The organism is Sphaerisporangium sp. B11E5 (assembly GCF_039871875.1).
Classification (GTDB): domain Bacteria; phylum Actinomycetota; class Actinomycetes; order Streptosporangiales; family Streptosporangiaceae; genus Sphaerisporangium.
This window is the reverse complement of the sequence record NZ_JBDPMD010000010.1, coordinates 1-57,671: the sequence shown is the minus strand read 5'-3', so window position 1 is coordinate 57,671 and position 57,671 is coordinate 1. Positions and strand designations below refer to the sequence as shown.

Here is a 57,671-nt window from a genome sequence, read left to right as displayed (position 1 = left end):
CCGTCTACGCCGCGGCCCTGGAGGACGACGCCTGTCCCACCGCCACCCGCCTCACCAAGGCCGTACGCCCCCCGGCGCCCCCCGCCCCGCCGGCCCCGCCCGGCCCCGTTCCCGCCCCTCCGGGTGGCGTCTGGGACGCCGCGCCCGCCGCACCGGCGGCACCGGCGGCACCGGCGGCCCATCTCGACGCCGCCGGGGACGGCACGGATACCCCGCTGTGCACCGTCCCCGAGCCTCCGCTCCCGCCGGGCGACTGACCTCATGGCCGTACGGCGTGCGCCTCCCGCCGTACGGCCACCCGGTTGCTCACCCCTGGGCCGCCGGCCGGTACCGGGACACCACGGTCGTGCCGTCGCACACGACCGTCTCCATGAGCTCCAGCCCGACCCGGTCCTCCGGCCGCGCGAAGAGCGGCTTGCCGCCGCCGAGCAGCAGCGGATGCACCCCGATGTGGTACTCGTCGATCAGCCCGAGCGCCGTGAGGGCCGTCGCGAGGCCGGCGCCGCCCGTCAGCAGCAGGTCCGCGCCGTCCTGTGCCTTCAGCTCCGCGACCTCCCGGGCGAGGTCCTTCCCGATCACGGTGGCCCCCCACTCGGCGCTCTCGAGCGTCCGCGAGGCCACGACCTTGGGCGTCTTCCGCCAGATCGGGGCGAACCGCAAGTCGTGCTCGTGGTCCGAGATCGACTCGGCCTTCGGCCAGTAGAACGACATCATCTCCCACACCACCCGCCCGTACAGGAAGGTGTCGGCCCGCTCGACCAGCCCGAACGAGTACTCCGACAGCTCCGGCCCCATCCGCGGCCAGTCGAACTCCCCGGCCGGTCCCTCGATGAACCCGTCGACCGACGTGTGCACCCAGTAAACGATCTTCCGCATCGCCAAGCTCCTTCCGCCCCCGGTGGAGGCTCCCGGAGGTGCCCCATCGGGCACCCTCACCCGGCAGTCGGAGCCACACGCGCCTCCTCGACATCACGCGCGGAACTTTTTCCGAAGAAATCCACGCGGCCCGCTCAGCCGCGCCGCGCCCTGGCCCGCCGTTTGCCCTCGTGCATCGCCTGCACCCGGGCCACCGGGATCGTGTGCCCCTCCGCCACCAGGTCCTGTGGCAGCTCCTGCGCCTCGGGCATGTGCTCGGCCCAGGGGTCGCCGTCCCCGAGGGCCCGCACGGCGGTGTGGATGGTGAAGTCCCCCGGTGTGACCGACTCCAGCTCGTCCCAGCCCACCGGGAACGACACCGGCACGCCGGGCCGGATGCGCGGGCTGTAGGCCGCCACCACGGTCGCCCCGCCCGCCCGTGTCGAGTCCAGGAACACCTTGCCCTCGCGGTCCTCCCTGATGAACGCCGTGGTGGCGAGCGCCGGGTCGATCCGCTCGGCCCGCGCCGCGAGCGCCCGGGTGGCCGCGGCGACGTCCTCGATGGCCGCCCGCGCCGTCACCGGGACGAACACGTGCACGCCTTTGGCGCCCGACGTCTTGACCGCCCCGGCGAGACCGCAGTCCTGGAGCGCCTGCCGGACCAGCCCGGCGGCCCGGACCACGACGCCGAACGCCTCACCCTCCGGCGGGTCCAGATCGAGGATCATGTGGGTGACGTGGTCGAGCCGGTCCGCGGTCGCCAGCGCCGGGTGGTACTCGACGGCCCGCTGGTTCGCGAACCACAACAACGACCGCCGGTCGTCGCACAACGCGTACGAGATCTCCCGCCGCGACGACTCCGCCCACACCGTCACCGTGCGCAACCACTCGGGCGCGTACTTCGGCACGTTCTTCTGCATGAAGGGCTCCTGACCCTCCCGCACCCGCATGACGGACAGCGGCCGGCCACGCAACACCGGCAGGAGGCGGTCCCGCACCGCGTCCACGTACTCGACCAGATCTCTCTTGGTGGCCCCCGCCCCGTCGAACACCGGCTTGTCCAGATTGGTCAGCGAGACCCCGTCCCGCACCTCGTCACTGCCCATACCTCACCATCCCACGCACCCCGTCCCCGGCGCAGCGGCCCGAGGGGGCCCCGGCGTGACGCCGGGGCCCCGGAGATCAGGCTCCGGCCGGCACGGGCAGCCGCCACTGTTCCGAGCCGAACACCTCGTAGCGGATGCGGTCGTCGGGCAGGCCGCGGCGGCGCAGGCCCGAGCGGACCTCACGCATGAACGGGAGGGGGCCGCAGAGGTAGACGTCCGCGTCCGGGTGCAGCGGGATCACGTCGGTGTCGACGCGGCCGGTGAGGGCGTCGGGGACGCCGGCGGGCCGTTCGTACCAGACGAGGCTGCGGAAGGACCGCAGGCGGGAGCCGCTGGCCCTCATGTCCGCGCGCAGCGGGTGGCGCTCGGGGCCGCGGTCGGCGTGCACCGCCGTGACGTCGCGGGCCGGCTGGGAACGCGCGACGTGGTCGAGGATCGCGGCCATCGGCGTGATGCCGACACCCGCGCTGACCAGCACGAGCGGCGTGTCGCCGTCCTTCAGGGTGAGCGCGCCGTAGGGACGGCTCAGCCGCAGCCGGTCCCCGGTGCCCACGTGGTCGTGCAGGTAGCCGGAGACCACGCCGTCCGGGGTGCCCCCGGCGCCGCGCACCCGGCGCACGGTGATCCGCAGGGTGCCGCCGGTGGCGGCCTGCGAGATCGTGTACTGCCGCGACTGGCGTGTGCCGTCGGGCAGCGCGGCGGCGACGGTGACGTACTGGCCGGGCCGGAAGGCCGGGGCGGGCCCGCCGTCGGCCGGGGTGAGGATGAACGACACCGTGTCGTGCGCCTCCTCCACCCGGCTCGCCACGACGTGCTCGCGCCACGGGTCGGCGCCGTCCACCCCGGCTTCGGCGTACAGGCGGGCCTCCCTGCCGATGAGCCGGGCCGCGAACAGCCAGTACACCTCGTCCCAGGCGGCCGCGACCGCCGGGGTGACCGCGTCGCCGAGCACCGCGCGGACCGCCCCCAGCAGGTACCTGCCGACCACCGTGTACTGCTCGGGGCGTATCCCGAGCGCGCAGTGCCGCTGCGCGACGCGCTCGGCGATCTGGTCGATGACCGAGGCGTCCGGCCCCGCGCCGGCCAGGTGCGCGGCGAACGCGGCGACCGCCCCGGCGAGGGCGTGCCGCTGCTCGCCCGTCGCCTGCGCGCTGCGGCTGAACAGGTCGAGCAGCTCGGGGTTCTCCCCGAGCATGGTGTCGTAGAAGACGCCGGAGATGGTGTCGAGATGTTCTGCCACGACGGGCAGGGTCGCCCCGACGACCGGGACGCTGGTAGCGGACAACATTGTTTTTCCCCCGAAAGAGCGGACGAGATCAGCCGCCGAGGCTCAGCAGCACCTGCCGGGCCGGTGGCGCGGTGAGGTCCTCGACCGTGATCGGGTCGAGGCTGACGTAGAACGCCTCCTGGGCCCGCCGCAGGGCTCCCCGCAGGCGGCATCCCTGGTTGAGCGGGCAGACCGGGTCGCCGTCGCAGTCGACGACCTCGGCCGCGCCCTCCAGCTCACGGACCAGCTTCCCGATCGAGGCGGTACGCCCCGCCGCCGACAGCCGCACGCCGCCGCCGCGCCCGCGCACGGTCTCCAGCACCCCGAGGTGCTGCAGCCGCTGCACGACCTTGGCCAGATGGTGACGCGGCACGGCGAGACGCCCGGCCAGCTCGTCGATGGTGAACAGATCGTCACGGGCCGCGCCGAGCATGAGGACGCGGAGCCCGATGTCCGTTGAGCGATTCAGGCGCACACGGCGACCGTAACACAAAGAGGACTCTGAGAGTCCTGTTTGTGGGGCATGTCACCCCGGGCCCTGGATCGGCGATCGCGCAGGTCGGCCATTTACTACTAAATTCCGATGGGTTGTGAAGGTAAATTGGGTGGGCGGCGTGGTCCGTGCGCGATCCCACCGCGGTGTGGCCAGGGGAGGCACTTGCGAAGATGACCGTCACCACTTCTCACAGCGGGCCCGGGGGTACCGCCGTCGTCCGGCGCTCCGACTACGACCGCCTGTCCCGTCTCGTCCACGCCGCCCGCGACCGGTGCGGCGCCGTCGCCGAGCTGGCCGGCGACCCGGGGACCGGCAAGACGTGGCTGCTCACCGCCCTGGCGGGACAGGTGCGCCGCGACGGCGGCACCGTGTTGCGGGGACGCTGCACCGAGGCCGAGACCGAGGTGCCGTTCCACCCCTTCGTCCACGCCTTCGGAGCCTGGCGCGGCGAGGGCGGCAGGATCATGCCGGAGGCCGCGGCCCTCCTCGACACGCTCGGCGCGACCGCCGGCACCGACACGATGCCGTCCACCGGGCGCCGCCGGCTCCACGCCGCCGCGCGCGCCGCCCTCGGGGACTGTCTCGCCGCCGCGCCCGGCCAGATCGTGCTGCTGCTCGACGACTTCCACTGGGCCGACCCGTCCTCGGTGCAGCTCGTGGAGTCGCTGGTGCGCCGCCCCATGGAGGGGCCGCTCGCCCTGGTGGTCGCGCACCGGCCCCGGCAGGTGCCCGTCCGGCTGCGGTCGGTGCTCGAACACGGCGCCGAGCTCGGCACCGTCGGGCCGGTGCGGCTCGGGCCGCTCACGCCCGCCCAGTCCGCGGCCCTGCTCGGCGACTCGGGTGCCGAGCCGGGTGCCGTGCGGCGGCTGCACGAACGGGGAGCGGGCAACCCGCTCTACATCGCCGCCCTCGCCGCCCCCGGCGCCGGCCCGGACGACACCGGGCCGTGGGCACACGGCAGCCTCTCCGCCCGCCTGCTCGTGGAGACCGAGTCACTTCCCGCCGACGCCCGCACCGTGCTGCACGCGGCGGCCGTCCTCGGCGAGGTGTTCGACGTGGAATCGGCCGCGGAGGTCGCCCAGGTGGACCGCGACGTGACGTGCCGGCTGCTCACCGGCCTGCGGGGGAGGGACCTCGTCCGGTACGCCGGGAGCGACCCCGGCGCCCTCGCGTTCCGGCATCCGCTGGTGTGGCGCGCCGTGTACGACGCCATCGACACCTGCTGGCGGGCCTCGGCGCACCGCCGCGCCATGGCCCGCCTGGCGCGGACCGGCGCCGCCCCCACGCGCCTCGCCTGGCACGTCGAGCGGTCCGGCGTGGAGACACAGCCGTCCGACGCCGCGGTGCTCGCCGCGGCGGCGCACGACGCGCTGCACGCCGGCCGTCCGGCAGAGGCGGCGCACTGGGCCGGCGCGGCCCTGCGGCTGCGCCGCGCGACCGGCGACGCCGTGCCGGAGCCCGGGTTGTGGCAGCCGGTGGTGCGGGCGCTGGCGGCCACCGGGGACGCCGGGGGCATCCGGGGGCTGGGCCGTGACGTCCTCGGCGGGTGGGGGGCGCGGGGCGGGGTGGCCCGCGCCGAGGCCGTGGCGTTCCTGGCCACCGTCATGGCGGCGGTGGGGCACGGCGAGGAGGCCCTCGGCGTCATCGCGGCCGAGCTGGGTGGCGCGCACGGCGCCGATCCCGTCACCCGGGCGTCGCTGCTCGGGCAGGCCCAGCTCGTCAAGGTGATCGCCGGGGCGGTGCCGGCCCGCAGCGACGTCGAGGCGCTGGCGCGGCACGCGGAGCACGAGGACCCGGTGACCCGCGGCGGCAGGCTCGCCCTGGCCGGCATGTGCGCCGCGATCACCGGGGACACCTGCGGCGCCGAGGCCCCGCTCCGGCAGGCCGCCCGCGTGCTCGCCCCCGGCGGCGCCGCCCGCCCCGCCACGCCCCGGGAGACCGGTCACCTGCTGGTGCTGAGCTGGGCCGAGGTCATGATGGGCTGGTACGAGGACGGCCGCGCCCACGCCGAGCGCGCCCTGACGGCCGCGCGCGAACGCGGGGACGTCCACGTGCTGCCCATGCTGCTCAACACGCTCGGCTACCTGCACCACCAGCGCGGGCGCACGGCCGACGCCCTCGATCTCACCCTGGAGGCCAGGGCCACCGCCCACAAGATCGGCCGGTCCGACCATGTGGGTCTCGCCGACGCGGTGACCGCCGCCGCGTGGGCCGGCCAGGGCCGTCCCACCATGGCGCGGCACGCGGCGCCGCATCCGCTGCCGCCGTCCATCACCACGCCGCTCAGCGCGCTGCTGTTCGCCGAGGCCGCGCTCGCCGGGGGCGATCCGCACCAGGCCATGGCGCTGCTGCCGCCCGGCGGCGACGTCAAGGTGCCCGTGCTCGCGGCCCGGTGCCACGAGCTGCTCGCCGCCGCGTGCCTGCGGGCCGGCGCCGACACCGGCGACCGCGTCGAGGAGTGGGCGGAACGGGCCGTGACGGCGGCCGCCGCCGTCGGCCTGCCCGAGGCGGGCGGCCACGCGCTGCTGGCCCGCGGCCACGCCCTCAGCCGCGCGCAGCGGTGGGACGAGGCCGCTCGAAGCTACGAACAGGCCCTCGGCCTGCTCGGCGACGCCGGCCCCGCCGCGACGCGGGCCCGCGGCCACCTGCGCGCCGCCACCCGCGGCGGCGTCCAGGGCGCCCCCAACGGCCTCGGCGGCCTCACCGTGCGCGAACGCCAGGTCGCCGACCTCGCCGGCGAGGGCCTGAAGACCAAGGACATCGCCGAACGCCTCCGCATCAGCCCCCGCACGGTGGACGTCCACCTCACCCGCGTCTACACCAAACTGGGCGTCACCTCCCGCGCCGCCCTGGCCCGCCTCCTGGCGGGCGCCACCACAGGCTGATCGCGCGCCGGACGGCGGGTGGCACGCGCGGGCGGCCGGAGACAGCGGAGGAGTCGTCCCGTGGACACCCCGGTGCCGCCGTCCCGGGTGCGGTCAGCTCGCGGCCGGGAGGTCGAGGAGCTGGTCGGAGGTCAGGATCGCGTGGTGCAGGCGCCGCAGCGACGGGCACGGCTGCACCCCGAGCTCCGCATTGAGCACCCGGTGCGCCGACCGGTACACCTCCAGCGCGTCCGCCTGCCGCTCCGACCGGTACAGCGCCAGCATCAGGTGCCGGTAGAGGGACTCGCGCAACGGATACTGCGCGATCAGCGTGTTGAGCGGCCCGATCACCTCCCGGTGCCGGCCGAGGGCGTTGCGCGCCTCGATCGAGAACTCCAGGCAGTCCAGCCGTTCCGCCTCGGCCCACGCCGCGAAGGCGCTCAGCACCGGCCCCTCCGCGCGGTCCTCCAGCACCGGCCCCCGCATCAGCGCCAGCCCCTTGTCGAACTCCGCCAGCGCCTCCGCGTACCGCCCCGCCGGCAGCAGGGCCCGCCCATGCTCGACGGCCCGCTGGAACTCGGCCACGTCGTACCCGGCCCCCTTCAACCGCAGCACGTACCCGTGGGCCTTGGTGACGATCGCCGACCGGTCCCCGGCCGCCGCAAGGAACTTCCGCAACTGGGAGATGTACACATGCATCGCCGCCGAAGCGCAGCGGGGCGGATGATCCCCCCACAACTCGGTGACGATCTGTTCCTTGGTCGTGACCCGCTCCGCCCTGACGAGCAGCGTGGCCAGCGTCATCTCCATCTTGGGAGCGCTCAGCGTATGAGACTCCCGGCCGTCGAGAACACGAATCGGCCCAAGCAGTTCGTAGCGCATCGGCACCTCATGCGACTGGGGTGGACAGGAGCTCCGCTCACGCGGAGGCCGTACCGTCCACCCTGTTCGCCGGATGGGGCCCGCACATCAGAGAAATTACCTACATGAAGGTAATCAACATGTTTCGCGGATCCATCGCTCAGACGCGGCGCGGCACCAACGACGCCCCCGTGCGTCGCTCACGCCGCCGGACGAGTCCCTTTCCCGCTATCTCGTCGCACTCTCCGAGAATTCGTTTCCGAACGTGGCGGGCCCGAACCGGGCGTGGGGCGCTCCCACGACGAAGGCCCAGTAGCGGTCGCCGTAGGACCAGTGCCACCACTCCGTGGGGTAGTTCACGAAACCGGTGGCGGTCAGGGCGTCGATCAGGATTCGCCGGTTGGCCCTCGCCTCGTCGGGGATCAACGGCGACCTCGTGAAGCACTCCTCGCCGTACTCGGGGGGTGTGGCGTTGACCTCCGTGCCCATGGGCAGTTCCGTGCCGTCCGCGGTGCACAGCGTGACGTCGACCGCCCCGCCTGCCACGTGCGGCGCCACGTCGGGCGGTGAGACGTACTTGCCCGCCTCGGTGCGCAGCCGCTTCTCCGTCCAGCCGGGGTGGGCGCGCCGCATCCGGGCCATGCAGTTGACGAAGTAGCTCTCCTGCAGGGTGTAGGGGCGGAAGCCCTCCACCAGGAGCAGCCGCAGGCCGCGGGGGAGCTGGGTCTGCGCGGCGGTCAGCCGGTCGGCGACGCTGAGCCGGACGTGTGCGTAGGCGCCCGCCAGGTCGGCCAGCCGCGTGTCGACCCGGATGATCTTCTCCTCCCGCAGGTCGACGAGGGGCTCACCGCATTCCTTCAGGGGCATCGCGGCGATTCGCGGGTCGGACAGAAGTACGTGCTGCGCCATATGGGCCCTCCGTGGGGCGTTATAGGAGGCAGAGGGGTCGTCGCAGCATGGACCCGGGTCCTGCAATTCCGCTGTAACCCCCGCTACAGCGCCATCTCCTCGAACTCGCGGGAGCCGTGCAGCCGGAAGGTCTCCACGGCTTCGGCCCTGGCCCGGCCGGCGGCGGCCACGTCGCCGAGCGCTTCGTGCACCTCGGCCAGGTCGCGCAAAGTACGGGCGTGGAACAGAGCGGCGCGCAGGCTCTCCCAGATGCGCAGCGACTCCTCCAGACGGTCCTTGGCCTGCAGGAACCGGCCCTCGGCCAGGTGCAGCTCACCGAGGGTGCGCAGCGTGCAGGCCTCACCGAAGGAGTCGTGCAACGTGCGCAGCACCGTCAGGGACTCGCGCAGCGGCGGCCCGGCCTCGTCGAACCTGCCCTGACGCAGCAGCGCCTTGGCCAGCGCGCGCACGCAGTACGCCTCCATCATCCGGTCGTCGGCCGCCTGGAAGATGGCGAGCGCCCGCCGCGCCAGCTCCTCGGCCTCGGCGAACTCGCCCCTGGCGCGGTGGTACAGCGACATGCTGCGCAGCGTCAGGCCCCGGCCGCGGCGGGAACCCGCGGCGGTGAACAGCGCGAGCGCCTCCTCGAGATCGGCCCAGGCGGCGGGATAGTCCCCGGTCTCCAGCCGCACCGTGCCGGCTAATCGACGGACGTGGCCGAGCGCCGAGGCGTCGTCCAGGCCGGTCAGCAGCTCCCGCGCCCGGTCGAGGAAATGCAGCGCCTCGGGCAGGTACCCCTGCTCGCGGCACGCGGCGCCGAGCGACGCCAGGGTCGCGCCCTCGCCGCGGGTGTCCTTGGCCGCGCGGAACATCGACAGCGCCTGGCTGAGGTAGGCCCGCGACTCGGCGAACAGGTCACGCTCGTAGTGAAGCTGCCCGAGGCCCGCGAGCAGCGTCGCCTCCCCGAGCGCGTTGTCCATGCGGCGCGCGGCGGACAGGGCCGCCTCGTGCGTCCGGTGCCAGCTCGCGAACGGGTCGTCGAAGACGTACTGGTGCCCGCCGAACGCCGTGCACGACAACGCGGCGGTCAGCTCGACGGCGAGCTCGTCCAGGTTCGCCGCGGCCGCCAGCTCGACCCCGGCGATCAGCGCCTCCTGCTCGGCGCGGAACCACGCGCGCGGGCCGGCCACCACCTGCCTGGCCACCCGCTCGTCCACCGGGCGGGCCAGCCGGTAGGACGCGGGCACCGAGATCAGGTACGGCGGCGCCGCCTCGTTGACGCGCTCGACCAGCCAGATCCACCCGCCGAGCACCCGGGCCACGACGGCGTTGCGGGCGGCGGCGTCGTCCTCGGCCAGGGCGCGCTCCTTGGCGAACAGGCGGATGAGGTCGTGCAGCCGGTAGCGGAGCTGCCCGACCAGGTCCACCCCCTCGACGTCGGCCAGCGAGACGTCCACGAGGTGCTCCAGGACGCGTTCCGCCTCGTCGAGGTCGGTCTCCAGCGCGGACGCGGCCACCCAGGCGGGGAAGGACGGCAGGCCCATGAGGCCGAGGCGGCGCAGCGCCGTCCGGGCCTCGGGCGGCAGCAGCGCGTAGCTCAGGCTGATGCCGGCCCGCACCTGCTGGTCCCCGACGGTCAGCTCGTCCAGCCTGCGCTTCTCGTCGTCCAGCCGGTCGAGCAGCCGCGAGAGCGGCCACTGGCGCCGCGAGGCCAGCCGGGCCCCCGCGATGCGGATGGCCAGCGGCAGCCGCCCGCACAGCGCGACGATGGCGTCCGCGGCCTGCTGCTCGGCCGCCACCCTGTCGTGGCCCGCGATCCGCGCGAACAGGTCGATCGCCGTGCCGGACGGCAACACGCCGAGCTCGGAGAACGTCGCGCCCGCGAGGCCCACGAGCCGGTTGCGCGAGGTCACGAGCACCGCGCAGCCGGAGTCACCGGGCAGCAGCGGCCGCACCTGCGCCTCGGTGGCGGCGTCCTCCAGCACCACCAGCTTGCGGCGGCCCGCCATCAGCGTGCGGTAGCGGCCGGTCCGTTCCTCCAGCGTGACGGGCAGCCGTGTCGTGGCGGGGTCCAGCTCCCGCAGCACCCGGCCGAGGAGTTCCTCCGGGCCCGCCGGGGCGTCGCTCGTGCCGCGCAGGTCCAGGTAGAGCTGGCCGTCGGGGAAGTGCGCCGCGACCTCGTGCGCCACCCGCAGGGCGAGGGCCGACTTGCCCATGCCGCCCGCGCCGGAGACCACGCAGATCGGCATCGCTTCCGGCCTGGTCAGTGCCGCGCGCAGCGCCGCGATCTCCTCCTGTCTGCCGACGAAGTCGGACGGTGGCGGGGGGAGCTGCCGGGGCCGCCTCCCGCGGGCGGGGGCCAGCAGGGCGGGGTCCGACCGCAGGATCGCCTCGTGCGCCTGCCGCAGCTCGGGCCCCGGCTCGATGCCGAGCTCCTCGATCAGCACCTCCCGGCCCTCGCGGTACACGGCCAGCGCGTCCGCCTGCCGGTCGGCCCGGTAGAGCGCCACCATGAGGTCGCGGCGCAGCCGTTCACGGGCGGGGTGCAGCGCCACCAGCCCGGCCAGCTCGTCGAGCAACTGTTCCCCCTGGCCGAGCGCCAGGTCGGCGGCGACCCGCTCCTCGACGACGGTGAGCCTGAGCTCGTCCAGCCGCGCGGCCTCGGCCCGCAGGAAGCTGTCCCCGATGCCGCCGAGTGCCGGGCCGTGCCACAGCGCGAGGGCGGCGCGGAAGTCGTCGCGCGCCTCCGCGTGCCGCGACTCCAGCACGGCCTGCCGTCCCTCGGCCACGAGCCGTTCGAAGACCCGCAGGTCGAGGGTGCCCGGCGGCACCTCGGCCAGGTAGCCGACGCGGTGCGACACGATGACGCCGGTCACGCCCGCGCTCTCCAGCGACCGGCGCAGCGACGCGACGTACGTCTGCAGCACGGCCCGCGCGGTGGGGGGCGAGTGCTCGCCCCAGACCGCCTCGATGAGCCGCTCGATCGGCACGATCCGGCCGGCGTCGAGCAGCAGCGCGGTGAGCAGCGCCCGCGGCTTGGCTCCGCCGAGATGCGCCTGCCGTCCCCCGTTCCATGCCTCGACCGGGCCGAGGAGCCGGAACTCCATGTGTCCTCCCCAAGGACCAGGGCTTCGCTGGCACTGAGACTAGAGCCGGTTTATGGGGCGCACCAGGCTTAACCAGCCTTTACCAGCCTCAATTGCCGCCTACAGCGAAGTTGCAGCGGGCCCGCTCACTCTCTCGGTGTCCGATCAGGGACGACCTAGAGATCAGGAGTCACTATGAGTGAGATTCGTGGCGCGAGCAGGCGCCTCGCCGCAGGAGTGGCGGCGACGGTGGTGGTGGCGACCGGCCTCACGGCCGTCATGGCCTCCCCGGCCGCCGCGGTGAGCAGGTCCGCGATCGTCTCCACCGCACAGTCCGAGCTGGGCAACGGCACCCGCAACCACGAGAGCCCGATGGGCAGCGGGTGCAACTACTACACCGGTTTCTTCCGCCCGTGGAAGCCTTCGGCGGGGTGCCCGAGCTCCGGTGGTGTGCAGTGGCGTGACAGCGACTGGTGTGCGGACTTCGCCAAGTACGTGTGGCGCAAGGCCGGCGTGAAGTACGCCGACATCCCTGAGGGCAGCGGGGGCGTCCTCACCGGGTGGGCCGCCTCGTTCAAGAACTACGGCACCAAGTACGGCACCTGGCACACCCGGGGGAGCGGCTACACCCCGCAGCCCGGTGACGCGGTCGTCTTCGACTGGGACCAGAGCGGCGACATCGACCACGTCGGCATCGTGAAGAGCGCGAACGGCACCACGGTCTACACGATCGAGGGCAACAGCGGCGACCGGGTGCAGGACAACTCCTACTCCCGCTCCAACGTCGACATCGTGGGCTACAGCGCCCCGGTCAACGGCTCGTCCGACCCCGAGCCGCCGCAGGAGGGCCGGGACTCGCCGGGGTACTACAACCCCGCCGACGGCACCTTCCACCTGCGCAACACGCTGGACGACGGCGCCTCCAACAGCGCGTGGGACACCGGCCTCGAGACCATCCCCAACGCCGTGATCCTCACCGGCGACTGGAACGGCGACGGCAGCGACTCCACCGGGTACTACAACCCCACCGACGGCACCTTCCACCTGCGCAACCCCCTGGGTGAAGGAAGCTCCAGCTACGGCTGGGACACCGGCTTGGAGACCATCCCGAACGCCGTCGTCCTCACCGGTGACTGGAACGGCGACGGCAAGGACTCCACCGGGTACTACAACCCGGCCGACGGCACCTTCCACCTGCGCAACACGCTGGACGAGGGCGGCTCCAACCACGCCTGGGACACCGCTCTGGAGACCATCCCCGGCGTGGTCATCCTCACCGGTGACTGGAACGGCGACGGCAAGGACTCCGTCGGCTACTTCAACCCCGCCGACGGCACGTACCACCTGCGCGACACCTTGGACGACGGGGGCTCCAACTACGCGTGGGACACCGAACTGGAGACCGACGTCCCCGGCGCCGTGATCGTCACCGGTGACTGGAACGGCGACGGCAAGGACTCCGTCGGCTACTACGACCGCCGCGACGGCACCTACCACCTGCGCAACGCCCTCAGCGACGGCGGCTCCGACTACGCCTGGGGCACCGCGCTGGAGAGCGTGCCGGGCGCCGTGATCCTCACCGGCGACTGGAACGGGGCCTGAGCGTCATGACACAGCGAATCCTCCTCCGCGCCGCCCTCGCCACCCTGGCGCTCACCGCGGCGGCCGGGTTGTCCGCCGCCCCCGCCCACGCCGAGCCCTCACCCTCGGCCGGCAACGTGGCCGCCGCCTACGCCACGGTCGCCTGCGACTCCCGGGGCGTCACCGCCTCGGACAACACCCTGGCCACCACGCTGAACGGCAAGCTCACCAAGACCATGCGCGGGCACATGACCGGCTACCGCGTCTCCTGCGCCCGCATGGTCGTCAAGACCGTCCGCGACCTCGGCCTGCACTCGCGGGCCGCCGTCATCGCCATCACCACGGTCATCGTGGAGTCCACCCTCCAGAACATCAGCGAGGAGGTCGACCACGACAGCCTGGGCCTGTTCCAGCAGCGCGCCTCCTGGGGCACCCGGGACCAGCGCCTCAACCCCGACTGGGCCACCCGGGCGTTCATCAGCAAGATGAAGCGCGAGTATCCCGGCGACTCGTGGATGACCGCCCCCATCGGCCAGGTCTGCCAGGCCGTCCAGGTCTCCGCCTACCCCGACCGCTACCAGACCCAGGCGAGCGACGCCCAGATCATCGTCGACCACCTGTGGCAGCCCTCCACCCCCGCCCACGACCGCGACTCGACGGGCTACTACAACCCGGCCGACGGCACCTTCCACCTGCGCGACACCCTGGACGAGGGCCCGTCCGACCACGCCTGGGACACGGGCCTGGAGACCATCCCCGGCGCGGTCGTCCTGACCGGCGACTGGAACGGCGACGGCAACGACTCACCCGGCTACTACGACCCCCGCGACGGCACCTTCCACCTGCGCAACCCGCTGGACGAGGGCCCCTCCAGCTACGGCTGGGACACCGGCCTGGAAAGCATTCCGAACGCCGTCATCCTCGCGGGGGACTGGAACGGCGACGGCAAGGACTCCACCGGCTACTACAACCCCGCCGACGGCACCTTCCACCTGCGCAACACGCTGGACGAGGGCGGTTCCAACCACGCGTGGGACACCGCTCTGGAGACCATCCCCGGCGCCGTCATCCTGATCGGTGACTGGAACGGCGACGGCAAGGACTCCACCGGCTACTACAACCCCGCCGACGGCACCTACCACCTGCGCGACACGCTGGACGACGGCGGTTCCCACCACGCGTGGGGCACGGGCCTGGAGACCATCCCCGGCGCGGTCGTCCTGACCGGTGACTGGAACGGCGACGGCAAGGACTCCGTGGGCTACTACAACCGCGCCGACGGCACCTTCCACCTCCGCAACGCGCTGAGCGACGGGTCGTCCGACTACGCCTGGGACACCGGCCTGGAAACCGTCCCCGGCGCGAAGGTCCTCTCCGGCGACTGGAACAGCTCCTGACCGGCCACCTGTGACAAGGCGTGGCGCCCGGCCCCCCAGCCGGGCGCCACGCCTTTCACCGACGCTGACTCTCCGGCTCCGCCACCCGCCCTGTGACCTCGCTCCCCGCCAGCCGGTCGTGCAGCGCCCTGCCCGCCGGATCGACGAGCAGCGCCCACAGCCCGTCCACGACGAGAACCAGCGGCCCGGCCTCCGGCACGAACACCAGAAGCGGGAAGAGCAGCGCCCGGAGCGCCGTCCTCCCCGCCGGCACCCGCCCTCCCGCTCCGGGGAAGACGACACGAACCCCCAGCAGCCGCTTCCCCAGTGTCCGCCCCCACCGGAGGTGCTGACCCCAGACGTACAGGAACACCGCCGCCAGGGCGATCCAGCCTCCCGGATCCGGTTCGTACAACGAGGTGTGCACCACGCTCAGCAACCCGAGGCCGAAGTAGCCGTTGCCGGCTCCGGTGAGGACCAGCAAGGGGCCGACGACGAGGGAAAGCCCCACGACGATGACCACGTAGTCCACCAGCGAGGCGGCCGCCCGCCGCCACACGACTCCACCGCCCGGAGCGGCCGTCCCCTCGCTCCTCATCGCCCGGCTGCCGGCGAGCACCAGCACCGCCGCCCCCAGCAGGCACACCTGTGTCCAGCCCCACGCGCCCGCCACCGTGGCGAACCACTCGCCACTGAGCACCGGTACGGCGCCACACGAATCCTCCGTGGCGTAAGCCGGCGTGACCGGCAGCACGACCGCCACCAGCCCGAGACACCCCGCCGTCCGCCGCCCCACCACCCGCGCGTCCCCCCGCCCGAGACACCCGAGAAAGCCGGCCAGCACCACCAGGGCCGGCACGGCGAACGCCGTCGCGTTCCCGATCACGAGGTCGAGCTCCCTGCGCAGGGGCTCGAACAGCAGGTCCGGCAGGCTGCTCTCCCGCCACCCCCCGAGGCAGGAGTGCAGGTCATACGTCCCCGGCTGGAGCCGGTACCGCCACTCTTCCCACGTCGGAACGGCGGCGAGCCCCAGAGCGGCCGTCCACGCCACTGACGCGGGCCTGGGTAACACGGCAGAGTTCGGCAAAAGGGGCCCCTTCTCGCGATTCGGAGCACACACCTTAGCGATCGGACCCCGCAGGTGATCGCCGCCGCTGTTCCCCGCGACCGGCCACAGCAGCACGGCCAGAGATGCGAGCGAGGGAACCGTTCCCCAGGTTTTCACCTCCACGGGACTTGATGAAGAGAACTTTCACATTTATCAAGGAACCGGTACCCCTGTTCAGAGAGGTGAGCATGCCCACACCTGGCAGACCGACCCGGCCGACGACCCTCAGATCCGTGATCCTAGGTCTCTCACTCACTCTCACGGCGGCGCTCCTACCCCAGGCGGCCTCAGCGCAGGGCGCCGGCGCGCTGCTCGCCTCCCACAAGAGCCCGTTCAACTGCGGCAAGACCTTCAACGCCAACAACTGGTCCCCCGGCCACAGCCCCTCCGGCTCCATCGACTGGCAGGACTACGGGGCAGACGACATCAACGGTGAGACCGTCCGCGCCACCGCGGCGGGCACCGCGTACTTCAACGACGCGGGAAGCACCAGCTACGGCAAATGGGTGGAGGTCCGCCACGGCGACGGCACCCGCACCCGCTACGCCCACCTCGCGACCATGGTGCGGGCCGCCGGCGCGTCGCTGGCCGTCGGCCAGGGCACCGCGATCGGCACGGTCGGCTCGACCGGCGGCTCCAGCGCCCCGCACCTGCACTACGAACAGCGCACCTCCTCAGGCACGGTGGACACCAGCCCGACCGTGGAGGGCGTGACCGTGTCCCTGGGCCAGAAGAAGGCCGTGACCAGCACGAACTCCTGCGGCGGCACCAATCCGTACACGCCTCAGGAGATCTGCGGCAGCGGGTACACGGTCATCGACTCGGCGGCCCTCACCGGCGGGCGCACCTACCTGCTGTACAACTCGGGCAACGGCAACAACTGCGTCACGACACTGAAGACCACCAGCCCCGGCACGGCGGCGTCCATGTCGGCCTTCCTCGAGCCCGAGGGCGCGAGCAGGACGACCGACTCGGGCAGCTACGGCTACTACGCGGGACCTGTCCGGCGCGCCGCGGCCGGCCAGTGCGTCAAGTGGGGCGGCTCCATCGGCGCCAGCTCGTACACCAGCCCGTTCGAGCACTGCGGCTAGAACGTCGAAGGCCACTTCCGGCCACGGGAGTGGCCTTCGACCGGCCGCTCAGGCGACCTCGACCGCGGGAGCCTCCGGCGGGAACAGGTCGTCGAACACGGCCGCCCGGTCGAAACGCATGGCGCGGGTGCGGGCCCGCAGCTCCAGGTCCTGCCGTTCGCCAGGGGACATGTCCAGGACCACCCTGTCCACGGTCGCGGCCAGGGCGGCGATGTCGCCGGGCTCGACCAGCACGGCCGTGTCGCCCACCGCTTCCAGGGTGCCGCCGGTCGTGGTGGTGATGATCGGCCCGCCGCCGGTCAGCATCTTCTCGGCCAGCGCGATGCCGAACGTCTCCACGAAGTCGGGCTCGGGCTTGGTGGGCAGCGTGTACGCCGCGCAGCCCCGCATGAGCAGCGCCTTCTCGTGGTCGTCCACATCGGTCAGGAAGATCACCCGGTCGTCCTCCTTGGCCATCGCCCGCACGTGGTCGAGCGCGGGCCCGGTGCCGGCGACGACCAGCTTCATCCGCGACCGGCAGCGCATCTGGCCGAAGGCGATCAGCAGGTCGTAGATGCCCTTGGCCCGCGCCACCCGCGACAGGAACAGGATGTACCCGTCCCGCTCCAGGCCGCGCCGCGCGAGCGCGGCGTCCACCTCCGCCGGGTCCGGGTCGAGGAACGCCGAGGAGTCGATCGGCGGGTAGCTGACGGTCACCCGGCGCCGGCACTGTTCGGCGAAGCCGGTGCCGCAGTGCGCGTCCACCTGCTCGGCCGAGGCGATGATCTCCTCACGGGTGTAGTCGGAGACCGCGACGACCTCGTCGTTGGCCAGGAACGTGGTGAACAGCACGGTCGCCGCGCCGAACCGCCCGTCCCGGAGGCACGACTTGATCACGTTGGTCACGTCCGAGCCGACCGCCTTCGCCACGGTGTGGACGTCCGGCGCGAACCCGGCCGCGCGGGCCGCGTTGACCGCGTCCACGACCACGTTGGTGTGCGGGGCGAGGTACATGGACAGGCAGACCGTGGGCACCGGCTCGGAGAGCAGCTCCACCAGACGGCCGGTGAGACCGGCCTGGTGGCGCCCGTCCGGCACCCGGTAGTCCCCGACCGGCTCGGGCCGTTCCACGGTGATCCCTGGGCTGTACGGCAGCAGCCGGTCCAGCGGCTTGAGCGGCAGCCCGGCCGCCTGCAGCGCCGGGATCGGCCAGGTCAGCAGCCGTACGTCGTCGAACCCGCGGGTCAGCGCCACCTCGGCGAGGTTGCGTGCCTCGCCGGAATGACCGCAGATGACCGGGTCGGCCCTGACCGCGATGACGAGACGGCGACGGGGGTGGTTCATCATGCTTCCTCTGGTGTCGCGAGTGGATCAGACAGGGACGGCGGGCGGATGCCCCGCCCCCAGGCCGACGGCTCCGGGCCGAGCCGCAGGTGCAGCACGCCACCGCGGTGCACGGCGGCGGCGCTCAGATGCGTCGTGTGCAGGGGTTCACCGTTGAGGGTCGCCGACTGGACGTACTGCGCCGGCGGGTCACGGTCGAGGCCGTCGACACTGATCGGCGTCTCGCGGTGCCCGCTGGTCTCGATGACGAACTCGTTGCCGCCGGCCTTCAGCACGGCACGCCCGAACGCCGGCGCGTTCACCAGGAACATGCTCTGACCGGCGATAGGGAACAGCCCGAGCGACGCCCAGACGTACCACGAGCTCAGCCCGCCGGAGTCGTCGTTCCCGGGCAACCCGCCGGGTCCCGTGCCGAACTGCCAGGTCAGCGCCGAATGCACCACCTGCGCCGTACGGTCGGGCCGACCCGCGTAGTGGTACGCCCACGGCGCCTCCATGTCGGGCTCGTTGTTCAACCCCTCGAACCGGTTGAGCGCGTACCCGGCCGCCATCTCCGCCAGCCGCGGCCGCCGGCCCGGCTGCTTCACCGGCTCCGCGTCGTAGCCGAAGAACCGGTCCAGCTTGTCGATGAACGCCTCGTCGCCCCCCGCCAGGGCGATACGCGCGGCCATGTCGTGCAGCAGCCGGAACGAGTAGTTCCACTTGCCGCCCTCGTAGAACTCCGAGTCGCGCAGCAGCCCGGTCGTCAGGTCGAACGCGTTGGGCCACAGAAGGCTGCGGTTCTCCAGGTCGTCCGCCAGCCGCCGGTCGTTCAGCGCCCGCGCCACCTGCGCCGTGCAGTGGTGGGCGTAAGCGAGGTCGAGGGTGTGGCTGATCGGGTGCACCACCCCGTGCTCGAAGAAGTCCTCCCCGTACATGCGGCGCAGATCGTCCACCATGTGCACCAGCGCCCAGTTCCAGTCCAGCCCCGCCCACCCGAGCGCGTGCGCGTCCGCCAGCGCGGTGTGCGCGAGCGCGCTGCCCTGCCGGAAGAACCGGTCCGCCCCACGGGCCATCCGGTACCCGATCGGGAAGTTGCCCTCTTCCTCGCAGACCCGGATCAGCGACTCCAGCAGCCCCGCCGCCCGGTCCGGCACGATCGCCGCGAGCAGCGGCAACTGCGTCTTGTAGATGTCCCACATGGTGCACACGTCGAACGCGTACGGCCCCGGCGTCGGCCAGAACGGGCTCTCGTCCTCCGCGACACACGGCTTGATCAGCGAATGGTAGAGCGCCGTCCCGAACACGGTGCGCCGCGCCGGCGTGCCGCCCTCCACCTGCACCCGGTCGAGATGGTCCCCCCACCGGGTCCTGGTCCGCGCCCGCACCACGTCGAACGCCGGCTGCGCGACCCCGCACTCCCGCTCCAGGTTCTCCCGCGCCTGCTCACACCCCCTGAGCGAGAACCCGAGCCGTACCTCGATGGTCTGCCCCGCCATCGCGGGTCCCATGAACAACATCCCGAACGGCCGCAGATTGGTGTGCCGGATGCTGTCGAAGTCCAGCCGCGTCCCCCCGTTGATCAGCCGCCGGTCGTACCAGAGCATCTGCCGCCACCCCGGTGTGTCGACGTCGGCGTAGACCGACAGCGGCACACCTTCCATCACCACCGTGCCCTGCACCCGCCCGTGCCCCATGCTCTCCACCTGAGCCCGCAACGGCACGGTCCGCCCCAGCTCGATCGCCAACCCGCCGCACGAGAGATCGATCACCACACGAGCACTGCTGTGCTCCGGGAACGTGTACCGATGCACGGCCACTTTGGCCCCCACGGTCAGCTCACACCGAACCCCCGTGTCAAGCGTGGCCGCATAGTACCCCGGCTCGGCCACCTCGTCATGCAGCCCCCACGCCTCCCCCAGCACGTCCAACGGCTGCACCATGGGCGTGACCCGCACGTAGTTGTAGTACTTGCGGATCGCCCCCGTCCCGGACTGCTGAAAATGGGTGAACCCCGACGCCTGCAACTGAGAGAACATCTCCTCAGGCACACCCTCGGTGTTCTTGGTGTACCGTCCGTACCCCGTCGGATACGCCCCGGAGTAAGCACAGGCCGACACCATGCCGAGCGGCGACGTGGCCCCCGGGTGCGTGTTCCCCACCTGAGGCTTCGGCCACCACCAAGTAGCGGCGAGACCGCGAGCCCGTGGCAGGTCAGTCGCCGCTGTACCGATGAATGGATCAACGTTGTCGAGGATGCCCGGACTCTATCCGACCCCACTCACACCTTGGGTTTCCACAAGATGAACTACTGTCCGTGTGCTCTCACCTGCGCAAACTCGCCATCGGTCACACCGCCAGCTCGACGGTGACCTCCGGCGGCCGCCGCAACGAGTTGTGCACCGTGCAGTGCGAGGCGACGGCAAGCAGCCCCGCCCTGCGCTCCTCGGGCACCCCCGCCGCGGACACCCGCAGCCGCACGTCCGCCACCCGCGCGGGCCGCCCCACGGCCATCCCGAACTGAGCCGTCACCCGCAACCCGTCACGCGACAGCCCGTGACGGTCGAGGTACCGCCCCGCGTAGAACGCCACGCACGCGGCGAGCGACGCGACGAACAACTCCGCCGGCGTCGCCGCGGCGTCGTCACCCCCCACGTCCACCGGCTGGTCCGTCATCATCGTGTGCCCACGCACACTGATCGTGTACGCCTCACCCTCGACATGAGCCACCTCGACCCGGCCAGGGGCGAGCGCCTCCTCCCGTTCGGCGGCGGCCGCCTGCGCCAGCAACCCGGCCGCGAGCCGGCGCCCCTCCTCCGGCGTGAGACTGACCCACGCCTGCCCGCCCTCGCGGACCCGGGCCCCCACATCGAGCGTCACCCGCCCCGTCAGCCCCTCCGCCCCGCCGAACGGCAGACGCCCCACGATGATCTCCCGCCCACAGGCCGTCATCATGGGCTGGTGCAACGGCGGCCCCAACTGCCTGGTGACACTCATCACGTCCTCCTCTGTCCCTCCCCGGTGGCCGGGCCGGCGAAGGCGCCCCGGCCACCGGAACCCCTCATTCCTTTGGTATCCCGGGTCGCGCACGGAAGCGGAGGGCCGAAAGGCCCTGCTTGCGCATCCATGAGTCACACGCCCCAAACGCGGAAGGCCAGTCGCCGGATCGGTACCGGACCGCCCGCCGCCCGTCAGCCGGCTGGAGTGCGCACGGCGAGGATGGCCATGTCGTCCCGGCCGTCACTGGGATGCCGGTCGATCAGCGCCTGGACGAGCTCGCGCACGGGCAGGGCGGTGAGGGCGGCGGCGGTGGCGGCGAGGTGGTCCATCCCCTCTTCGATCGGGTGCGCGTGGTGCTCGACGAGCCCGTCGGTGTAGAAGATCACCGTGGCGTTCGAGGGCAGGACCTGGGTGTGGTCGTGACGCGGCTGGGCGATGTCGACGCCGATAGGCAGGTCAGGGGAGACGTGCAGATAGCGGGCACTCTGGCCGGGAACGAGCAGCAGCGGCGGAAGGTGGCCCGCGGTGCTCCAGCGCAGCGTCCAGCCCTGGGTCCCGGGCTCGATCCGGGCGAGGCACGCGGTGGTGACGGGATTGTCGGTGATGGCGTGGACCGTGCGGTCGAGCTGGGTCAGAACGGCCCCCGGCGGGGTGCGCTGGTGATAGAGGAGGGCGCGCAGCATGTTACGGGTCTGGGTCATGGCGGCGGCGGCCTGGAGATCGTGTCCGACGACGTCGCCGATGATGGCCGCACAGGCGTGGTCGGGAACCAGCATGACGTCATACCAGTCTCCCCCCACGTGGCCCGGGCTGGTGGCGGGGCGGTACGCGGCGGCGGCGTCGAACGGTTCCATGTGCTCAGGGAGCTGCGGGAGCAGGAGCCGCTGGAAACGCTCGGCGTCGCGGCTTTCCTCGTACAGGCGCGTGTCATCGATGGCGAGCCCCGCGGCGCCGGCCAGCGCGACGATCAAGGCTTCGTCGTGGGCGTCGAACGGCCGCCCGTCGTGCCGCTCGGAGACATAAAGGTCGCCGAAGATCTCACCTCGGATGAGGATCGGGGCTCCCAGCAGGGTACGCATCGGAGGATGGCCGGGCGGGAAGCCCGCCGAGTCGGGATGGGCGGAGATGTCGTCGGCGCGCAGCGGCTGAGGGTGGGTGATCAGATGCCGGAGCAGACCGCGTCCGTGGGGAAACTCCGTGCCCGCCAGGTCGGCCCTTTCCTGCTCCGACAGTCCCAACGGGACGAACACCGCCAGGCTGTCGCCTGTCTCATCAAGTACGCCCAACGCGCCGTAGCGAGCACCGACCAGGTCCATCGCGGTGGACACGATCAGACCCAGCACGACGGGCAACTCCACGTCCCGGCTCAGGACGGCCTCGTACAAGTCATGAAGTTCGTCCTGGGCCCGGGCCAGCGACCTGAGCTGTTCGGCGATCTGCTCCAACTCGGCCCCCAGGCGCAGACGCGGCCCGTGGATGGTCGGCTGCCGAGGCTTTCCCGTTGTCTCCGACATCGTGGACACCCAGTGGCTAAGTGCTCGGTTCTCGGTGGCCTTCGCCAATGAAGCTCAGCGCTGGTCGTGCGGTGCGCCACGCGACAAGTGCACTCCCCGTTCTACCCCATCTGACCAGGGAAAAGCCTCTTTCGTCTAGGTGCCGCCGGTCGTGGCTACGCCGCCCGTTCAGGCCTTCAGGATCGCCGACTCGATTCGCTGGGTGATCCATCGGACGGCCCGGTCGACGCCCCAGCCGAACGTGTCGGCGGCGAGGGTGAACTGGTCGTACCTGAAGTGGAAGAAAATGATTTTCGCCGCGTCGTCCACGGACACCCGATCGGCGAGATCACCTGTGTCCCGGATCTGTCCCACGATCTGGCGCAACGCGTCCTGATGCCGTTGGTCGGCCGTCCTGAGGAAGTCCTCGGCCGCCGGCGTGCTCGCGGCCGCTCTCGTCAGAATGCGGATGATGTCGCCGGACTGCTCGTAGATGGCCACGTACCCCTCGGCCAGCACCTTCATCTTCGCCCGCGCCGAGTCGGCGGCCTCGCACACGGCGATGACGTCCAGCACCAGCTGCCCGGCGGTCCACATGTCCATGAGCGTGCCGAGCCACCTTCAACACCTCACCAGCGTCGGGGGTTGATCACGATTCCACCGGAATCACAGGGTCAGTGTTCAACCGGAACCGACATCAGCGCCACCGTGGTAGAAGTCCCCGGCAGCCATGCCATCTTCATCTCCCACCCAGAGGCCGTCACCAACCTGATCAAACAAGCAGCCACCGCCACCTGAACCGAACGCCCCGCAAACCCAGGGGCCACCCCACCCGTGCCCCTCCGCACCCACCCGCCTGCCCGGGCCCTCTACGATCGCCGCCTAATCGCGCCCAGGCAGCGCCGCTGCTCTCGCACCAGGTTTAAGGGTCGTAAAGCTGCGACCGTCGGATTAGAAGTGGAACGCCGATCACTACTGCCATCCCCCTCGCGACCTGCACCGCGACCCCTCGGCAACCGGCTGGCGGTAGGCGTCATCCCGCGTATATCCCGCGACGGTGCCAAGCCCGGCTACTCGGTGGGCCGGGCTGAGGGACGAAGCCTGGACCTTCGATCGCCCCCCAACGCCGTACGGCGCCCAACCATCGCAGGGCGATCGTGAGGCGGCACGCGGCGCACTGGCACCCCGTCTAACTGCTGGCGGCTTCACAGGCGTACCGGCTGATCCTCACAGCTCTGACGCGCGACGCCGGGCTATCTGGCAAGCCACTAGGGGCAGCTATGCCGCATATCCCTACCTCACTCAAACTCTGTGTCTCATAGAAGGCCTGATGGACCAGGGTTGACGGCCTACGCTGGGTGATGTCGTCAATCATTGAGTGAGAGGAAGAGGGGCATGGATGCGGACGCTACCGAGGCAGTGGAGTCGCTGAGGCAATCGTACCTGAATGCCGCTTTCAGTGCGCCGGACGAGACGGCCATGCTGATACAGCTGTGGCAATTCCACGACCTGGAAGAACGCGTCGATGAGTGCGACGAATCGAATGTGCAGGAACGTAGGGAGATCGAGGCTGAGTTAAAGCGCCGGGGAGTGGCTTTCTGCGATGGATGTGGGAAGCCTGGGGACGATCACTGGCTCCTGTGCCCAACCCTCGACGAGAACAAGACTGACAACATCAGCGAAATGGATCCGCCCGACTTCGGCGGGTTCCCCATCTGATCTTCCTGTCGCTGTCGTCTCGATTGAAGGGGAGCGGGCCGGGGCCAAGCGCAAGGTGCAGTGCCTACTGGACGAACGGCCTTGCCCCGTGGCCCTGGTCTGCTCGGCTCGTCCTGAGGCAATGGCGGTGGGGTGATCAAGCTTCCACCTTAGCCACCCCGAGACCTCCGGCTTTTCGCCGTGATCACCCTGGATCCGGAGAACCCCCGCCGGAGGCATCGAAGCAGTACCCTGGTACTAACGCTTACTTCCTTTGATCGCGCGTGGGCCATCCGGCTCTCGTGTACTACGTCTCGACGTAGGTCCTGAGCAAGGAATACGTTCGCCCCGGTGTGCCGGACCTTTAGCGTGGTCCAACTTGATCTCGGGGTCCGTGTGCCTCTGTGGAGGGACTGGGAGAAGGCGCGATGGTGCCCGAGCTTCTAGGGCATGTTGTCTTTGTCGTACTCCTCGATGGCGGAGAGAACCATCTCACGACGGAGATCGGAAAGTGCCATAAGGGAAGGATAGGAGTAGCTATTGGCGTAAATGCTAAACCTGATGACCACAGTGTCCTGTTAGTGGAGGTTTGTCTGCAATTGATCCGATACGGGCTGGACTACATCACAGTGGTCGGTGGCCACATTGTGCAGTTGGGCACGCCGCACCCACACCTCCTGCAAGCCACATGCCGCGGGCGTCGCACGGTCCTTGCTGAGGACCGCTGACCGAGGATGTGGAGTGGCTCAGCGTGATAGAACGCTCGGTGTGGAGGAGCGGCGGGATCGGTTGCGGGGGTTGGGGGAGCTGTTTCGGCGGCTGCGTCGGGAGGCTGGGCTGACGGGGAAGGAGTTGGCGCAGCGGGCGCAGGTGGGGCAGCCGACGATCTCGCGGATCGAGACGGGGCAGCTTCTGCCTACGCCGGAAACTGTTGAGCGGGTTTCGGCTGCTCTGGGGCTCGGCGAGAGGGACCGCGGCGAGCTTGATGCGCTGCTGGTGCGGTTGCGGGATGAGGTGGCACGGCTGCGGGGTGGGTTGGCCGGCCGGGAGGCGGCGAATGCTGCCCGGATCCGTTCGGCTCAGTGGATCGCGGTGTTCTCCTCGGCGATGATCCCGGCGCTGCTGCAGACGGCCGAGTACGCGCGGTTGGCGTTGGTGGTCGGCCGGGATGTGGATGAAGAGGACGCGGCCAAGGCGGCGGCCGTGCGGGTCGAGGCACAGGCGGTGCTCTTTGAGGAGAGTCGGAAGTTCGCGTTCGTGCTGACGGAGGGGGCGGTGCGGACGTGGCCCGGGTCGCCGTCGTTGATGCTCGCCCAGCTTGATCGGTTGGTTCAGGTGTCGACGTTGTCGCATGTTCGGCTGGGTGTGGTGCCTTGGAGGACTGAGGCGCCGGCCTTTCCGCTCCACGGGTTCACCATCTTGGACGGGGTGGTGAGCGTGGTGGAGAGCCTGACGGGTGATCTCACGTTGACCGAGCCGGGCGAGATTGCCATGCATGAGGATGCTTTCGAGGCATTTGCGGCTGCGGCGCTGTATGGGGATGCTCTGCGGGATTTTCTGGGTGAAATCGGTACGGACTTCCGGAAGTTGGCAGCCCAGTTAGAGAAGTGACGCATTTATGCGTCGAATTCCTTGAGGATGACCAAGTGCAGGTCATACGCTCGTGACGATGGGTGTATAGCCCTCTAGACGTTGGAGCGTATCCATGAGCGCATGGCGCATGTCCCGGTCCTTCCTCGGCACTTCCCCCTCGGTCAGGGAAGCCCGCCGGTTCGTCACGACCTTCCTTGCGGGCTGGCCGATCGTGGAGTCGGCAGAACTCATCGTCAGCGAGCTGGCCGCCAACGCCGTCCGTCACACCGCCAGCGGTAGGTTCGGCGGGCAGTTTCAGGTGATGATTCACGCCCAGCACGATCGGGTCTGGCTGGGCGTCGTCGACGCCGGCGCCGCGCATGGCCCCAGCGTCTTCTCTCCGGAGGACGATGAGGAGGGCGGCCGGGGCTTGATGATCGTCGGCGCCCTGGCTGACACCTACGGCATCCGCGGCGACGAACGAGGTCGGACCGTGTGGGCGCTGCTGTTGGTCAATGCGGGCAAGAACGCTCCGGCCGCAACTGTGCCGGGCTCCGAGGCGTCACGTGCTTGATCGTCTGCCCTCCCGGTGCGAGCGTGGTCCTTGTCGCGTGTGGCTCGGTGAGCGGGGTCTACGGTGAGTCCGCGCGGCGTGCCCAATCGCAGGTGGAACATAAGGGCGGTAAGCCTTCAAACCGGTGAACAGCTCAAACGTGCACTGTCTAGGGGAATAGACGACAGAGCGTCTAGAGGCCTAGACTCGGTGAAGCATCACCGAGAGGAACCGGCCGTGCCATCCAGCGAGCTTGAGCGTATCGCCGCGATCGAGGACCCGTACGTCCTGCTGCGCGCGGCCACCGAGCGGCTCAACGCCGCCCAGCAAGAGGTGACCGAGTTGGCTCGGCTGCGCCGCCGGGTGATTCAGGACCTGCACGCCCAAGGCATGTCCTACGCCCAGATCGCCGAGGCCGCCGGCCTCACCCGGGGCCGTATTCACCAGATCCGGCACACCGGGCCGGCGCCGGAAGGGGCGTTCTTCGGCATGGGCGCAGTGACGGTGGTGACTCCGCTTCGGCTTGATCCCGCGACCGGGCGATCGGTGGTGGCATTGGACGACATGCGGGCAGGGAGTCGGCTGGAGAATCTCGCCCGCGGCTACGGGCTCAGCGTGGGCTCCGACAACGTCTCGGTGGACGGTGACATCGACCTGAACCGTCCCGGCCTGCTGGTCATCTGCGGGCCGCGCATGTCCGCGGCGGTACGCGAGTGCTACGACAAGGACCCGGTGGTCCGGTGGGACCGCGATGACAAGGGCTGGCTGCTGCGCGACACCCGCACCGGGACCGTCTACCGCTCGGGCACACAGACCGACCCGCCTCGCCCCACGGACTCGGCGTATCTGGGACGCCTGCCACGGCCGGACGGTAACGGCAGTCTTCTGATCATCGCGGGAATCCATCCCAACGGGTCACTCGGGGTGATCCACCTGCTCGCTAGCGAGACCGCGACGCTGTGGGGACAGGTGGGGGACCAGCGGTTCTCCACGGTGGTGGGGGTGGAGTACGACCCCGACAGCGGGGAGCCCGTGAAGGCTGAGCTGATCAGTCCGCTATACCGTCACGACGAGGACTAGGGGCTACGCGACGTGCAGCTGACCTTCGCCACCGAGCCCGCCTATCCCGGCCGCTTGAACGAGGACTTCATCGCTGCCACACCGGATGCGGTCGTGTTGTTGGATGGCGCTGGAACGCCGCCGGGTGTGGAGTGCGGCTGTCATCACGGCGTGGCCTGGTACTCCCACACGCTCGGCTCCACCCTCGTCGCGTCGATGATCCAAAGCGCCGGCACACTGGGCGAGATCCTGGCCGACGGGATCAAGACCGTCGCCGGTCTGCACGCGTCCAGCTGCGATCTGACCCATGCCGGTTCGCCCTCGGCCACCGTGGTGATGCTTCGCCGGACCGGCGAGATGCTGGAGTGGTTGGTGCTGGCCGACTCTGTCCTTGTCTTGGACGTTGCCGGGTCACCCGAGCCGGTGGTCGTCTGTGACGATCGGGAAGCGCAGGTTGGTGCGCGTTTTCGAACCCTCATGGACTCACTGCCCGTCGGCAGCCCGGAACATCAGCGAGCGCATGCCCAGTACGTCGAGGCGATGCGCTGGCACCGTAATCGTGAGGACGGTTTCTGGGTCGCCTCGGTGGACCCTTTGGCCGGAGATCAGGCACAGAGCGGCGCCATGCCTGTTGGCGAGGTTCACGCGGCTGCTGTGCTGAGCGATGGCGCTTCCCGGTTGGTCGACCGGTTCGAGTTGGCCACCTGGCGGCAGCTGCTGGATCTGCTCGACTCCTCCGGTCCCGGCGAGTTGATCGACCGGGTGCGGCAGGCCGAGCGTTCTGACTTGGAGGGGCGTCGCTGGCCTCGGGCCAAGGCGTTTGATGACGCTACGGCCGCTTATGTCACAGCTCTCGGCGACGGTTAGTAAGCGACACGCCACTCTTTGCGTCCACCCCCCTAGACAACCGGGCTTCGCACTGCCTATCTTCTATGCATAGCCCCCTAGACAGTTCGTCTCAGCGGTTCTGCTGTAGCTGTCTAGGGGGATCGACAGGAGATGAAGCGATGGGTATCCGAGGTGCTATCCCGATCCGGTTCGAGGACGTGTTCCCCAACGGCTGCTTCATGGTCGGTGAGGTCGACCAGGTCAAGGACTTTGAGGCCTCTACCGCCACCAAGCCGGTCTACGCCCGCGACAAGACCACGGGCGAGTTCGTCTGGCAGGTGACCGTGATCGACTGCGATCCCGATGCGCGGGAGAAGACGGTCAAGGTCAAGATCACCTCGCCGGTTCAGCCGGTGCCTCCGGCGCCGATGCCGGGGTTGCCGTTCATTCCGGTGGAGTTCGGCCAGCTCGCCGTCACGCCGTACGTCAACGGCAACGGCCGACTCACCTACTCGGTCAAGGCGCGCGAGATGCGCGCTCCACGCAACGTCAGCTCGACTCCCGCAGCTTCGGCTGCGGTCAAGCACACCAACGTCTCTGGAAAGGACGCCGCCTGATGGCACGCCGCAGGACTGCCCGCATCAGCACCATCACGCTCAACACCGGCAGCGGTGCTCAAGCGATCAACCACCCGTACCCCGCACGCACTCCGGTTCTGGCTCTGGACTTCGGCGCCCTGTCGGTCCTGGTCACCACCTCCACCGGGGACGAGGTGACCGCCACCGACCTGGAGTTCGCCCGCCAGCTCGCCCAGCAGGCCCACCAGTTCGCCACCTCGGTGGAGCGCTGCTACCACGGCCTGCCCAACGGACGCGGGGTGGCTGCGTGAGGGACAACCAGCACCAGCCCTACACCCACCTGCGGGCCGCGATCGACGACGGGATCACCTGCCTGGACGTCTCCTTCTACACCCCTGACCTGGCCGTCTCGGTCTTCTGCATCGACCAGGAGCGGGCTTGCCTGGACATCTCCAGCGCCGACGGCCAGGTGAGCATCTCCAGCACCGGCGGCGGCCCTGTCACCCGGGCCGACATCGCGCTAGCCCGTGAGCTCGCACACGCGGCGGCGCGCTACCTGTCGGAGTGCGAGCGGCTGTACGCCAAGCGCCACCTGCCCCCGGCCGCCCGCGCCGAGGCCTGACATGTGGTGGGGCCGCTGGAACTGGTACTTCCGGCGGCCCCTGGTCTCCCTGGACACAACATCAAGAGAGGGCTCAAGCCTAATGTTCAAGAAACTTCCCGGCGATGAGACGGCACGGCTGGTCTCCACCACGCCGGACACCGCCGTCGTCTTCCGCCCGGCCGTCGTCCAGACCCCGGCCATCCTGACCGTCGCCATCGCCGTCTGGCGCATGCTCACCGGCTTGATCGGCCTGGCCTGGCGGCACCCGATCGCGCTCACCATCACCGCCGGCCTCGGCGTCATCTGGACCCGATACGGCTACCTGCCCGTCCTCGTGCTCGCGGGCCTGGCCGTCGCGGCCGGCGTCTCGTGGGCGCTGGTCGAGCGGCCTTCGTTCCTGCGACTGGTCGGCTGGCCCCTGCTGGCCTGGTGGCGGCTGTTGTCGATCTACCGGCGTCACTGGCAGCCGGTAATGATCATCTCCGGTCTCGGTCGGTATCTGCGGGGGCGCGACTGCCTTCCCCGGCTGCTCGCGGTCACCTGCACGCCGTGGGCGGACCTGGTCACGGTGAAGATGCTGTCGGGGCAGGCCGTCACCGACTGGACTGACCGCACCGAGCATCTCGCCCACGGCTTCGGCGCCACCTCCTGCCGGATCAGCGTTCAACGCTCCGGCAGACTCCTGCTCACCTTCCCGCGCAGCGACCCGCTCGCCGTCCCGCTCCCGGCCATCCCGATCCCCGAGGCAGCATCGGTCGGGGCGGTACAGGTCGGCATCCAGGAGAACGGCCACCCGTGGCTGCTCAAGCTGCACGGCACTCACGTTCTGGTCGCCGGAGCCACCGGGGCAGGCAAGGGCTCGGTGATCTGGTCGGCCGTCCGCGGCCTCCTGCCTGCCATGCGCGCGGGGCTGGTGCAGGTATGGGCGCTGGACCCGAAGTTGATGGAGTTGTCCTACGGTCGCGCCATCTTCGGTGACCGCTACGCCGCCGACCCGGACGCGTGTGCCGATCTGCTGGATGCGGCGGTCAAGGTCATGCAGGAGAGAGCGGGCCGGTTCGCCGGCGTCCAGCGCAACCACACCACGACGGTGGACGACTCGTTCGTTCTGGTCGTCGTCGACGAGGTCGCCTTCCTGACCGCCTACCAGCCCGACAGGCACCTTCGCCAGCGCATCACCGCTGCTCTGGCCACGTTGACGACCCAAGGCCGCGCGGTGGGTGTCGGCGTGCTGGCCGCTCTCCAGGACCCGCGCAAGGAGGTCATGAACATCCGCAACCTGTTCCCCGACAGAATCGCCCTGCGGCTGGATGAGTCCGAACAGGTCGACATGGTCCTCGGCGACGGAGCCCGCGACCGGGGAGCACTGGCCGACCTCATCTCACCCAGGCCGGAAGCCGGGGCCGGCGTCGGATACGTCCGCCTGGAGACCAGCCCTGACCCGGTCCGCGTTCGCGCCGCGTACGTCTCCGATGCCGACATCCGGGCCATGGCGGCCGAGTTCACCAGGGTGGGTGAGGCCGTATGACGTTGGCCCACTTCCTCGACGGTCTGCGCTGCGAGGTGTGCCACTGCTTGAACGTGCTGTGGCTGGACCCAGTGTGCGGGCTGGTCGAGTGCCAGGAGTGCGGACAAACTGCGGTCACCCTCCCGGCGCCTGAGGGCGGCGGTGATGGCCGATGAACAGCGCGAATGACCGGTCGCTCCCTCGGGCGGTGCGGATGGCGATGCCGCTGGCCCGGGACGTCGTCGAGCAGATCGCCAAGCAGTACGGCGTGTGCATCCGTCCCGTCGCCCTCCGGCGGACCGACATCCTGACCGGCAAGTCCGAGATCATCGACGTCCCCTGCGGCGCGACGCTGGAGTCCAAGTGCCCCTCCTGCGCCAAGCGCAACCGGCAGCTTCGGATGGCCCAGTGCCGGGAGGGCTGGCACCTGGAGGCCGAACCGATCAACACCCCGGACGAGGCGGACGACTATCAGCGGTGCCTCGTTGAGGTGCGGGCCGACGCGCAGGTGTGGCGGGATGAGCTCGAGAGCACCGGAGAGCCGACCGAGGAGCTGGACGCGGCCATCGCCGAGTTGGACGAGGAGATCAATAACGCGGGGATGCGCGGCAACGTCCTGGGCGGTGCCACGAGCAAGCGGTCACGGTCCACCAAGCGGCGGCAGGACGCCCCGGACCTTCCTAAGCGCAAGATGAGCGCGACGACTCTCGGTCGGGTGTTCCATTCGCCGGACGGCAAGACGTTCCGGCCGTCGATGTTCATCACGCTCACGCTCCCGTCGTACGGGCAGGTGCGAGACGGCGTCCCGGTCGATCCCGGGAGCTACGACTACGCGCGGGCGGCCCGGGATGCGCTGCACTTCTCCAAGCTGGTGGACCGGTTCGTGCAGAACCTGCGACGGGTGGCCGGCTACGACGTCCAATACTTCGCTGCGGTCGAACCACAGAAGAGGCTGGCCCCGCACCTGCACATGGCCGTCCGCGGGACGCTGCCGCGTGCGGAGATAAAGCAGATTGCTGCGGCGACCTACCACCAGGTCTGGTGGCCTTCGGTCGGCGAGGTGAAGTACGAGGGCGATTACCTGCCCGTCTGGTCTGATGGCGTCGGCTACCTCGACCCGGCCACCGGGGAGGTCCTGCCGACCTGGGATGAGGCGCTCGACCAGCTCGACCTGGACGAGGAGGCTGAACCGCTGCATGTGGTCCGCTTCGGCAGACAGGTCGATGTCCAGGGCGTGCTCGCCGGGACCAAGGACGCGGACCAGTGCATCCGGTACCTGTCGAAGTACCTCACGAAATCGATCGGCGACACCCTCGACCCGGACAACCAGGCTCAGCGGCTGCACGCCGAACGGCTGGCGGACGCGCTGCGGTTCGAGCCGTGCTCGCCGACCTGCCCTAACTGGCTGCGGTACGGGGTGCAGCCCAAGAGTGCGAAGGCTGGCATGGCTCCGGGCCGGTGCCGAGGTAAGGCGCACAAGCCCGAGCACCTGGGCTACGCGGGCCGGCGGGTCCTGGTCTCGCGGAAGTGGTCGAACAAGACGCTGACCGAGCACAAGCAGGACCGGCGTACCTGGGTGCTGGAGGCCCTCGGCGTCGCCAACGAGCCAGTTGCCCCGCACCGCTACGTCTGGCGGCCCGTTCCGCACGGCGACGCCAACGTACCGCCCCTGGCCCTACGGCTGCTGCGGTCGGTCCACGAACGGCAACGGTGGCGCAACCACATGAACCAGCTCCAGGCGCAAGGAGATGGACACGATCTTTCGTCAACTGAGGGGAAAGCTGCATGAGCAAGCGTGACGAGCTGATGACCGTTCCCGACATTCTCACCGAGCTGGGCGGGGTCTCCCTCCGCACCTTCTACCGTTGGCGGGAGATCGGCAAGGCGCCCAAGGGCTTCAAGCTGCCCAACGGTGAGATCCGGGTCTACCGGAGCGACTTCGAGGCATGGCTGGAGACGCTGCGGGAAGCCGCATGACGACCAGCTATGACGTGAAGTTCTGGGACATCCGCCGGAACAAGTCGAGCAAGACGGCGTCGTACGAGGTGCGCTGGAAGGTCGGCGGCCGGGAGAAGTCCAAGACTCTTCGCACCAAGGCCCTGGCCGAGAACTTCCTGTCCGACCTGCGGCAGGCGGCTCGCCGCGGAGAGGCTTTCGAGCTGGAAACCGGGCTGCCCGAGTCGCTGGTCAAGGCCAAGGCTGCGCGGACCTGGCTGGAGTTCGCCCAGGCGTACGTGCTGGCCAAGTGGCCGCACTCGGCAGCCAAGTCGCGCGAGGGCATCACCGACACGATGACCGGCGTCACGCTCGCCTTGCTGCGAGACCGGCCGGGTAAGCCCGATCCTAGGGTCCTGCGGTCGGTTCTTCGGGGGCATGTCTTCCTCCCACATGACCGGCGGGGGAGTCTTGACCCTGAGCACGCCTCGGCGCTGCGCTGGCTCGCCGCCGCCTCGCTGCCCATGGTCGAGCTGGAAGAGGCCAAGACCGTGCGGACCGTCTTGGAGGCCCTGTCGGTCACCCTCGACGGGACGCGGGCGGCTGACTCGACGTTCCGGCGCAAGCGGGCGGTGTTCCATCATGCGCTGGAGTACGCGGTCGAGCTGGGGGATCTTTCGGCAAATCCGCTGGACCGTGTGAACTGGAAGCCCGCCAAGGTCTCGGGGGAGGTGGACCGGCGGGTCGTGGTCAACCCGGCGCAGGCTCGGGAACTCCTTGTCGCAGTGACTTACGTCGGCCGGTCCCGCGGGGCGATGCTGGCGGGGATGTTCGCCTGCATGTACTTCGCCGGCCTGAGGCCCGCTGAGGCGGCCGGGCTTCGCGAGAAGGACTGTCATCTTCCGGCAACTGGGTGGGGCCTGCTGACCTTGGAGGAGACACGGCCGGAGAGCGGACGGCGGTTCTCCGACTCGGGAAGCACCCACGATGTCCGCGGGCTGAAGCAACGTCGGCGCAAGGCCATACGCGACGTGCCGATCCCGCCTGAGCTGGTGACGATCCTTCGCGGGCACATTGAGCAACACGGCACCGCAACTGACGGCCGGCTGTTCCGGACCGCGACCGGTGGCGTCTTTTCCACGACGGCGTACGCCAAGGTCTGGAAGGAGGCGCGGATGTACGCATTGACTCCTGATCAGGTCGCGTCGCTCCTGGCCGGCAGGCCGTACGACCTACGTCACGCGGCCGTCTCGCTTTGGCTTAACTCCGGCGTCCCAGCACCGGACGTAGCCGAACGGGCCGGACACAGCGTGGACGTGCTGCTCCGCGTCTATGCCAAGTGCATCGACGGCCAACGCGAGATCGCCAACCAGCGGATAGCCAAGGCATTGACGGCATAAAGGATCTCCTGTGTGCCTGATCATCAGCCATTCCGTGTTCGACGGCCCACCAGAAGCAAGATCTTTGGTGCGGGTGTGTGACGTTCGCTAACGGTTTGGACCGCTTACGTTGCTTCCCGTGTTGCGGGGTGTACGAGCACTTGGAGCACTGCTCCAACGGCTTAGAACGCGGCCAGCAGCAACGAGAACCAAGGTTCGTGAGACGCATTCGGATGTTGATCAATTATCGGGCGGAGATCATTCTTGGTTCCCAAGGGCGACCTGCGCTGCCTGCCAGTGAACCGTATAACTCGAAGAGCGAACGAAATTTGTCGGTCCGGCAAAGTACCTTGAGTGACCGACGCACCTCACTACGAATACCCGGTGATGGGTAGGCCATCGCCGCGTCATCGCCACTGCGGTCAAGGAGAGCGGATGGGTGAGGCAACTGGTAACCGCGTAGGCTCGATCGGGGCCGAGTTCGAGGTGACCGTGACCGACTCGCGTCGGGCGGCTGCATATCTCGTCGCCCCGGAGTCCGATGAGTACGTCGCAGTCATGCGAGTACTCGAAGCGTCGATCACGGACTTGACCCCTGCAGAGGTGGCTCAGGCATTGCGTGCGGCAGGTACGCCGCTCGAAGAGCGAATCGTCCAGACACGGCTGGACAAGCTGCGCGAGTGGGCGGCCGCGTCTGCGCGTACAGACACCAGCCGAATACTGCGTCACGCCGATCTGCTGGCTCGTAATTGGCGTTGGACGGCGACTCCTGCCGGCCGGCAGGTGCAGAGGTTCTACTCCACGGTGCTCGCCGGCACGCCGGCAATGCGCGAGATTCCGTTGTCCAGTCTGGCCCGCGTCGTCGCCGCGCTGGACGATCTCGTCGCGACTCTCCCCTCATGGGCACAGGACTCGGCGCAGGAAACCTTGGACGCGCCGCCCGAGCACATCGGCAGGCTGTTCACCAGCCACGACGACCTCGATGCCGCTCTCGTCGGGGCCGAAGACACCCTCGCGACCCTTGCCGACCGTTTCGACCTCGACGATGAGGCGACAACCGAACTGAAGCAACTTCTGGTCGAATACGCGACCCGAGTAGCCGCCGAGCTCGAAACCGGTTCAGCCCGTGCGCACCGTGCACTGACCACCCTGCGGCCGCATTTCGACAAGCTCGCCGAGCTGGCAGTCAATGCCTCTGAGGCTCGCGCCTTGATCGATCGAGGTGCGTTGACCGCGTCTGGCGGCGGACGGCGCGGCGACTGGGATGGGCTGCTGGCTTGGTGTGATCCGCACGCCGGACGAGCGGCACGATTCGCTTTGCGACTGGTCAGGGCACTGCCCGGCATGCACGCCAACCTGCGTCGCCTGCATGCCTCGTCGTGGACGGCCACCGGTCGCGCGCGAGCGCTGCAGCTCGCCCGTGCGTGCCTGGATCCCCGCTTGGGACCAGCGGTGTTCATGGCCGCGGTGGGTGATCACGCATGGCGCAAACTGTACGGCGAGGCCGACGACGAAGACCTGCTCCGCGTTCCGTCATGGCGCGATGGGCCGACTGTCACCGTGCCCGAGTTGCTACGTGCGACGGGGCGCACAGGCGCCCGAGGCCGTCCGCCTGCTGCCCGCGACGACACCGCCGCGCGCGCCGAGATCGAGGCACGCCGGCGGGAGCGGGCCGCTGCCCACACGGACGCGCTGCATGAAGTGCTCGCGGCCGCACCAGGTGCTCAGCTCTCGGCGGACGCGGCCCGGCTGGCGCTCGCCGCGCTGATGGCCGCGAGCCGGGGGACGGCCGGTGACGCGAAACGGACCCGGCGTAGTGCGCACCGTGACGGTCTTGCCTGCACGCTCTTCCATGTTCCAGGCCATGTTGGAGTGTTGCGCGCCCCCACCTGGCGCGTGTGGCTTCCGGGCAGGGCCGTGGTGTTCCACCCCGCGGGCACACGCGCCACGACACCGATCGTGAAAGGTGACGACGCGGACGCGGTCGCCCTCCGCCTGGTGAGGGGTGGTGCGGCATGAGTGAGGAACAGACGAATGCGGCAACGCCCCGGCAGGTACAAAAAAGCCGCAACCGACGAGCATGGTCGGTGGAGGCCGATGCTGAGGTGAGTGCGGCGCTGCGAACTCTCGCCGCCCAACCGTGGCTTGTGGCTGGGCGTGACGACGAAATGATCGCGGCTGTCCGCAGAAACCTCGACGCGGTGCGTGACACGTTCGCCCGGCTCGGGTGGCCGCTCGTTGTGGAGCGGGACATGGTCAGACTGCGCAAGTCCCCGCCCGTACGCCGTATCGCGTGGGCAGCGACAGCGCCCTCAGCGCTGACCTGCTCGTGGTTCTTCCTCCTTGTCGCTGCGGCCGAGGCCATGCCACCGAAAGTGGGCCTCGGCCAGTTGGTTACCGCCGCGCGCGCCGCGGCGGCCGAGGCGGGGCTGCCGGTCAGCAATGACCTCACCGAGCGGCGCGCCATTGCCATGGCGCTGCGGATGTTGGATCAGCGTGGCGTCGTCGAGGAAATGGACGGCAGCGTAGACAACTTTGTGCACGACGAGAACGCGCCCGTGCTCTTGGCTGTGCACCACACCTGGCTCAGCCACGTGATCGCCAATTTCGCCGACGCCGACCCGAGTGCTGACCCGGCGGGCTGGCTCGCCCTCGTCGAACGGGAGCCTGATGCGGCTCGCCGAATGCGCAGGCGGTTGGTCGATGACACGCTCGTACATGTCGCCGACCTCGACGAGGCGGAGTCGGATTGGCTATCACGACGGTTCCGCGGCGATGACGGAGAACCGCTGGCGGCCGCTTTCGGACTGCATCCTGAGCGCCGTGCGGAGGGCGCGGCATTCATCGTGCCTAGCGATGCGTTCCGGTATCCGTATGAGCTGGGCCCGTTGCCGTTTCCGACACCGGGTACGACGGGTCACGCCGCACTGTTGTTGTGCGACGCGGCGGCGCTCCACGGAGCCCGGGCCACAGACCGCCCGGGATGGCGCTGCCTTCCGGAGTCGGTCGTCATCTCGCTGCTGCGGCGGTGGGGCGGACAGTTCGGGGCGGGGCGCGGAGGGTGGGCGCGGGAGGACGTCGACAACCCGGCGGGTCTCGCCGAGAAGGTTCGTGGGCTTCTGAGCGGTCTCGACCTGCTCCGTACGGACTACACGAGCGGCGCCGGCGATCAACACGGTGAGCCGCAATGGTGGTTCTCGCCAGCGGCAGGGCGCTGGCATCCCGAACCCTCCGCGGGTGCCGTTGCGGGCACGTGGATAACGCCCGCTGGTGAGCAGGAACGCCCCTTCAACCCGTCACACTCCGCCGACCCCACGGAGGACTGAGCCTCGTGTCCCCTGATTTGCCCATACCGCTGTTCGACGAGCAGGATCTCGTGCCACCCGCCGGTCATCTCGAGCGGTTCGGCACACGCTGGCGGCTGGTGAGCGCAGGGTTGTCGAACGTGTGGCGCTACGGCGACCTCGTCCTCGACGCAGCCTCCGGGCGTCTGTTGCTGCGTGGCCCGAACGGCACCGGCAAGACCACCGCACTTGAGGCACTTTGGCCCTATCTCCTCGATCTCAACGCGCACCGACTGGTGGCGGGCAAGGCCCGCACCACGTCGCTGAGTTCGCTGATGAGGGAGGGCACCACGGGAAAGCGCCGCTATGGATATGTGTGGATGACACTCGCCGGTCCGGGCAGTGAGGGCACGCATAGTTTCGGAGTGCGTTTGCAGTTCTCGGCAGGCGCCTCCCCTGCGGTCAAGGTCATACCCTTTGCTGTTCCCGGTGCGCCGATCATTGACTTTCCTCTCTACGAGGCAGGCCGCGCGCCCTTGATGCTCGAGCGGTTCGCAGAGATCGTCACGGCCGCCGGTGGGCAGATTTTTGAGGACGAGGACGCTTATGTGATGCATCTGGCCGCACGCGTATGGCGCACGACTGCTCCTCAACTGCGTGATCTTGCAGAGCGGATTCGTGCGGTCCGCAATCCGTCCCTCCTCGGTGAGGTGTCACCGCGCGCCGCCGCCGACGCGCTACGCGAAGCACTGCCTGGCGTCGCCGAAGACATCGTCATCGCAACCGCAGAAGCACTCGCCGAGTCCGACGCGACTCGCGACGCGTTCAACCGTGACAGCGAGGCGGCTGACGTGCTCGAGGAGTTTGCCGCCACCTGGGCCGGGCATGTCGCGTCCGTTATCTCCGACGCCCATGCCGTCGCGTCCGAGGCGGCAGACGCGGTCGTCCACGCTGAGGGGAAAAGTCGCCGCCTCGAGAGCAGCCTGGCCACTGCCCAGGAGAACGAGAGCGAGGCTCGGCTGACAGAGGCAAACCTGAAAGAGCGTCTGCGGGACGTGAATGCTCGCATCGAGGCGCTCGAAGCCAACGAGCACTACAAGGCCGGAGAGAGGATCGGTGACCTTGACACGCTCCTCGTCAGCCAGAGAAAGCACGCCGAAGCCGCCATCGCCCGGTTGAAGACCGCAGGGATGACAGTGCGTGACCAGACCATCTCGCTGACGGCTCGGCTGGACGAGCTCACCACTGACCTCGACGAGCACGTGAGCACTGTCAGCAGCGTGGACACCACCGCGAACCTCGATAAGCCGATATCGACGTGGTCTTCCACACCGCAATCAGTCGTTACGATCGCTGGCACCACGGTCGACCCCGGGCCGAAGTTGGTTGTGGACGCAGACCCTCGCCAATTAGACGCCACGGCAGAGCGATGGACGAAGCTGGCTCACACACATTCCGCCCGAGCGGGTGACGCCCAGCTTGCGCTCTCCGACTTCGAAAGAACGGTCCAGCCGGTCCTCAGCACCGCTCGCCGGGCGAAGGACGTCGCGCACAACGCCGAACTCTCCGCAGACGCTGGAACGCAGAAAGAGAGCCAAGCCACGGCGGCGGCTCATCAAGCAGCCCACGCGCTGCTCGATGAGCTTGCCGAGTGGCCGACCACCCAGAGTGATCTGTATCCCGAGCTGGCCGAGGGTGACATCGGGATCACCTTGTGGACCATTGGCGACCTCGACGACCTGCGGGCCGCCGAACCGGGGCAGATTCTCGATGAGGCGCGCAGTTGGCGCCTGCTTGCTGCCGATCGCGGCGCACGGGCGCGTGCCACGCTACTCGAACGGCGACGCGGTCTCCTCTCAGACGCTGAAAGGCTGATCACAAACGCCACCGCTTGCCGCAAAGAAGCGATCAAGCTTCGATCGGGACAGCTGCTGCCTTTGCCGCGGCCATCATGGCTGACCGCCAGTGACGACAGCAGGGCTTTCGCAGCAGCGTTGGAGTGGGTCCCAGGGTTCTCAGACTCGCGCGCCCGAGCCCTGATCGAAACCGCTCTTGCCGCATCCGGTCTGCTCTCGGCCACCCTCACTAACGAGGGTACGGTTACCAGTGCCTGGCAGGTTAGGCCTGGGGGACCACCCGTCCCCCACAATCTCTCCGCCGTCCTCGCGGTCGACGGCAAACATCCGCTCGCCGATGTCGCCACCGCAGTGCTCAACCGCATCGCACTGCACCCGACGGTGTTCGGTGGCTGGGGAGACGGTGCGGCACTGACCATCGGTCGTGACGGAACGTTCCGTACTGGGCAGTTGTTCGGCCGTGCTCCCGGTGCCGACGATCCTGGCCTGCTACCACTCGCGCAGCATGTGGGCGGTGTCCAGCGCCGTGCCGCAGCCCTCGCGCGTGCCGGCGAGCTAGATGGAGAGGCGGCCGCACTTGATGAAGCGGCGGCCGGTATACGTGCGGCCGCCGATCGGCTGAGCCAGCGCGTCACCGAGATCGACGATCACGTCGTATCTTTCCCGCGCCTGGACAGGCTGGAGGAGCACGAAGCGAAGCGGGTTTCCGAGGCCAAGGAGGCTGCTCGGCTTCGGACCGAGGCAGCAGAAGCCGAGGCAAAGTCCATCAGGGCGTCCGAGCACGCCACCGCACGGCGACGCGAATGGGCCGACCGCACAAGCGCCCGTTCCCTGCCTATTGATCTGGACACGTTGGCCAGGCTTCACGCTGACTCGATGACTGCGGCGAAGACGTTGAATACCGCTGCGGCGGCAGTGAAGGGACGGCTGCGACCACGGCTGGAGCGATTGCTCGCCGAAATTGAACGCCTCGATGAAACGGTCGTGGCCTTGCCACGGTTGCGCTCGGATGCCCAAGGAGCATACGACGCAGCAAAGTCGACCGCAGAGAAGCTTCGCGTGCTTCGCGAGACCATCGGTCAGGCCGCGCGAAAGGCGCATGACGACCGCGCCGCCGCCTGTGCGGAACGTGACCAATTGCAGGCGCAAGTCGACCCAGCACGTGAGCTGGTGGAGGAAGCGTCGAAGGATGTGGCCCGGCTGGGTGAGAAGCTCAAGGCAGCACGAGGTGTTGAACAGGCCGCACGGCCGGCTGCCAAAGCGCGACATGACGAGTTACAGGCGCTACTCGCCGCGCCGGGCGTCGCCGAGGTGCTGTTCAGGCAGCCCCACGTGGACATGTCCGCGGAAGAGAACATTCTCGACATGGTCACCGCCGCGCTGACAGGTCGCCGAACCTACAGTCGGAAGACTCTGCGAGAGCGCTACGACTCCGCCCGAGCTGCGCTGGCCGGCATATGGACGCTGGACCCCGCCGACAGCTACGGGCAGCTGGACACATTCGTACTGACCCACGATGACATGTCGTTCACTCCGGTATCGGCTTCCCGCCGAGCACAGGAGCTGAAGGCGAAGGCCCAGGCCGCGCTGGATGCCGCTGAGGAGTCCGCGCTGCGGGACTTCGTCGTCGGCCGGCTCCCTTCAGCAATCGGAACCGCGTGGACCCGCATGCATGACTGGGCAGACGACGTCAACCGCAAGATGCGGTCCGCGGCGGCGTCGTCCGGAGTTGCGGTCCAAGTCCGTGTCCGGCTTTCCGACGATCTTTCGCCAGCCGTCCGTACCGTATACGAGCTGGCCTGCAAGGTCGCAGACGCCGACCGAACTCCCGAGCAAAAGACCTTGGTCGGGCAGGCCCTGCAGCAGCTCATCGGCGCGGCGGATGGAGAGTCGATGGCGGACAGGCTCTCCTCCGCTGTCGATGTCCGCGGATGGGTTGATGTGCACTACGAGGTGACGCGTCCCGGCGGCAGCGCCCAGCGGTGGTCGTCGCGGACAGGTCTGTCCGGTGGAGAACGCCGCTTGGTGGTGCTGGCGCCGATGATCGCGGCAGTGGCTGCCGCCTACGACCGCCTTGTCCAGCACGGGCTGCGGCTGATCGCCCTCGACGAGGTGCCTGCGGAGGTCGATGAACGCGGCCGGGAGGGGCTGGCACGGTACCTGGCCGAACTCGACCTGGACCTAATTTGCACAAGCTACCTTTGGGACGGCGCGCCCGGCGCCTGGGACGGCATCGACGCACATGATCTGGAGGCGGGCAGCGACGGGACGGTTGTCTCATTCCCCATGCTGATTCGTGGGATGCACGGTCTGGCCAGCGATCTGACTCCAGAGGCGGATCATGAGTGACTGTCCCTATTGCGCAGGCGAATGCGCCGACACCGACCTGGCCCCACTGATCACTCACGAGCTGCACTGGCTATGGACAGCGATCGGGAAGGCCGCCGACCGGCGTGGTGACCCTGCTCTGACACAGGGGTCTTTGGCCGTCACGGCGCCTCAGCAACCAGCTGCTCGCGCGGCCGCAATTGGTTTGCTCGGCGGGTCCGTATTGCGCGCGGGGCAGCGTCGCACTGTAGACCTCGAGGCCCTCACCGCCCGAGTGCGTGTGAGAGGCGAGGCGCTGACACCCGGCACCGTCGCTGCCCACGCGATGCGCCGACGCCTAGCGACAAGTGCCATGGCGAAGCGAACCCGCGAGGAGTTGCTAGATGCCCTGCGCGGCGATCTCGATCGCGCGCTCGAGCGGCTACCCGAGCACGTGCATGCACGGGTTGATCTACCCGAAGCATGGTCACGGTTGCGAATGCGAGGCTGGCTGGCCCGACTCGCGGCACACCCCACACCGAGACGTCTGATAGCACAGGCCACCGCGGTCCTGGCCGCGCTACCCCCGCCAGGACGGCGATCCGATCGGCGGACACTGGTGGCCGGCGACCCGCACGCGCTCGACGACGGTACCCCACTGGCCGGGCTAGTGCTCGCCCTGGTCAATGCCACCGGAACAAGGCGGCGCGAAGCATGGGAAGCATTGGGGGTCGACTACGACGACGTGACTGGCGGTCTGATCTCCATAGGTATTCACCCCGAGGGATGGACATTACCTCCCGACGCCGTCGTGACCATACCCCCGCGCGAACTCGCTCGATCGATCTGGCCTGGGCCCCCGACAACCGACACCTGGGTGTTCGTGACCGAGAACCCATCCGTGGTCACCGCCGCAGCCGGGCTGGCAGCAACGTCGCCTCCCGTCCCGGTGCGGCTACTGTGCACGGTCGGCACGCCGTCGACACTAGAGGTGAATGCCGTAGCCGCGCTTGCCCGAAACGGATGGAGGGTGGCGGCGCGCGCCGACTTCGATTCAGCGGGACTGGCGCACATGCGGGCGCTGTTGTCCGTGTGCCCAGCCGCTGTGCCATGGAGGATGCGTGTCGCGGATTACCTGGCGTCGGTAGGAATCCCGAGCGAAGACACGCTGTCAGCCATCGACGAGGCGGACACGCCATGGGATCCGGCCTTGGCTGAGGTGATGATCCGGACCGGCGCGCCTGCATTTGAGGAGTCGTTGCTGTCCGAGTTGCTCAACGATCTAGCGCGAGGCCGACCATGGCCGTGACGCCGCGACCCGGTTCGGCGATGATCGAATCCTGTTTAGGGTCCTAGCTCGCTGGCAGGCCCTTCCGCGTACCCTGGTTCCCTCCCGCGAACAAGCAAAAGGCTGCTCTGACCTGCGGAAACGTCGCGGACTTCATCCCGCGTATATCCCGTGAGGGGTGGCTCGGGGCTGCTTCGGGTGGCATCCGGCTGCGGGTTGGGGCACTCGCCGATCAAGAGAAAAGACCAGGTCAGCAAGGGTGCGACCTGGTCTGGAGGGCGCGCCCTGCAGGATTCGAACCTGCGACCGTCGGATTAGAAGTCCGGTGCTCTATCCGGCTGAGCTAAGGGCGCTGGGAGTGGGGGGGTGAACTGGGTGTTCACGGGTCATGGTGGAAGGTAGCATATCTGGTCAGCGGTTGAACAGTATCGGATTTGGGAGTGGGGGGTTGTGGTGCGGGCTCGAAGACGGGCGGTGGCGTCTACGCCTCTGTTGGAGTTGGTGGGGTCTTGGGAGATGGTGTTGCGGGGGGCGGGGCGGGCGCCGGGGACTGTGCGGAGTTACTTGGACAGCGTACGGGCGTTGGTTGGGTTTCTGGCGGAGCGGGGGGTGTCTGCGGATGTGGAGGGGGTGGGGGCGGAGGATGTTCGGGGGTTTTTGGCTTGGTGTGCTCGGGAGACTAGTGCGGGGAATGCGCATAAGCATTTTCGGAATCTTCGGGTGTTCTTTAACTGGGTGGTGAGTGAGGGGGAGCGGGTGGCTCCTTCGCCGGTGGAGGGGGTTGAGGCGCCTGAGGTGGGGGTGCGGGGGGTTGAGGTGTTGGGGGAGGCGGAGCTGGCTGCCTTGGTGGAGGTGTGTTCTGGGGGGGCTTGGGTGGATCGGCGGGATATGGCGATTATTCGGATCTTGATGGACAACGGGATGCGGGTGTCTGGGCTGGCGGGGTTGCGGTATCGGCCGGATGACGAGGGGCAGAATGATGTGCGGTTGGGGGAAGGGGTGTTGCGGATCGATCGGGGGGTGGGGGAACCGGCGCATCTGGCGCCTATCGGGGGGCAGGCTGTGGTGGCGATCGATCGGTATCTGCGGGCTCGGGCTCGGCATCCGCATGCTTCGTCGCCTTGGTTGTGGTTGCCGATGCGGGGGGTTACGGCTCGGGGTGGGGAGAGGCGGCTTACCGCGTCCGGGATTCAGCAGATTTTGGAGAGACGGGGGCGGGAGGCGGGGATCGCTGGGCGGCTGCATCCGCATCGGTTCCGGTACACGGTGGCGGAGGGGCATCTGGCTGCCGGGGGGGATCCGCTTGAGCTGATGAGGATCACGGGGTGGAGGTCTACTGAGATGGTGCGGCGGTTTGTTCAGGGGCGGGGTGGGGCGGGGTAGATCGGGCACTGTGCGACACGTGATCTTGGTGGGGTGGGGCTAAGGTTGGGTGGCATGTTTTCGCGTACGGCCGATGCGGAGATCGTGCTTGCTGGTGGGGATGTGACGGACGGGGTCGTGCGGGTGGGGGATACCGTGCGGCGGACGATGGGGCGGTCGGCGGGGGCGGTGCACGCGTTGTTGCGGCATCTGGAGGATGTGGGGTTCGAGGGGGCGCCTCGGGTTTTCGGGGTGGATGAGGTGGGGCGGGAGGTTCTTTCGTTCATGCCGGGGGAGGCGGGGGTCTGGCCGTTGCCTGCTTATGCGGTGCGGGATGACGTGCTGGGGGAGTTGGCGGAGTTGGTGCGGCGGTATCACGATGCGGTGGCTTCGTTTCGGGCGCCGGCGGATGCCGTTTGGGAGGACGGGTCGGCGGAGGACGAGGCGCCTGAGCTGGTGGGGCATTGCGATATCACCACGGAGAACGTGATATTTCGGGATGGGCGGCCTTGGGCGTTGATCGACTTTGACATGGCGCGGCCGGTGACGCGGCTGTACGACATCGCTACCACGGTGCGGCACTGGGGGCCGATCGCGGATCCGATCGATCGGGATCCTCGGCAGCGGGGGCTTGATGTGGGGGCGCGGTTGCGGCTGTTCTGTGACGCTTATGGGCTGGAGGCCGGGGAGCGGCGGCGGTTGCTGGAGGTCAGCAGGTTGCGGTTCGGGCGGTCGTACGAGTGGATGCGGGCTCGGGCCGTCCGGGAGGGCGGGGGATGGGCGCGGATGTGGGACGCGGGGGCGGGGGATCGGATTCGGCGGGCGGCGGCTTGGCTTGATGACAACTGGGATGAGCTTGCTTTTTGTCTGCGGTAGTAACGTTCGTCCGGGTTAGCGGGTGATCTCGGGGAGGACGTTCGTGCGTGGGCTGGGGATTTTGCTGGGGGTTGTGGCGGATGCTGTGTTCGGGGATCCGGAGGGGGCCGGGCATCCGGTGGCGGTGTTCGGGCGGTTCGCGGGGTGGGTGGAGAAGCGGGTTTATGGGCGGGCTCGGGGGCGGGGGGTTGTTCATGTGGTGGTGTGTGTCGGGGTGGCGGGGGGTGTGGGGGTTGTGGCGGAGCGGGTGACCCGGGGGAGTGTGGTGGGGCGTACCGCTGTTACGGCTGTGGCCACGTGGGCGGTGCTTGGGGGGTCTTCTCTTGTTCGGGAAGGGCTTTTTATGGCTCGGTTCCTGGAGGGTGGGGATTTGGAGGGGGCTCGGGGGCGGTTGCCGCATTTGTGTGGGCGGGATCCTTCTGGGTTGGGGCGGAAGGGAGTGGGAGCCTCCTGGCGGATGTCAGGCACTGGTGGCGGCTGTTGGGTGCTCGGTGTTCAGGCATCGGATGCTGGTGGTGGACGGTGGACGGTGGACGGTGGACGGTGGACGTTGAGGTGTCGGGTGCTGGTGGTGGACGTTGGGCCTGAGGGGGGAGGGTGTTGGGGGTTTGGGGGTCTGGCATGGTTGGGGGGTGATCAGAGGGGCGTTGTTGGTGGCGGGGACTACATCCGATGCGGGGAAGAGTGTGGTTACGGCGGGGGTTTGCCGGTGGTTGGCGCGGCTTGGGGTTCGGGTGGCGCCGTTCAAGGCGCAGAACATGTCGCTTAATTCGTTTGTCACTGCGGATGGGGCGGAGATCGGGCGGGCGCAGGTGGCGCAGGCTTGGGCGGCGGGGGTGGAGCCTTCGGCGGACATGAATCCGGTTCTGCTGAAGCCGGGTGGGGAGCGGCGGAGCCAGGTCGTGGTGTTGGGGAAGCCGCTGGCTGAGGTGGACGCGTTGGAGTACGGGGCTTACAAGGATCGGTTGCGTGAGGTGGCGCTGGAGTCCTATCGGCGGTTGCGGGACTCGTTCGACGTGGTGATCTGTGAGGGGGCGGGGAGTCCGGCGGAGATCAATCTGCGGCGGGGGGACATCGCGAACATGGGGCTGGCGCGGGCGGCCGGTCTCCCGGTTGTCGTGGTGGGGGACATCGACCGGGGTGGGGTGTTCGCGGCGCTCTACGGGACGGTGGGGCTGCTGGAGGCGGGCGACCAGGCGTTGGTGAGCGGATTCCTGATCAACAAGTTCCGGGGGGCGGCGGAGTTGCTGGCGCCGGGGGTGGACATGATCGAGCGGCTGACGGGCCGGAGGGTGTACGGGGTGCTGCCCTGGCTGGACGGGTTGTGGCTCGATCTGGAGGACTCGCTGGCGTTGGACAACCGGCCGGAGGCGGTGGGGGCGGGGCTGCGGGTCGTGGTGGTGCGGTATCCGCGGATCTCGAACTTCACGGATGTGGACGCGCTGGCGGCGGAGCCGGGGGTGAGTGTGCGGTTCGTGTCGCGGGCCGCGGATGCGCGGGAGGTCGCGGAGGCGGATCTGGTGGTGCTGCCGGGGTCACGGGCCACGGTCAGTGACCTGGAGTGGTTGCGGCGTACGGGGCTGGCCGACGTGGTTCGGGAGCGCAGGGGGCCGGTGCTCGGGGTCTGCGGGGGGTACCAGATGCTGGGCCACACGATCGTGGACGAGGTGGAGTCCAGGGCGGGGCGGGTGGCGGGGCTGGGGATGTTGCCGGTGGCCGTCGAGTTCGCGGCGGGGAAGACGCTCGGCCGGCCGGTGGGGACGGCGTACGGGTGCCCGGTGGCGGCGTACGAGATCCATCACGGGATCGTGACGGTGACGGGGGAGGCGGAGCCGTTCCTCGACGGGTGCCGCGCCGGGGACGTGTGGGGGACGACGTGGCATGGCGCGCTGGAGAACGACGACTTCCGGAGAGCGTTCCTCGCCGATGTGGCGGCCAGGGCGGGACGGGAGTTCACGCCGGCGCCTGGGGTGTCGTTCGCGGCGTTGCGGGAGCGGCAGTTCGACGCGCTCGCCGACCTGATCGAGGACCACGTGGACACCGCGGGGCTGCTGGAGCTGATCGAGAAGGGAGCCCCGGCGGGGTTGCCGGTGCTGGCGCCGGGGGGAGCGGTCTAGAGGCGGTACTTGATGTGGGTGGCCAGCGGGGAGTCCACCACGCGGACGACGCTCATCGAAGCCGCGGGGACGTGGTCGAACAGGCGGATGCCTGCGCCGAGCAGTACCGGCGCCAGGTGGATCTGCATCTCGTTCACCAGGCCGGCGGCGAGGGCCTGCTGCGCGATGGCCGCGCCGCCGCCGATGCTGACGTCCTTGTCGCCGGCCGCCGCCACGGCCTTGGCGACGGCGCTCGCTATGCCGTCGGTGACGAAGGTGAAGCTGGTGTCACCTTTGACGATGCCGTCCTGGCCGCGGTGGGTGAGCACGAAGCACGGGACGGCGAACGGCGGGTCGTCGCCCCAGCCCTGGACGATGTCGTACATGCGGCGGCCGATCACGAAGGCCCCCATCGTGGAGAAGAGCTCATCGAGGATATCGCGGTCGGGGGAGGACGCGGTACCGAGCGGGCCGTCGTAGTGCCAGGGGCCGCCGAACACCCAGTGGTGGAGTGCTTCGCCGCCTTCCCCCAGCTCGCGGCCGATCTCGTCGCCCGGGCCGGTGACGTAGCCGTCCAGGGACATCGATATGTCGAGAATCACGTTCGGCATGAGTTCTCCCTGCCGGGTCGGCGGTCCGTGACAAACGGTACCGATGTGTAGGGTCTCCTGATTGCGGAAGGTAGGGATCAGACCGGGTTCACGGCATATGAAGGGCTACGAGAATGCTTCTCGTCTACGACGGCGACTGCGGTTTCTGCCGGATGTGCCTGGATCTCGCACGCAAGCACCTGCCGTACATGCCGAGGGTCTCCGCCTGGCAGGGGCTCGACCTCACCCGGCACGGGCTGACCATCGCCCAGGTCAACGAATCTGTCCAGCTTCTCGGCCCGGACGGTCTGCGTGCCCACGGTGCCCGCGCCGTCGGCGTCCTGCTGGCCGTGCAGCCGTCCCCGCTTTGGCGGATCCTCGGCCGTATCACCCTGACACCGCCCCTCAGCTGGGGGGCCGAATTCCTCTACCGTCTTGTCGCCCGTTACCGGCACCGCCTCCCCGGCGGCACGGGTGACGGCACCTGTGGCATCGACGCCAAGTGACCCACCGGTCAGCAGATCACTCCGCTACGGGAAGGCACTCGGTGAGCAGGGCGACGATGTCGCGCCAGGCTCGCTGCGCGTGCCGCGGGTGGTAGCCGACGCCGGGGAGCACGGTGTGGTCGACCGGCGGGTGGTGGAAGGCGTGCAGGGCGCCGCCGTAGACCACGAGGCGCCAGTCGACGCCCGCGGCCTGCATCTCGGCGGTGAACGCGTCCCGTTGCGCGGGTGGCATGATCGGGTCTTCCGACCCGACCCCGGCCCACACCGGGCAGCGGATGCGTGCCGCCTCGCCCGGCCGGCCCGTCAGCAGTGCGTTGACTGTCCCGATCGCGCGCAGGTCGGCGCCGTCACGGCCGAGTTCCAGCCCGATGGCGCCCCCGGTGCCGTAGCCGATGACGGCGATCCGGCCGGGGTCGGTCCGCGGTTCGGCGCGCAACACGTCGAGCGCCGCGTGGCCGATGTCCCGCATCCGGTCGGGGTCGGCGAGCAGCGGCATGCAACGGGCCAGCATCTCCTCGGGGTCGGTGAGCCGGCGTCCGCCGTGGATGTCGAAGGCCAGCGCCACGTATCCCAGCTCGGCGAGCGCGTCGGCCCGGCGGCGCTCGACGTCGCCGAGCCCCGGCCCCTCCGGCCCGACCAGGACCGCGGGCCGGCGGTCGGCACCGGCCGGGAGCGCGAGGTGTCCGATCATCGTCAGGCCGTCGGCCGGGTACTCGACCGTGCGCGTTGTGATCGTCGTCATGAGGCTGGACTGTAGTGATCGCCGGCCACGGCCGGGCCGGTGTTCACCGCCGGCGGAGTGCCGGAGGACTCGTCCGTCGATGGTTGCCGGATCCGGGAAGCGAACACCCCGCCAAGTGTGCGGAACCGGTGATGTCACCGGGAGCCCGGGAAGCGCCACCATTCTCGGCATGACAGCAGTGGTGGAGACCGAGGGACTGACGAAGTTCTACGGGGCGCGCCGAGGGCTGGAGGATCTCACGATGGAGATCCGGCCAGGGGAGGTGTTCGGTTACCTCGGGCCGAACGGGTCCGGGAAGACGACCACGATCCGGCTGCTCCTGGATGTGATCCGGCCGACCAGGGGCGTGGTCAGGGTGCTCGGGGCGGATCCGCGGGACGCGGGGACCAGGGCCAGGATCGGGTACCTGCCGGGGGAGCTGGCGCTGGAAGGCAGGGAGAAGGCGGGGGAGTATCTGCGCTTCCTGGCGGGGGTGCGGGGTGGGGTCGGGCGGAACAGGATCGACGAGCTGGCCGAGCGGCTGGAGGCGGACCTGTCCGTGAGGATGGGGCAGCTCTCCAAGGGGAACCGGCAGAAGGTCGGCCTGATCCAGGCGTTCATGCACGAACCGGAGTTCCTCATCCTGGACGAGCCCACCAGCGGGCTGGATCCCCTCGTGCAGCAGGAGTTCCTCGCCATGGTGCGGGAGGCCCGCACGTCGGGACGTACGGTGCTCATGTCGTCGCACGTCCTCGCCGAGGTGGAGCACGTCTCCGACCGGGTCGGCATCGTCAGGAAGGGGCGTCTCGTCGCGGTGGAGGACGTCGCCGCGCTGAGGGAGAAGGCGGTCAGAAGGGTGGAGTTCCACTTCGACGCGCCGGTCCCCGAGGACGCGTTCCGCGACCTGCCGGGGGTGCGGGACCTGAAGGTCGAGGGCGCCGGCGTGAGCTGCACCATCGACGGCCGCCCGGACGCGCTGGTCAAGGCGGCGGCGAGGTTCACCGTCGTGCACATGGTCAGTGCCGAGCCGGACCTGGAGGAGATCTTCCTCACCTACTACAGCGAGGAGGAGCACCATGCCCACGCTCATGCGTAAGACCCTGCGCGACTACCGCCGTGCCCTGATCGGCTGGACCGTCGGCATCTGCGCGTTCGCCGGTGGCTACACCTCGTTCTTCCCGCAGATCCGCGCCAACCCGGACCTGTACTCGCAGGCCGCCATGACGAAGTACCCCGACGGCATCCGCAGGCTGCTCGGTGGCCTGGAGGACATCACCAGCGGCGCCGGTTTCCTCCAGGCGATCATCTACCAGTTCTTCCTGCCTCTGTTGTTCATCATGTGCGCGGTCGCCGTCGCCAACCGGGCGATCGCCGCGCCGGAGGAGTCGGGCACGCTGGAGCTGACCCTCACCCTGCCGATCTCCCGCAGCCGGCTGCTCCTGGAGCGGTACGCGGCCTTGGCGCTGGCCTTGTTCGCCGTGGCCGTGGTGTCGTTCCTGGTCGTCCTGCTGGCCGCGAGCGCGGTGGATCTCGGCGTCCCGGTGGGCCGCATCCTGGCGGCGCACCTCGGGCTGTTCCTGCTGGTGCTGCTGTTCGGCACCCTGACGCTCACCGTGGGGGCGATCACGGGCCGCAAGGCGCTGGCGCTGGCCGTCACGGGCGGGTACGCGGTCGCGAGTTACGTCGTGAACGCCCTGGCCAAGGACGTGCAGGTCATGGACTGGCTGAGCCGGCTCTCGCCGTTCCGTTACTACAGTGAGGGCACCCCGCTGTTCAGCGGCGTACCGGTGGTCGACTACCTCGTGCTGCTCGCCGGTACCCTCGTCCTGGCCATGACCGCCGTCCTCTCCTTCGACCGGCGTGATGTAGGAGTCTGATGAACGTTCTCGCTCAGGTGAGCGAGGCGACCGGGGTGCCCGCCGATCTTCTCGGCGGGTACCCCGCGGTTCTGGAGGCGGCTTCCGCGACCGGCCGCCTGCCCGCCAGGGACGCCATCGAGGAGTTACGCGCGCGTGGGGCGTCCGCCGCCGAGCGCGGCGTGCCGATGCGTGCCCTCGTGGACGCCTGCCTGCTCACCGCCGAGCTCACCCTGCGTTCCGCCGACGCCGCCACGCTCGGGGCGTTGCGCCGCGCGGTCGCGGCGTACGCCGAGGGGTACGAGGGGGCGCAGCACCGGGCTCTGCGCGAGGAGGAGACGGCCCGGCGGTCGTTCATCGACGACCTGCTGCAGGGGCGCGCGGACCGGCTGGCCGAGCGGGCCGAGCACTTCGGCCTGCGGCTCGCCGAGCCGTACGTGGTGGCCGTCGCCAGGGACGCCAAGCCGGTCGCGGACGGCGACCCGCTGATCCGCCACGTCGAGCAGGCGCTGGTCACGCGGTTCGGCTCCCACAACATCCTGGTCGCGGCCAGGGACGGCCTGCTGGTGTGCGTGGTGCCGGGCGCGCTGACCGCCGCGACCGGGGAGTTCACCCACCATGTACGGTCCGCGCTGGCCTCGGACTGGCGGGTCGGGGTGGGGCGGCCGCACCGCGGCCCCGGCGGGGTGGTGACGTCGTACCGCGAGGCCGCCGACGCGATCAGGCTGGGTGACCGGCTGGGGTTGCGCCCCCAGGTGCTCAGAGCCGCCGACCTGCTGGTCTTCCCGGTGCTGCTGCGCGACCGTGAGGCCATCGAGGATCTGGTGACGACGGTGCTCGATCCGCTGGCGCGGGCGAGGGGCGGTCCTGAGCCGCTGCTGGAGACCCTGGAGGCGGTGTTCGCGGCGCAGGGCAACCAGACGGCCGCGGCGCGCCGGCTCGGCATCAGCCCCCGCGCGGTGACGTACCGGCTGGAGCGGGTCCGCCGTCTCACCGGTTTCTCGCCCGACGACCCGACGCAGCGGTTCACGCTGGAGACCGCGGTGATGGGGGCGCGGCTGATCGGCTGGCCGCCGGAGCCCACGACGTCATGACACTTTCGATCAACCGGTTGGTCGAACTATTCGTGGAAAAAGGGATGGATTATCAAATCAGATAGTACGTTCCTTAACTTGGGACGGTGACCTACCATACGGGCGTGATCACCCCCCGCCGATTGGTCCGGAAGTCATTGGGAACGCTGCTCGGACTGGGCGGCCTGGCCTGCTGCATGACGTTGCTGTTCCTCGGCTCGCGCGCCGTGATGAACATCGGCGGCAGTTGCGGCTCCGGCGGGCCGTACGTGGTGGCCACACCTTGCCCCGACGGCATCGCCTGGATCATGCCGGTGTCGATCTTCGGCGGCATCGCGGCGCTCGGCGTGTACGTCGCCGGCGCGCTGCCGGTGGGGCCGAGGCTGACACCGCTGGCCTGGCCCGCGTTGTTCCTCAGCCTGGGCTACGCCTTCCTGGAGTCGGCGGCGTCGGGGCCCGGCATCGAGTGGGGGTTCATGATCTGCGCGATCGTGTTCCTCTTCATGGGCGGCGCCCCGCTGGCGTTCCTGTTCAACCGCCAGGCGCTGCGGTCGGTGTTCTGGGGTACGGCGCCGCAGGTCGTGCCGCCGTCGCCCGGCCCTGGCGGGGTGCGCTGGACGACCACGGTGACGCTGCCCGGCGAGCAGGACATGCCCTCTCCGCGGGACGCACCGCCGCCGCAGGACGCGCCGGTACGCCCGCCGTCGCGGTTCGTCGAGCTGCGCCCGCAGGACGTGGCGTCCTCGGCCGGCGGCGACCTGGTGGGCCAGCTCGAACGGCTGTCCGCGCTGCACCGCACGGGGCGCCTGGACGACGCGGAGTACGCCGCCGCCAAGGCGCGCCTGCTGAACGGCTCCGGGGGAAGGTGACAACGATGAGGAACGAGACCGCCCTGCGCGTGTGGTCCATCGTGCTGCACGTGGTGGCGCTCGCCGGGGGCATCTACCTCGGCGTCGTGCTGTACGGCATGGCGACCTCCTGACCGCCCGTCGCGGCGCGGTGGCGGCCTGGCGAGGGCGGCCGCCACCGCGCCACGATCACGCTCACGGGATGAGCAGCAGCTTGCCCGTGGTGCGGCGGCCCTCCAGGTCCTCGTGCGCCCGGGCCGCGTCGGCCAGCGGGTAACGCCCGGAGACGTGCACCTTCAGCGCCCCCGACTCCACCCAGCCGAGCACGTCGCCGGCGCGCCACAGCAGCTCGTCGCGGGTGGCGGTGTAGTGGGCGAGGGTGGGCCGGGTCAGGAACAGCGACCCGCCCTGGTTGAGCCGCTGCGGGTCGAACGCCGCCACGGGGCCGCTCGCCGCGCCGTACAGCGCCAGCATGCCGCGCACCCGCAGGGCGGAAAGGCTGCCGTCGAAGGTGGCCGCGCCGACGCCGTCGTACACCACGTGCACGCCCTTGCCGCCGGTCAGCTCGCGGGCCTTGTCGGCGAAGCCGTCGTAGCGCAGCACGTCGTCGGCGCCGGCCTCGCGGGCCAGCTTCTCCTTCTCCTCGGTGGAGACGGTGCCGATCACCCGTGCGCCGCGCAGCTTCACCATCTGGGTGAGCAGCAGGCCCATACCACCGGCCGCGGCGTGCACGAGCACGTCGTCCCCAGATCTCACCTCGTACAGCGAGTGGGTGAGGTAGTGCGCGGTGAGGCCCTGCAGCAGGACGGCCGCCGCGAGGTCGAACGGCACGTGCTCCGGCAGCGGGATGGCCTTGTCCGCCGGGATCACGGCCTTCTCCGCGTAGCCGCCGAGCACGCTGACCCAGCCCACCCGGTCGCCGGCGGCCACGTCCTCCACGCCGGGGCCCACGGCGGACACCGTGCCGGCGCCCTCCGAGCCCACGGTGAACGGCGTCGGCAGGGGATAGCGGCCCTCACGGTGGTAGATGTCGGTGAAGTTGACGCCCGCCGCCGCGACATCGATCACGATCTCGCCGGGGCCGGGGGACGGGTCGGGCACTTCCCTGTATTCGAGTGCGGACCGCCCGCCTGGGCTTGAGACGACGATGGCATGCATGGCGCTGGGCTCCTTCTCGATCGGGGCCGGGATCTCCCCTCGTGGCCAACCCCGCCCATCGGAACGTTGTTCCCCGCGCACCGGGTTGCTCCACAGTCCCGGCGGAGGTCCGCGAGTTGTCCACAGGGCACTCTCGCGGCCTGCCCGGGGCCTCATTCGTCGTGTACAACGATGGTGAGAACGCCCGGAAGGGCGGGGCGGCACCGGCGCCGTCCCACGGGCGGGAGCCAGAGGAGCTGCAGGACGATGACCGCCACCACCATGGCCGCGCGCGGGAAGACCCTCGTCTTTCCCGAAGGTTTCGTCTGGGGGGCGGCCACCGCCGCCTACCAGGTGGAGGGTGCCGTGGACGCGGACGGCCGCGGTCCCTCGATCTGGGACGTCTTCGGCCGGCGGCAGGGCGCCATCATGGAGGGCCATACCGGCGACACCGCGTGCGACCACTACCACCGGTACGCCGAGGACATCGCGCTGATGGACCGCCTCGACCTCATGGCGTACCGCTTCTCGGTGTCCTGGCCGCGCGTGATGCCCACCGGCGCGGGGGCCGTCAACGCCGCCGGGCTCGACTTCTACGAGCGCCTGGTGGACGGCCTGCTCGCCGCCGGCATCACGCCGTACATCACGCTGTACCACTGGGACCTTCCGCAGGCCCTGGAGGACGCCGGGGGCTGGACGTCCCGGGACACCGCGTACCGCCTCGCCGACTTCGCGCGCGTCGTGCACAAGCGTCTCGGCGACCGGGTCGGCACATGGATGACCGTCAACGAGCCGTGGGTGTCCGCGTTCGTCGGGTACGGCATCGGCGCCCACGCCCCCGGCCGCACGTCCACGGCGGACGCCTTCCGCGCCGCGCACCACCTGCTGCTCGGGCACGGCCTGGCGGCCCAGGCGCTGCGCGCCGGAGGGGCCGAGAACGTCGGGCTGATGCTCAACCTCGCCCCGGTGATGACGCCGGGGCAGGTGAACGACCCCGGGCTCGTGCCGCCCCCCAAGGACGCCGAGGCGGTGGAGCGGGTGGACGCGCTGCTCAACCGGCAGTTCCTCGACCCGGCGCTGCGCGGGGAGTACCCGGTGAGCCTCCTGCCGGTCATCGAGCGCACCGCCGGGCTCGGGCACATCCACGACCGCGACCTCGCCACCATCAACCAGCCCGTCGAGCTGCTCGGCATCAACTACTACACCCCGTGCGTGGTCCGCTCCGGCCCCGGTGAGCCCGCCAACGCCGCCTATCCCGGCACCGAGGACATCGAGTTCTGCGGGGCTTACGCGCCGACCACCGCCATGGGGTGGCCCATCGTGCCGACCGGCCTGTCCCGGCTGCTGGAGCGCCTGACCCACGACCACCCCGGGGTGGGCCTGCTCGTCACCGAGAACGGCGCCGCGTTCGACGACGTGGTCACCGAGGACCGCGTGCGCGACACCGACCGCATCGCCTACCTCGACGCCCACCTGCGCGCCGCGTACGACGCCATCCAGGCCGGGGCCGACCTGCGCGGCTACCTCGTCTGGTCGCTGCTGGACAACTTCGAGTGGGCCGAGGGGTACACCAAGCGGTTCGGGCTCGTGCACGTCGACTACGCCACCCAGCGGCGGCTGCCGAAGGACAGCGCGGTGTGGTACCGCGACGTGATCCGGCGCAACGGCCTGCACACCGAGCGCGCCCGGCGTCCCACGCTGGAGGCGGTCGCGGCACGGGCCGGGGTGTCCCGCTCCACCGTGTCCCGGGTCATCAACGGCGAGGCCACGGTCAGCGAGGAGTTCCGCGCCACCGTCATGCAGGCGGTGGACGAGCTCGGGTACGTCCCCAACTCCGCCGCCCGCAGCCTCGTCACCGAACGCACCGACGGCGTCGCCCTGATCGTCCCCGACGCCCCGTGGACCCGCGGCGAGGACCCCGCGTTCTCCGTGGTCGTCCGCGCCGCCGGCCACGCCCTGGAGGAAGCCGGCAAACACGTCACCCTCGTCCTCGCGGGCTCCACCCGCAGCCGCCAGCGCGCCGAGCGCTACGTGGCCGGCGGCCAGGTGGACGGCGCCGTCCTCCTCCACGGCCCCGCGGGCGACCCGTTGCGCGCCACCCTGCTCCGCACCGGCGTCCCCGTGGTCGCCCTCGGCCGCTCCGCGTCCCCCGGCGCCATGCCCTACGTGGACGCCGACAACACCGGCGGCGCGGTGACCGCCGTCCGCCATCTGCTCTCCACAGGCCGCCGCCGGATCGCCATGATCGGCGGCCCTCTGGACAGCGTCGCCGCCCAGGACCGCCTCGCCGGCTACCGGCGAACCCTCAAGGAGACCGACCGCCGTCCCATGATCGCCTTAGGCTCCTTCACCAGGGCCTCCGGCGCCGAAGCCATGCGCCGCCTCCTGGACGACGACCCCGACCTGGACGCCGTCTTCGCCGCCAACGACCTGATGGCCATCGGCGCGATGAGCGTCCTCCACGAATCGGGCCGGAAGATCCCCGAGGACGTCGCGGTGATCGGCTTCGACGACACAGACGCCGCCACCTTCACCATCCCCCCGCTGACCACCATCCGCACCTCGATGCAGGACCAGGCCCGGGCCGCCATCCGCCTCCTGCTCCGCCACATAGAAGGCGGCCCGGTGAGCTCCGTCATCCTCCCCACCGACCTGGTCGTCCGTTCCTCCGCCTGAGCCGGTGGAGAGGGTTCGGGTGTCAGGGAGAGGAGGCCGGGCCGGCGGGGCCCTGCACGGTGAAGTCGTCGAAGGAGGTCTTGAGAGCGGTGCCTGATTTGTCCGGCGGGACTCTGGCGAGGAGGCCGACGTCGCCGTTGGGGAGAGGGGAGGGGTCGGTGTAGGAGTGGAGTTCCCGGCCGTTGATCCACATCGTCAGGCGGAGGCCCTCGGAGGTCGCGGCGCATTCCGCTTGGAGGAGAGATGACGGGGTCAGGTCCTGGACGGGGGCCGGGGCGGTCAGGTTGCCACCGGCGCCCTTGGTCACGCGGCGGATCCTGGCTTGGCCTCGGCCGTCCACCAGGAACTCGTAGCGGCTCTGGTGGTACTCCTTGTCGGCCCGGCAGAACAGGCCGTATTCGCCGTCCTGGCGGGGCTGGCGGGTGCTGACGGTGACGCTGAGGAGGAGGCGGTCGGGGGTGGTCGGGGTGGGCGTGGCCGACGGGTCCGGGGTGGCCGGTTGCTCGGGGACGTAGGGGATGGGGGCCTTCTCGGCGCGTTCGGGGGAGTCGCCTTGGACGTCTATGGCGTAGTAGCCGTCGGGGGCGTAGCCGTACTTGCCGTACTGGTCGCCGGTGTACTTGCTGCCGCCCCAGCCGGTGCCGCTCTGGGCGAAGTCGTCGCGGTAGAGGTACGCCAGGTCCGTCGGCGGGCCGGACGGGGCGAGCAGGGCCCGTACTCCGAAACCGGCCGCGATCGCCAGCACCACCCCCGCGGCCGCGATGCCGATCAGCCGTGCCCGCCGCCTGCCTCCGGCGTCGGCGCGACCACCGGGTCCGGGTCCCGCCACGGTCGGCGTGCCTCCGTGAGCGGGGGGAGCTCCGTGGGCCGTCGGGGTGCCGTGGGCCGTCGGGGTGCCGCCGGGGTAGGTGGGGGCCGCTCCGCGGAGGGCCGGGGTCTGTCCCGCGGCGGCGGGGTCGTACCCGGAGGCGGCGTGCCGTTGGGTGGGGTCGCTGGGGTGGCGGGCAGCGGTGTGTCCGGAGTAGGGAGCGGTGGAGGATGGGCCGGCGGTGTGTCCCGAGTAGGGAGCGGTGGGAGGCGGGCCGGTGGGGTGTGCGGAGTATGGGGC

47 protein-coding genes, 1 tRNA gene and 1 pseudogene (1 of these 49 running past the window's edge) are annotated in these 57,671 nt (G+C 69.9%); 31 read left to right on the top strand and 18 right to left on the bottom strand.

Features of this window, described 5'->3' with window-relative positions; translation table 11 throughout:
- Positions 1-257: the 3' portion of a hypothetical protein gene (locus ABGB17_RS12725; RefSeq protein WP_347628800.1), read on the top strand. The gene continues 67 nt to the left of window position 1, outside the view; only the last 257 of its 324 coding nucleotides appear in the window; its start codon lies off the left edge, out of view; its stop codon occupies positions 255-257.
- A gap of 49 nt (positions 258-306) precedes the next feature.
- Here ABGB17_RS12725 and ABGB17_RS12720 read toward each other — a convergent pair whose 3' ends face one another.
- The 4 genes from ABGB17_RS12720 to ABGB17_RS12705 all read right to left on the bottom strand — a co-directional run bounded on the left by ABGB17_RS12720 (position 307) and on the right by ABGB17_RS12705 (position 3,703).
- Positions 307-876 carry a dihydrofolate reductase family protein gene (locus ABGB17_RS12720; RefSeq protein WP_347628798.1) on the bottom strand — a complete coding sequence of 190 codons (570 nt, stop codon included), beginning with the start codon at positions 874-876 and terminating at the stop codon, positions 307-309.
- 134 nt (positions 877-1,010) lie between these two features.
- Positions 1,011-1,961: a non-homologous end-joining DNA ligase gene (ligD, locus tag ABGB17_RS12715; RefSeq protein ID WP_347628796.1), complete on the bottom strand. Its 951-nt coding sequence runs from the start codon at positions 1,959-1,961 to the stop codon at positions 1,011-1,013.
- Positions 1,962-2,037: 76 nt separating this feature from the next.
- A complete protein-coding gene (locus tag ABGB17_RS12710) occupies positions 2,038-3,201 on the bottom strand; it encodes a globin domain-containing protein (protein ID WP_347628794.1) in 1,164 nt (387 codons plus the stop codon).
- Positions 3,202-3,277: 76 nt separating this feature from the next.
- Complete coding sequence (locus tag ABGB17_RS12705) at positions 3,278-3,703, bottom strand: Rrf2 family transcriptional regulator (protein WP_347628792.1); 426 nt, start codon at positions 3,701-3,703, stop codon at positions 3,278-3,280.
- Between the two features lie 191 nt (positions 3,704-3,894).
- Here ABGB17_RS12705 and ABGB17_RS12700 point away from each other — a divergent pair, with 191 nt between their 5' ends.
- Complete coding sequence (locus ABGB17_RS12700) at positions 3,895-6,609, top strand: AAA family ATPase (protein WP_347628790.1); 2,715 nt, start codon at positions 3,895-3,897, stop codon at positions 6,607-6,609.
- Positions 6,610-6,702: 93 nt separating this feature from the next.
- Here ABGB17_RS12700 and ABGB17_RS12695 read toward each other — a convergent pair whose 3' ends face one another.
- The 3 genes from ABGB17_RS12695 to ABGB17_RS12685 all read right to left on the bottom strand — a co-directional run bounded on the left by ABGB17_RS12695 (position 6,703) and on the right by ABGB17_RS12685 (position 11,444).
- The gene (locus ABGB17_RS12695) at positions 6,703-7,398 is read right to left on the bottom strand and encodes an AfsR/SARP family transcriptional regulator (RefSeq protein ID WP_347628788.1); all 696 of its coding nucleotides are present in this window, start codon (positions 7,396-7,398) and stop codon (positions 6,703-6,705) included.
- A gap of 279 nt (positions 7,399-7,677) precedes the next feature.
- Positions 7,678-8,358, bottom strand: a complete 681-nt coding sequence (locus tag ABGB17_RS12690) for a M15 family metallopeptidase (protein WP_347628786.1) — start codon at positions 8,356-8,358, stop codon at positions 7,678-7,680.
- 83 nt (positions 8,359-8,441) lie between these two features.
- A complete protein-coding gene (locus ABGB17_RS12685; protein WP_347628784.1) occupies positions 8,442-11,444 on the bottom strand; it encodes a BTAD domain-containing putative transcriptional regulator in 3,003 nt (1,000 codons plus the stop codon).
- Positions 11,445-11,618: 174 nt separating this feature from the next.
- On the opposite strand from ABGB17_RS12685, the gene ABGB17_RS12680 reads away from it, so the two are divergent.
- Positions 11,619-13,025, top strand: a complete 1,407-nt coding sequence (locus ABGB17_RS12680) for a CHAP domain-containing protein (RefSeq protein WP_347628782.1) — start codon at positions 11,619-11,621, stop codon at positions 13,023-13,025.
- A 5-nt stretch (positions 13,026-13,030) separates the two neighbouring features.
- Positions 13,031-14,401, top strand: a complete 1,371-nt coding sequence (locus ABGB17_RS12675) for a hypothetical protein (protein WP_347628780.1) — start codon at positions 13,031-13,033, stop codon at positions 14,399-14,401.
- A 55-nt stretch (positions 14,402-14,456) separates the two neighbouring features.
- On the opposite strand, the gene ABGB17_RS12670 is transcribed toward ABGB17_RS12675, so the two are convergent.
- Entirely contained in the window at positions 14,457-15,431 is a 975-nt protein-coding gene (locus tag ABGB17_RS12670) for an RDD family protein (protein WP_347628778.1), read from the bottom strand.
- Between the two features lie 290 nt (positions 15,432-15,721).
- On the opposite strand from ABGB17_RS12670, the gene ABGB17_RS12665 reads away from it, so the two are divergent.
- Positions 15,722-16,579, top strand: a complete 858-nt coding sequence (locus ABGB17_RS12665) for a M23 family metallopeptidase (RefSeq protein WP_347628775.1) — start codon at positions 15,722-15,724, stop codon at positions 16,577-16,579.
- Positions 16,580-16,627: 48 nt separating this feature from the next.
- Here ABGB17_RS12665 and ABGB17_RS12660 read toward each other — a convergent pair whose 3' ends face one another.
- From ABGB17_RS12660 to ABGB17_RS12640, 5 genes are all read right to left on the bottom strand, one after another.
- Positions 16,628-17,902, bottom strand: a complete 1,275-nt coding sequence (locus ABGB17_RS12660; protein ID WP_347628773.1) for a glycosyltransferase — start codon at positions 17,900-17,902, stop codon at positions 16,628-16,630.
- Complete coding sequence (locus ABGB17_RS12655) at positions 17,902-20,115, bottom strand: glycoside hydrolase domain-containing protein (protein WP_347629048.1); 2,214 nt, start codon at positions 20,113-20,115, stop codon at positions 17,902-17,904. The genes ABGB17_RS12660 and ABGB17_RS12655 overlap by 1 nt, the downstream gene beginning before the upstream one ends.
- Before the next feature lie 115 nt (positions 20,116-20,230).
- Positions 20,231-20,878: an OsmC family protein gene (locus tag ABGB17_RS12650; protein WP_347628771.1), complete on the bottom strand. Its 648-nt coding sequence runs from the start codon at positions 20,876-20,878 to the stop codon at positions 20,231-20,233.
- 194 nt (positions 20,879-21,072) lie between these two features.
- Positions 21,073-22,395, bottom strand: coding sequence for a GAF domain-containing SpoIIE family protein phosphatase (locus ABGB17_RS12645; protein WP_347628769.1), 1,323 nt, complete (start codon positions 22,393-22,395; stop codon positions 21,073-21,075).
- A gap of 168 nt (positions 22,396-22,563) precedes the next feature.
- Entirely contained in the window at positions 22,564-22,977 is a 414-nt protein-coding gene (locus ABGB17_RS12640) for a hypothetical protein (protein WP_347628767.1), read from the bottom strand.
- Between the two features lie 42 nt (positions 22,978-23,019).
- On the opposite strand from ABGB17_RS12640, the gene ABGB17_RS12635 reads away from it, so the two are divergent.
- The 17 genes from ABGB17_RS12635 (at position 23,020) to ABGB17_RS12555 (ending at position 42,843) form a co-directional block, all read left to right on the top strand.
- Positions 23,020-23,172 carry a hypothetical protein gene (locus ABGB17_RS12635; protein WP_347628765.1) on the top strand — a complete coding sequence of 51 codons (153 nt, stop codon included), beginning with the start codon at positions 23,020-23,022 and terminating at the stop codon, positions 23,170-23,172.
- A 597-nt stretch (positions 23,173-23,769) separates the two neighbouring features.
- Complete coding sequence (locus ABGB17_RS12630; protein ID WP_347628763.1) at positions 23,770-24,093, top strand: hypothetical protein; 324 nt, start codon at positions 23,770-23,772, stop codon at positions 24,091-24,093.
- A gap of 747 nt (positions 24,094-24,840) precedes the next feature.
- Positions 24,841-25,683, top strand: a complete 843-nt coding sequence (locus ABGB17_RS12625) for a helix-turn-helix transcriptional regulator (protein ID WP_347628761.1) — start codon at positions 24,841-24,843, stop codon at positions 25,681-25,683.
- A gap of 94 nt (positions 25,684-25,777) precedes the next feature.
- Positions 25,778-26,218, top strand: coding sequence for an ATP-binding protein (locus ABGB17_RS12620; protein WP_347628759.1), 441 nt, complete (start codon positions 25,778-25,780; stop codon positions 26,216-26,218).
- A gap of 216 nt (positions 26,219-26,434) precedes the next feature.
- Entirely contained in the window at positions 26,435-27,277 is an 843-nt protein-coding gene (locus ABGB17_RS12615) for a sigma-70 family RNA polymerase sigma factor (protein ID WP_347628757.1), read from the top strand.
- A gap of 12 nt (positions 27,278-27,289) precedes the next feature.
- A complete protein-coding gene (locus ABGB17_RS12610) occupies positions 27,290-28,123 on the top strand; it encodes a protein phosphatase 2C domain-containing protein (RefSeq protein ID WP_347628755.1) in 834 nt (277 codons plus the stop codon).
- A gap of 140 nt (positions 28,124-28,263) precedes the next feature.
- Positions 28,264-28,701, top strand: coding sequence for a plasmid replication, integration and excision activator (locus tag ABGB17_RS12605; RefSeq protein ID WP_347628753.1), 438 nt, complete (start codon positions 28,264-28,266; stop codon positions 28,699-28,701).
- Positions 28,701-28,973 (top strand): hypothetical protein, encoded by a 273-nt coding sequence (locus ABGB17_RS12600; protein WP_347628751.1) that lies wholly within the window; start codon positions 28,701-28,703, stop codon positions 28,971-28,973. The genes ABGB17_RS12605 and ABGB17_RS12600 overlap by 1 nt, the downstream gene beginning before the upstream one ends.
- A complete protein-coding gene (locus ABGB17_RS12595; RefSeq protein ID WP_347628749.1) occupies positions 28,970-29,284 on the top strand; it encodes a hypothetical protein in 315 nt (104 codons plus the stop codon). The genes ABGB17_RS12600 and ABGB17_RS12595 overlap by 4 nt, the downstream gene beginning before the upstream one ends.
- Positions 29,285-29,366: 82 nt before the next feature.
- Positions 29,367-30,794: an FtsK/SpoIIIE domain-containing protein gene (locus ABGB17_RS12590; RefSeq protein ID WP_347628746.1), complete on the top strand. Its 1,428-nt coding sequence runs from the start codon at positions 29,367-29,369 to the stop codon at positions 30,792-30,794.
- Between the two features lie 151 nt (positions 30,795-30,945).
- Positions 30,946-32,562: a replication initiator gene (locus ABGB17_RS12585; protein ID WP_347628744.1), complete on the top strand. Its 1,617-nt coding sequence runs from the start codon at positions 30,946-30,948 to the stop codon at positions 32,560-32,562.
- A complete protein-coding gene (locus ABGB17_RS12580) occupies positions 32,559-32,750 on the top strand; it encodes a helix-turn-helix domain-containing protein (RefSeq protein ID WP_347628742.1) in 192 nt (63 codons plus the stop codon). The genes ABGB17_RS12585 and ABGB17_RS12580 overlap by 4 nt, the downstream gene beginning before the upstream one ends.
- Positions 32,747-34,108, top strand: a complete 1,362-nt coding sequence (locus ABGB17_RS12575; protein ID WP_347628740.1) for a tyrosine-type recombinase/integrase — start codon at positions 32,747-32,749, stop codon at positions 34,106-34,108. Before ABGB17_RS12580 ends, ABGB17_RS12575 begins: the two co-directional genes overlap by 4 nt.
- A 414-nt stretch (positions 34,109-34,522) precedes the next feature.
- Positions 34,523-36,106 (top strand): DUF2397 family protein, encoded by a 1,584-nt coding sequence (locus ABGB17_RS12570; RefSeq protein WP_347628739.1) that lies wholly within the window; start codon positions 34,523-34,525, stop codon positions 36,104-36,106.
- Positions 36,103-37,413, top strand: a complete 1,311-nt coding sequence (locus tag ABGB17_RS12565; RefSeq protein ID WP_347628737.1) for a DUF2398 family protein — start codon at positions 36,103-36,105, stop codon at positions 37,411-37,413. The genes ABGB17_RS12570 and ABGB17_RS12565 overlap by 4 nt, the downstream gene beginning before the upstream one ends.
- A 5-nt stretch (positions 37,414-37,418) precedes the next feature.
- On the top strand, positions 37,419-41,576 hold the full coding sequence (locus ABGB17_RS12560) for an SbcC/MukB-like Walker B domain-containing protein (RefSeq protein WP_347628735.1): 4,158 nt from the start codon (positions 37,419-37,421) through the stop codon (positions 41,574-41,576).
- Positions 41,569-42,843 (top strand): DUF2399 domain-containing protein, encoded by a 1,275-nt coding sequence (locus ABGB17_RS12555; RefSeq protein WP_347628733.1) that lies wholly within the window; start codon positions 41,569-41,571, stop codon positions 42,841-42,843. Before ABGB17_RS12560 ends, ABGB17_RS12555 begins: the two co-directional genes overlap by 8 nt.
- Positions 42,844-43,101: 258 nt before the next feature.
- Here ABGB17_RS12555 and ABGB17_RS12550 read toward each other — a convergent pair.
- A tRNA-Arg gene (locus ABGB17_RS12550) sits at positions 43,102-43,175 on the bottom strand.
- Positions 43,176-44,259: 1,084 nt separating this feature from the next.
- On the opposite strand from ABGB17_RS12550, the gene ABGB17_RS12545 reads away from it, so the two are divergent.
- From ABGB17_RS12545 to ABGB17_RS12535, 3 genes are read left to right on the top strand one after another with little or no spacing between them, the layout of a single operon-like run.
- The gene (locus tag ABGB17_RS12545) at positions 44,260-45,060 is read left to right on the top strand and encodes a phosphotransferase (RefSeq protein ID WP_347628731.1); all 801 of its coding nucleotides are present in this window, start codon (positions 44,260-44,262) and stop codon (positions 45,058-45,060) included.
- Positions 45,061-45,082: 22 nt separating this feature from the next.
- A complete protein-coding gene (locus ABGB17_RS12540; protein ID WP_347628729.1) occupies positions 45,083-45,829 on the top strand; it encodes a cobalamin biosynthesis protein in 747 nt (248 codons plus the stop codon).
- Complete coding sequence (locus ABGB17_RS12535) at positions 45,714-47,177, top strand: cobyric acid synthase (RefSeq protein WP_347628728.1); 1,464 nt, start codon at positions 45,714-45,716, stop codon at positions 47,175-47,177. The genes ABGB17_RS12540 and ABGB17_RS12535 overlap by 116 nt, the downstream gene beginning before the upstream one ends.
- On the opposite strand, the gene ABGB17_RS12530 is transcribed toward ABGB17_RS12535, so the two are convergent.
- Positions 47,174-47,767, bottom strand: coding sequence for a dihydrofolate reductase family protein (locus ABGB17_RS12530; RefSeq protein ID WP_347628726.1), 594 nt, complete (start codon positions 47,765-47,767; stop codon positions 47,174-47,176). The genes ABGB17_RS12535 and ABGB17_RS12530 overlap by 4 nt on opposite strands.
- A 113-nt stretch (positions 47,768-47,880) precedes the next feature.
- Here ABGB17_RS12530 and ABGB17_RS12525 point away from each other — a divergent pair, with 113 nt between their 5' ends.
- Positions 47,881-48,252: a DCC1-like thiol-disulfide oxidoreductase family protein gene (locus ABGB17_RS12525; protein WP_347628724.1), complete on the top strand. Its 372-nt coding sequence runs from the start codon at positions 47,881-47,883 to the stop codon at positions 48,250-48,252.
- Positions 48,253-48,268: 16 nt separating this feature from the next.
- On the opposite strand, the gene ABGB17_RS12520 is transcribed toward ABGB17_RS12525, so the two are convergent.
- Positions 48,269-48,994, bottom strand: coding sequence for a dienelactone hydrolase family protein (locus tag ABGB17_RS12520; protein ID WP_347628723.1), 726 nt, complete (start codon positions 48,992-48,994; stop codon positions 48,269-48,271).
- Between the two features lie 169 nt (positions 48,995-49,163).
- Between ABGB17_RS12520 and ABGB17_RS12515 the strand changes: the two genes are divergently transcribed.
- The 4 genes from ABGB17_RS12515 to ABGB17_RS12500 all read left to right on the top strand — a co-directional run bounded on the left by ABGB17_RS12515 (position 49,164) and on the right by ABGB17_RS12500 (position 52,771).
- Positions 49,164-50,069 carry an ABC transporter ATP-binding protein gene (locus tag ABGB17_RS12515; RefSeq protein ID WP_347628721.1) on the top strand — a complete coding sequence of 302 codons (906 nt, stop codon included), beginning with the start codon at positions 49,164-49,166 and terminating at the stop codon, positions 50,067-50,069.
- On the top strand, positions 50,050-50,850 hold the full coding sequence (locus tag ABGB17_RS12510; protein WP_347628719.1) for an ABC transporter permease subunit: 801 nt from the start codon (positions 50,050-50,052) through the stop codon (positions 50,848-50,850). Before ABGB17_RS12515 ends, ABGB17_RS12510 begins: the two co-directional genes overlap by 20 nt.
- On the top strand, positions 50,850-51,923 hold the full coding sequence (locus ABGB17_RS12505) for a helix-turn-helix domain-containing protein (RefSeq protein WP_347628717.1): 1,074 nt from the start codon (positions 50,850-50,852) through the stop codon (positions 51,921-51,923). The genes ABGB17_RS12510 and ABGB17_RS12505 overlap by 1 nt, the downstream gene beginning before the upstream one ends.
- Before the next feature lie 104 nt (positions 51,924-52,027).
- Positions 52,028-52,771 (top strand): SHOCT domain-containing protein, encoded by a 744-nt coding sequence (locus ABGB17_RS12500; protein ID WP_347628715.1) that lies wholly within the window; start codon positions 52,028-52,030, stop codon positions 52,769-52,771.
- 174 nt (positions 52,772-52,945) lie between these two features.
- Here ABGB17_RS12500 and ABGB17_RS12495 read toward each other — a convergent pair whose 3' ends face one another.
- Positions 52,946-53,908: a quinone oxidoreductase gene (locus ABGB17_RS12495; protein WP_347628713.1), complete on the bottom strand. Its 963-nt coding sequence runs from the start codon at positions 53,906-53,908 to the stop codon at positions 52,946-52,948.
- 246 nt (positions 53,909-54,154) lie between these two features.
- On the opposite strand from ABGB17_RS12495, the gene ABGB17_RS12490 reads away from it, so the two are divergent.
- Complete coding sequence (locus ABGB17_RS12490) at positions 54,155-56,563, top strand: GH1 family beta-glucosidase (RefSeq protein ID WP_347628711.1); 2,409 nt, start codon at positions 54,155-54,157, stop codon at positions 56,561-56,563.
- A gap of 22 nt (positions 56,564-56,585) precedes the next feature.
- On the opposite strand, the pseudogene ABGB17_RS12485 reads toward ABGB17_RS12490, so the two are convergent.
- A pseudogene (locus tag ABGB17_RS12485) lies at positions 56,586-57,671 on the bottom strand (hypothetical protein); the annotation flags it as partial.

Coding starts and splice junctions, on each gene's coding strand:
- ABGB17_RS12680 (WP_347628782.1), top strand. CDS start 11,619: ATGAGTGAGATTCGTGGCGCGAGCAGGCGCCTCGCCGCAGGAGTGGCG.
- ABGB17_RS12700 (WP_347628790.1), top strand. CDS start 3,895: ATGACCGTCACCACTTCTCACAGCGGGCCCGGGGGTACCGCCGTCGTC.
- ABGB17_RS12525 (WP_347628724.1), top strand. CDS start 47,881: ATGCTTCTCGTCTACGACGGCGACTGCGGTTTCTGCCGGATGTGCCTG.
- ABGB17_RS12600 (WP_347628751.1), top strand. CDS start 28,701: ATGGCACGCCGCAGGACTGCCCGCATCAGCACCATCACGCTCAACACC.
- ABGB17_RS12580 (WP_347628742.1), top strand. CDS start 32,559: ATGAGCAAGCGTGACGAGCTGATGACCGTTCCCGACATTCTCACCGAG.
- ABGB17_RS12490 (WP_347628711.1), top strand. CDS start 54,155: ATGACCGCCACCACCATGGCCGCGCGCGGGAAGACCCTCGTCTTTCCC.
- ABGB17_RS12640 (WP_347628767.1), bottom strand. CDS start 22,977: ATGGACATGTGGACCGCCGGGCAGCTGGTGCTGGACGTCATCGCCGTG.
- ABGB17_RS12530 (WP_347628726.1), bottom strand. CDS start 47,767: ATGCCGAACGTGATTCTCGACATATCGATGTCCCTGGACGGCTACGTC.
- ABGB17_RS12515 (WP_347628721.1), top strand. CDS start 49,164: ATGACAGCAGTGGTGGAGACCGAGGGACTGACGAAGTTCTACGGGGCG.
- ABGB17_RS12685 (WP_347628784.1), bottom strand. CDS start 11,444: ATGGAGTTCCGGCTCCTCGGCCCGGTCGAGGCATGGAACGGGGGACGG.
- ABGB17_RS12585 (WP_347628744.1), top strand. CDS start 30,946: ATGAACAGCGCGAATGACCGGTCGCTCCCTCGGGCGGTGCGGATGGCG.
- ABGB17_RS12565 (WP_347628737.1), top strand. CDS start 36,103: ATGAGTGAGGAACAGACGAATGCGGCAACGCCCCGGCAGGTACAAAAA.
- ABGB17_RS12520 (WP_347628723.1), bottom strand. CDS start 48,994: ATGACGACGATCACAACGCGCACGGTCGAGTACCCGGCCGACGGCCTG.
- ABGB17_RS12575 (WP_347628740.1), top strand. CDS start 32,747: ATGACGACCAGCTATGACGTGAAGTTCTGGGACATCCGCCGGAACAAG.
- ABGB17_RS12630 (WP_347628763.1), top strand. CDS start 23,770: ATGGATGCGGACGCTACCGAGGCAGTGGAGTCGCTGAGGCAATCGTAC.
- ABGB17_RS12690 (WP_347628786.1), bottom strand. CDS start 8,358: ATGGCGCAGCACGTACTTCTGTCCGACCCGCGAATCGCCGCGATGCCC.
- ABGB17_RS12545 (WP_347628731.1), top strand. CDS start 44,260: ATGTTTTCGCGTACGGCCGATGCGGAGATCGTGCTTGCTGGTGGGGAT.
- ABGB17_RS12620 (WP_347628759.1), top strand. CDS start 25,778: ATGAGCGCATGGCGCATGTCCCGGTCCTTCCTCGGCACTTCCCCCTCG.
- ABGB17_RS12675 (WP_347628780.1), top strand. CDS start 13,031: ATGACACAGCGAATCCTCCTCCGCGCCGCCCTCGCCACCCTGGCGCTC.
- ABGB17_RS12660 (WP_347628773.1), bottom strand. CDS start 17,902: ATGAACCACCCCCGTCGCCGTCTCGTCATCGCGGTCAGGGCCGACCCG.
- ABGB17_RS12555 (WP_347628733.1), top strand. CDS start 41,569: ATGAGTGACTGTCCCTATTGCGCAGGCGAATGCGCCGACACCGACCTG.
- ABGB17_RS12695 (WP_347628788.1), bottom strand. CDS start 7,398: ATGGAGATGACGCTGGCCACGCTGCTCGTCAGGGCGGAGCGGGTCACG.
- ABGB17_RS12650 (WP_347628771.1), bottom strand. CDS start 20,878: ATGAGTGTCACCAGGCAGTTGGGGCCGCCGTTGCACCAGCCCATGATG.
- ABGB17_RS12605 (WP_347628753.1), top strand. CDS start 28,264: ATGGGTATCCGAGGTGCTATCCCGATCCGGTTCGAGGACGTGTTCCCC.
- ABGB17_RS12510 (WP_347628719.1), top strand. CDS start 50,050: ATGCCCACGCTCATGCGTAAGACCCTGCGCGACTACCGCCGTGCCCTG.
- ABGB17_RS12570 (WP_347628739.1), top strand. CDS start 34,523: ATGGGTGAGGCAACTGGTAACCGCGTAGGCTCGATCGGGGCCGAGTTC.
- ligD (WP_347628796.1), bottom strand. CDS start 1,961: ATGGGCAGTGACGAGGTGCGGGACGGGGTCTCGCTGACCAATCTGGAC.
- ABGB17_RS12505 (WP_347628717.1), top strand. CDS start 50,850: ATGAACGTTCTCGCTCAGGTGAGCGAGGCGACCGGGGTGCCCGCCGAT.
- ABGB17_RS12645 (WP_347628769.1), bottom strand. CDS start 22,395: ATGTCGGAGACAACGGGAAAGCCTCGGCAGCCGACCATCCACGGGCCG.
- ABGB17_RS12720 (WP_347628798.1), bottom strand. CDS start 876: ATGCGGAAGATCGTTTACTGGGTGCACACGTCGGTCGACGGGTTCATC.
- ABGB17_RS12590 (WP_347628746.1), top strand. CDS start 29,367: ATGTTCAAGAAACTTCCCGGCGATGAGACGGCACGGCTGGTCTCCACC.
- ABGB17_RS12495 (WP_347628713.1), bottom strand. CDS start 53,908: ATGCATGCCATCGTCGTCTCAAGCCCAGGCGGGCGGTCCGCACTCGAA.